Origin of the sequence: Shewanella sp. BF02_Schw, from assembly GCF_014596695.2 — a bacterium.
Classification (GTDB): domain Bacteria; phylum Pseudomonadota; class Gammaproteobacteria; order Enterobacterales; family Shewanellaceae; genus Shewanella.
In genome coordinates this window covers 807,400-865,070 of the sequence record NZ_JABKAW020000002.1, presented here as the reverse complement: position 1 = coordinate 865,070, position 57,671 = coordinate 807,400, and the positions used below count along the sequence as shown (strand labels likewise).

Below are 57,671 nucleotides of genomic sequence, written 5' to 3'. Positions count from 1 at the left end.
TTGCAAGCCTCGTCAGTGCCTGCAGAGCAAGCGTTTGCATGTGGCGAGTTGTGTCAGATAGATGAAAAGCAACAATTGCAGTGTGAAAATCAGGTCGTGGGTACAAAATAATGCAGTTTAAGCAAGATTTTTTTGAGCAACTAGAAGGCTTTTATTCGCAAGTTTATCCTTTACCCATCAGTAATCCTCATTGGCTGGGTTGGAGTGATGACGCGGCTCAATTAATTGGTTTAGACAAACCCAATACTGAACTGTTGATGCAATTATCGGCCAACTATGCAGCTCCTGGTGCCAGTTATTACGCTCAAGTTTATAGTGGCCATCAATTTGGTGGCTATACACCAAGATTGGGCGATGGTCGTTCAATTATATTAGGTGAAGCTATTGGTCCAAATGGGGCTTGGGATGTCGCGTTAAAAGGCGGCGGTCCAACACCGTATTCTCGCCAAGGTGATGGTCGGGCGGTAATGCGCTCAGCAGTACGAGAGTTTTTAGTATCCGAAGCGCTTGCTGCGCTAAATGTACCTACCAGCCGTGCGTTAGCAGTTATTGGTTCCGATTTACCCGTATGGCGCGAAAGCCAAGAAACGGCCGCAATAACGGTACGTTTGGCAAAAAGTCACATTCGGTTCGGCCATTTTGAATATTTCTTTCATAGCGAGCAAGGCGATGCAGCCAAACTGACTCAATTAGTTAATTTTACGATTCAGCAGCATTCTCCACATTTATCAACCGATGCAGCAGGTTACAAAAAATGGTTTTATGAGGTGGTGCAGTCTACCGCTAAAATGATTGCTCATTGGCAGTCTGTTGGTTTTGCTCACGGGGTGATGAATACCGACAATATGTCGATACTTGGTGATACCTTCGATTTTGGCCCATTTGCTTTCTTAGACACCTTTAAAGAAGACTTTATCTGTAATCACTCCGATCACGAAGGTCGTTATGCCTTTGGCCAGCAACCAGGAATTGGATTATGGAACCTCAAGCGTTTGGCGCAAACATTAACGCCTATTATCGAGTCGGATGATTTAATCGCAGCGCTAAATACGTATCAATTTGAATTAGTTCAGCAGTATTTATTACTCATGCGCGCTAAGTTAGGCCTTTCTCAATCCAATATTAACCCAAATGTTGTTAATGCAGAGGAACAGGCCGAATTCGATAACAAAGATTTGCAGCTTGTGGGGCAATTAACCGGATTACTCGAAACTAACCAACTTGATTATACCAATAGTTTACGCCGTTTTGGCCAGCTAGACCCGAGTAGTGTGCATTCTAGTTTACGAGACGATATGGTCGACCTTGCTGGCTTTGATACTTGGCATCAAGCTTATCAAAACCGAGTAGGTGAACTGGCGGATGTGAATGCATGGCAATGTGAGCGTAATAGTGCCAACCCTAAATATATTTTGCGCAATTACCTTGCCCAGGAAGCTATTATCGAGATTGAAGAAAATGGCGACAACAGCAAGTTATTGCAACTTCAACAACTTTTACAACGTCCTTTTGACGAACAACCTGAGATGGAAGATTTTGCCAAACGCCCACCTAAATGGGGACAAGGCTTAATAATGTCTTGTAGCAGTTAATTGATGTATTTTATCTGAGTCGATTATGAAATTATTATCAGCCAAATTAGATCCCGCAGCATTGAGTATTGTTATTCAAGCTGAAGTGGATTTTGAGCAATTTGAACGATTTGCAGAACCGCTAGCGGCTGCACTTGATTGTGATATTCGAGAGCGCCAATGGGGCGCAGATCGTCATCAATGGTTACTGAACTTTGAAGGCAGCCCTTTATGGTTACATTATGAGTTTTATGGTGATATTTGTTGGATTTCCACCGATAGCGCAAATGAGTTAGACGTATTAGCGTTTTTATTAACGCTACTTGCCCCACATATTCAAACTGCTTAAGAAGGTATACATGGACAACGGTACAGGCGCAGAGTTTCATTTTCAGGCATTGAGACCCGATCTCATTTTAGATGCCATCGAAAGCATCGGCGTCTTCCCTGAGACGGGGCTATTAGCATTAAACAGTTACGAAAATAGGGTGTACCAATTCCGCTGCGATCAAGGCATTCGTTATGTGGTGAAGTTTTATCGGCCGCATCGTTGGAGCAATGAACAAATTCAAGAAGAGCACGATTATGCCTTGGCATTGGCGGCAGAAGATATTCCTATTGCCGTTCCTGTCGTTATTGAAGGTAAAACCTTATTTGAGTATCAAGGTTATCGTTTTGGTCTTTTTCCGTCTATTGGCGGGCGGGCATTTGAAGTAGACAATCTTGAACAACTTGAATCGGTTGGCCGCTTTATTGGCCGAATTCATCAATATGGCGCAATGCAGCCTTTTAAATACCGTGAATCGCTGACCCCTGCCATTTTGGGCGATGAGTCTTATCGCTATTTACGCGAAAGTGGTATTGTTGCCAGTTCGATGCAGACAGCTTTTTTCACCGTAGTAGAGCAAGTTTTAGAGAAAGCCAAGCAGATATGGCAGCAGCACAATTTTACCTCTATACGCTTGCACGGAGATTTACACCCTAGTAATATTTTATGGACACCAGATGGACCTGGATTTGTTGATTTAGACGATGCCAGGCAAGGGCCAGCAGTACAAGATTTATGGATGATGTTGACCGGAGATCGTCAGCAGCAATTATTACAAATTGATATTTTATTAGAGGGATATCAAGAGTTTTGTGATTTTGATGCGAGACAGTTGGCACTCATTGAGCCGTTAAGGGCTTTCCGGATGGTGCATTATAATGCGTGGTTAGCCAAGCGCTGGGATGACCCTGCATTCCCGATGAATTTTCCATGGTTTGGCGATATTAAGTATTGGGAACAACAAACTCTGGCGTTTAAGGAGCAGTTATCTGCGCTTAATGAGCCACCATTGAGTTTACCTAGTTTTAATTAACAATATTTCATAATCACTACCTAATAGTATTTAGTTACAAATACAATTGACTAGCGATTGAGTTACAGGCTAACGCTAGACTATGATAGAGCCAGCGTATTTATATTTTTGCCTATTTAGAAGGAAGTAAAATGAAAAAAGCATTACTGATGGCTGCTGCACTCCTGCTAGCGCCTATGGCTGCGATGGCTGCCGATTATAAAGAAGGTGTACATTACACGGTTATTAATGATGGCCCTGAAACTGCCAAGCCAGAAATTACTGAGTTTTTCTCATTCTATTGTCCACATTGTTTTAATTTTTCTAAAACAGTAGTGCCTAAAATTGAAGCGAACTTACCTGAAGGTGTCACATTTAATCAGTCTCACGTTGAGTTTATCGGTCGTGAAATGGGCGTAGAAATGTCACGTGCTTTTGCGGTTGCTCAGCAGTTAAATGTCGAGAAAAAAATGGACGCAGCTTTATTTAGCGCTATCCACGACAAGCGTCAGCAATTTACTCGCGCAGACGATATCAGAGCAGTATTTATCGCTAACGGCGTAGATGGTAAAGCTTACGATGCAGCGGCAAGTTCATTTATGGTGAACGCTCAGATGTCGAAAATGAAGCGTGATACTGAAAATGCTAAAATTTCTGGTGTACCAACATTAGTAGTTAACGGCAAATATCGCGTCGAAACCAGCTCGATTAAATCTTATGATGAATTAATTGATATCGCATTTTACTTAACATCAATGAACAAAAAGTAATCTACACAACTTATGTTTGTTAAATAAGGAGCTTCGGCTCCTTTTTTGTTGTCTAAATTTCAGCAAAGGTTATCAAACAATACTCATATTTTTAAACAAGAGGCTGATGCTGTGGTTTAGGCGGGATGTTGATTGCGCGGAGTCGAAGTTTATCGCAGGCAAAAAAAAACCGTATGTCTATAAAAGACGATACGGAGATGAGTCAAATGACTCTTTTTTACCCTGAGTAACATCAAAGATCTTAACATGGCGTCAAAATATTGGCAAGCGGCATTAAAGTGTCACTTGAGATTTATGGGATTTATCAGAACAATAAAAAATAGCATGTTAATGAAACTCTTTCGGCATCATGTGGTCAAACTTGATGACATTGAAGTTGTGCTTAACAAGAAAGTGAATAGTGGTTTATATCTGCTTTGAACATTTACATTTCCGACTTATACATGGCTTATCGTCGTTATTTCATTGCACCTTGTGCATGTATTTTCTTGGAGGAAGTCGTATGAGAATGTTCCCTGTTTATGCACCTAAATTGATAGTTAAGCATGCTAGGATCTTTTTGAGTGGCGTGATTTGGGTAAAAGACTTAGGGTTACTCGAGTTTGATAAAGGGCGCTTTTTACAGACGAAAAAAAGCCTGCCGAAAGTTAAGCAGGCTATCAGTGAATTAAATGCCTTGATTGAAATACAATCAAAGCAGTATCAATCCATTTAGATTTCGTTATTCAATAAACCAACAAGGCCGTTGACCTTATCACTCCAAGAGTTTAGGTCTTGCTGCAATTGTTGGTTTTTTTGTGTCAATTCTTGTTGCTGTGAAAGCAACGCTTCGTTCTTTTGCTTCTCTTCATCAAGCTCCATTTTTAGTAGCTCAATATTTTCGAGAGTTGCCTGGATTTTGGTTTCCAGTTGGGACAATAATTCAAGGCTCATGGGGAGTCCTATACGTTTCTGGATGGAAACCCGATTCTAGCAGTGACAAGGCCTATAGGAATAGCCTTTAAAACTAAGTGGCTAAAATATATTCAATAAATCGTACTATATTGTGCTTTATCTCAGATCGCGCTATTTTCATCTGCTAACCAAGACAGTAAAAGACCTTTTTATGACAATTACCCGACTCGATGTTAACACTCGCATGAGCAGTATTGTGATCCACAACAATACCGTTTATCTGTGCGGCCAGGTGGCTAAAGATAAGTTCACCGATATTAATACCCAAACTATTACCATGCTTGAAGAGGTCGAAAGCTTGCTCGTACAATCTGGTAGTCGACGCGATCATATTTTATCAGCCACTATTTACCTTAAAGATATGGTTGATTACGATGCAATGAATCAAGTGTGGGACAACTGGTTACCCAAAGGGCATGCCCCAGCAAGAGCTTGTGTACAAGCAGCGATTGCCGAACCTGAATACTTGGTTGAAATTTCGGTGATTGCAGCAGTGGCAAGTTAGCCATAAATGGATAATCATTCTTGGTGACATAACTTTGATTAATCTTGATTGATGCGTTGTGATTAGGCTAGTGACAGAATGAGATATGCACTGACAGTTTGTCTGTTGCAGTATGAATAAATATATTGATGCTTGTTACGTTCAATTGACGTATTTTGATTTAGGATCTAGGGCTGCGACTTGACATTATTCTCTAGCCTCCATAGTCTGCAAGCTCAGTTTTTAAGGTGGTATGCAATGGACATAAAATATAATTTAAAATCAGCGTCAGAGCGCCGCACAGAGCCATTTAAGCCTGAAGGCGATGTGGGTTTCGGTAAGCTTCGTACTGATCACATGTTTTTGATGGATTATCGTGATGGTCAATGGTGCGATCCGCGCATAGTTCCTTACGGCCCGTTTGAAATGGCACCCGGTGCAATGTCATTGCATTATGGCCAATCAATTTTTGAAGGCGCTAAAGCCTTTATGCACGAAGATGGCGAGATTTACACCTTCCGCTTAAATAAAAACGCTGAGCGCATGAACCGTTCTGCCGATATCGTGTGTATTCCGAATATCGATGAAAGTATGCAAGTAAAGGCAATTAATGCCCTTATTGATGTTGACCGTTTGTGGTTCCCACAGCAACAAGGTGCGTGTTTATACATTCGACCTTTTATTTTTGCAACAGAAGATCGTTTGTCTGTTAGCCCTAGTCAGCAATATACATTCTGCGTAATGCTAAGCCCATCTGGAGCGTATTATGCCTCTGGGGTTAATAATGGTATTCGCTTGTTAATCAGTACTAAGTACCACCGTGCAGTATCTGGTGGTACTGGTGCTTCAAAAGCTGCTGGTAACTATGCTGCTTCACTGCGTGCAGGTAAAGCGGCTGTAGAATATGGCGCATCGCAGGTATTGTATTTAGATTCAACCAATACTCAAATTGAAGAAGCTGGCGCGATGAATCACTTTCACATTTTAAAAGATGGCACTGTGATTATTCCGACATTCACAGACACCATTTTAAAATCCATTACCTCTCAGTCCATTATGGAACTTGGGGATATGCTGGGTTGTGAAGTGAGACAAGAAACGGTGATGTTAGATAAATTCATTGCTGATATTGAAGCGGGTGAAATTATTGAAGCGGGTGGATTTGGTACTGCTGCGGTGGTATCGCCTGTCAGTTCATATATCTTCGAAGATGGTCGGGTTTTGACCGTTGGCGACGGTAAGGTAGGTCCTAATATTCAGCGTATTTATAAGCTGTTTACTGAGCTACAAAAAGGCAACGTTACTGCACCGCAAGGCTGGGTAAAACGCGTTGAACGTGTTGCACCGTAGTTTATAGCTTATAGCTTATAGTTTATTCAATCAGTAAAATACACATAAAAGCTCCTAAATGGAGCTTTTATTTTGCCTTATGAATGACTAATCTTAACTTTGTCTTGCGTTAATAATGCAAGGCAATTAACCGCACTCAGTGGTTTACTGAGCAAGAAGCCCTGTACTTGATCACAACCCCCCTCACGTAAGAAATTCAATTGCGCTTGGGTTTCAACACCTTCAGCAACAACGTTAAGCTCTAAACTGTGGGCCAAGGTTATAATGGCGCTAGTGATGGCAGCATCGTCAGGATCTTCAGTTATATCACGTACAAATTCACGATCAATCTTCAAGGTATCAATTGGGAAGCGTTTCAAATAGCTTAAGCTTGAGTATCCGGTACCAAAGTCATCAATCGCAATGGTTAAGCCTAATGCTTTGAGTTGCGATAGCACGGCAACGGAATCCTGTGGGTTACCCATAATCATCGACTCGGTTAATTCGAGTTCTAAGGCGCTTGCCGGTAATCCAGATACCGCTAATGCGACTTCTATGGTCGAAATGATATCGGCTTTCAATTGTCTGGCTGAAAGGTTAACGGCGACAGATATATGCTCAAACCCTTGTTGATGCCATTGCGCCAGTTGGTTACAGGCTTGTTGAATAGCCCAATGACCAATCTGATTGATGATGCCTGTTTCTTCCGCCAGCGGAATAAACTCAACCGGTGAAATAAAGCCAAGTTCTGGGCTTTCCCAGCGCATTAACGCTTCCAGTCCGATAATTTTTTCAGTTTTTACATCGTATTTAGGTTGATAAACCAAATATAGCTCATTGTCTTGAATCGCTTTTTTAAGTCCGGCCTCTAACTGAACATGACGTGTAGCATATTGGTTTAATTGCTCGGTATAGAATTGGAAGTTATTGCGCCCCAGTGATTTTGCGTGATACATGGCGGTATCAGCATACTTAATCAATGAGGTGGTATCATCTGCATCTTCTGGGTACAAACTGATACCAATCGACGGTGATATAGTCAGTATTTTATCGTCAAGTAAAAAAGGTGTTTGAAAAGCGTGTAACACTTTTTCGGCAATAATGGTGGCGGCTTTCGTTTTGGCAACACCTTCTAAAATAATGGTAAATTCATCTCCGCCTAAGCGTGCAACGGTATCGCCATCTCGTACAGCATTTTGCAGGCGATGCGCGACGGCTTTAAGCAGTAAATCACCGATGTGGTGGCCCATTGAGTCATTGATATGTTTAAATCGGTCAAGATCTAAAAATAACAATGCTACGATGCTATTGGCACGGTGTGCTTTCGTCACGGCTTGGTTGAGCCTGTCCTGGAATAAAGTGCGGTTAGGCAGTCCGGTCAGTGGATCAAAGTTAGCCAATACTCGTAAATCTTCTTCGGCTTTTTTACGGGCAGTAATATCGGTGAACACCGCCACAAAGTGACTCGTTTCACCTTTATTATCGATAACTTGGTTAATTTCTAGCCATGCAAGAATGCCGCGACGGTTGCGGGTTCTAATGTGAATTTCACCGGCCCAATGTTTGTGCCTTAATAGCTGGGTTTCAACTGAGTTATAAAACTCGCGCGACTGCTTTCCCATGGTTAAAAACAAGAAATGCTTACCGACAACATCACGATGTTTAAAGCCAGTAATGCGACTAAAAGCTGGATTGATTGAGCGTATTTGATAGTCTAGTTCACCAACGACAACGGCTTCGTTCATACTAAACAAGACTTGCGATGATAGCTTGAGTTCGTTTTCTGTGATTTTTCGGCTAGTAATGTCTTTATGAGTTCCAGCCATTCGCACTGGAATATTATTGCCATCACGTTCAACAATTTGACCACGATCTAACACCCAAGCCCATTCTCCAGGTTTAGTTTCAACGCGATACTCTGCTTCAAAGAACTCACTTTCACCGTTAAGGTGATCGTTAAGCAGTTTTTGCACTCGTGGTCGGTCTTCTGGATCAATGTTTTTATTCAATAACTGATCTTTTAACGAAAAACTCATCGGCTCGATCATGTTAGTTCGATAGACTTTATCGTCTTTAATGTTCCAATCCCACATACCATCGCCAGAAGCCCAAAGTGCCAGTTTTAAGCGCTCTTCAGAGGCGCGAATACTGTTGTCAAATTCACGTTGCTTGGCCTGTTTTTTCTTTCGCGCATAAAAAAACCAAACAATAATTAATAATCCGACCGTAATATACAGAATATAAGCTGTGTTGCTCATATACATTGGTGGCACTACTGACACGTTCACATTAAGTGTGTATTGGCTGTATCTATTCGTCCCTAGCGCATGACGAACCACTAACTTGTATTCACCAGGTGGTAAGTTGGTATAGGTGATTTCGTTGCCATGGGGTAATTCGCGCCAATCGTTGTCATAACCGTCTAAAAAGTAGCTAAAACGGCTTAATCCAGGGTAACTGAAATTGAGTGAGCCGACTTCAAAGCTGATGAGTTGTTGTTCATAAGGCATGATAATGCGCGGAGCATGGCTTAAGTCGCGAATAGGGTGTTGGGTTTCACCAATCGTGTATTTTGTCAGCGCCAGTTTGTTCTCAGACCTTTGGCTTGGAATAGTGCTTGGGTTAAATTGGTTAAGGCCTCGAATACCACCAAACCATAAGGTACTGTTAAGCTCTTTAAACTTAGCTGAACCATTAAATTCATTGGCTTGCAAACCTTCGAATTTATTATAAGAAATAAAGCTTTTATTACTCGGGGTAAAACGTGAAATACCCGAGTTAGTACTCAGCCATAAATCGTGTTTTTCGTCTTCTAAAATCGCATAAACTGTATTACTGCTTTTGTCTGCGTTGACGTCCATTCTTTCAAATTTAAACGTGCCGTATTCTATTGTTAGCTTGTCTATACCACCATGTGTAGCCACCCAAAAGTCGCCATTTTCTGCTAACAAAAAGTCTCTGACACGATTGTCACTCAGACTGTAAGGGTTTTCTGAATCATGGCTCAAAAAGTCTAGTTTTTGTGCTTCAGCTGAAAGCCTTACCACTCCGCCCATAGTGCCTAGCCATAAATAACCTTGGCTAAAATAAAGCTTTATAATTTGGTATTTGAATGGCGAAAAATCAGTTTGAAAACCGAAGTTATAAGCCATCATGCGATTTGTATACTCAGAGATAAAATACAAACCTTGTGAGCTGGCTATCCATAAACGGTCTTTGTCATCAAAGGCTAAACTGCGGATTTGGGTATCGGCATAAAATTGTGCGTTTGCCGGTTTAATTTGCTGCAGGATATTGCTCTTATCTAAGGTAAACAGCCCTACGTTGGTGGCAAACCATAGTAAACCTTGTTTATCTTGTTTAATGTCATGCACTATCAAGGATAACTGTTCTGTAGGTATCGCTAATGTTTTTGCAAATAAATCATTGATGTAATGATATTGGTTATCATCGGGGGCCAAATACTTAAGTCCAGCACCATCGGTGCCTATCCACAGGCGTTGCTGTGTGTCCCTGAAAATGACGCGGATCATGTTTGCCATGCCCGGAGCATTGGTTTGGTAGTCGTAAAAGTGGCTAAAATATTGATGGCTGAGATTTAGTTTATCGATGCCCGAATAACCTGTACCAATCCATAGGGTTCCGTTTTGATCTAGCATTAGGCTTTGTAGTGTATTAGCACTGATGGAATTGAGTTTTTGCGGATCATGTTTATAAAGTGTGCTGTGCCACTTGCCACCCATAAAATCGAGTTTGAATAAACCGGTATTGTTGCCGATAGCAAAAATTTGATTGGCATTAACCACGATAAAATCAATTATCTTACGGTTATCGCCAAAACTATCATCATGCGACCATATCAGTTCTTTTTTATGGGTATCGAGATTGTAGCGCCAAATTTGGTTGTCGATGGCCAGCCAGACGGAATAAACAGAGCTGGATTTGATTTGGTTTACCGTCATATTGAGCGGGATATCAAGCCGAATAATAGTATTACTATCAATGGCAAATGTGCCATGTGATTGAGTGCCAACGACAATGTATTTATCGTCAATATTGGCAATGCTGGTAATATTGGGCGTGATATTATTGCCTAAACTGACGAGAATAATTTTTTCGGTTTTTAAGGATAGTATGTACAGACCCGAACGAGTACCTACCCACAAGGTATCGCCAATCACGGCAAGATGGGTTACCTGAAGCTCAGTTAAGCCTTGGGGTTGTTTAAACGCAGTAAACTCCCCCGTAGTGAGGTTGAATCGATTGAGTCCATTGTTGAAGGTGCCTATCCATAAATCGCCGTCAGGTGACTGCAAAATATCAGTAATTAAATTGCCTGAGATAGAGTTGGTATTTTTTGGCTGTTTTAAGTATAAATCAAACTCAACACCATTATAGCTGTGTAGACCGTCTTGAGTCCCTATCCAAAGCATTCCTGAGCTGTCCATAAACAGACGAGTAATCGAGTTTTGATTAAGGTCCCCTTCGGTACTGAAATGGTCAAATTTTACTTCGGTTAAGCTGTCATAAGGATCATTTTTTTGCGCTGAAACAGACACTGAAAAACTCAATGTTATGACTAAAATTAGCCAGTGTGTTAAAAGCGTGAATGCACGAAAATTCAAATTTCACCTATAAAAAATTTATTGGAAAGGCTGTGACAACTTTCAATTATATTAACAATAAAATCCGACATTAAGTCTTACACATTCAATTGTTAATTAATTTTATCAATTGAGTTATCGATAAACTCTTTTTCCTTATAAAACTGACAGTTTTACACCTTTAACGCAACAGAAAATCGTCATTTGTCGGTTTTATGACAGTTTAACCTCTTCAATGCAGTTACTGCTGTCGGTAAGCTTTTATTATGTCATCTATTTGCTGATCTTTTTCAAGCCAAAGCTGATTTAACCACCGCTGAAATTCGACACGAGTTTCTGGGCTTGAAAAGTAGACCTCTGAGTCCACTTTGGGTACGGGCAGAGTTTCAATACGGATCACCACTTTTTTAGTGCGTCCGTGCATCACATTCGCCAATACTTTTTCCGAGGTTTCAGGATAAACCAAGGTGATATTTAGCAGGCCGGTAAACTGTTCGCCCATTGCTGAGAGTGTAAAAGCTATCCCACTGGCTTTAGGACGTAATAAATGGCGATAAGGTGAATTCTGACGTAGTCGTTTTTCTTCGGTAAACCGACTGCCTTCAACATAATTAATAATCGATGTAGGCATGTCCTTAAAACGCTCGCAAGCTTTGCGGGTTGTTTGCAGATCTTTGCCTTTCAATTTAGGATTTTTTTTCAGTTTTGCTGCACTCGTACGATCCATAAACGGCATGTCGAGCGCCCAGCAACCTAAGCCCATTATTGGTACATATAATAGTTCTTTTTTTAAAAAGAACTTCAACATTGGAATATGGTTACGCAATAAATACGTTTGGGCTGCAATATCAAAGCCACTGACATGGTTACTGATCAGTAAATACCAACCGTTTGGGTCGAGTTTCTCTAACCCTTTTACATCCCATTCAATGTTGGATATCAAATATAAAATACCGCCATTGCATGTGGCCCATGACCACATAAAACGGTTCATTATTCGCGTTAATAATCGGCGAGCAGGCAAGAACGGCAGTAATAATTTAGCCACACCGCCAATGGTTAATAATGAGCTCCATACAATGGTATTGATGATCAATAGCGTCAGACTGATAATAAACAGTATTGGACCAGGTAAAAAAGCCAGCATATTGTGTTAACCCTCTTGTTTTGCTTGTGACGCAAAATTTTGTAACTGCAGGTCTTTATCTAGCCAAAGTTGATTGAGCTGCTCTTGAAATTCAATTTTAAATTCGCGATCTTTTAGGTAATCACCACGCATACGCTGAGGAATATCAGTGATTTTAATGTCCACTCTTACCTCTGATAATCCACCACAAATATAGTGCCAATAAGTCGGTACGGTATCTGGATAATATATGGTGACATTAACCAGTTTATTAATGTGCTCTCCCATAGCGGATAATGCGAATGCCATTCCTCCAGCCTTAGGTTTTAGAAGGTGCTGAAAAGGTGAGCCTTGTTTATCATGTTTAGCTGCCGTAAAACGAGTGCCTTCAACAAAGTTCATAATACTCACAGGTTTCGTTTTAAATTTCTCACAGGCTTTACGAGTAATCTCGATATCTTTACCTTTCAATTTAGGATTTTTTCGCAACTGTGATGTGCTGTAACGGCGCATAAATGGAAAGTCTAATGCCCACCAAGCGAGGCCAAGTACTGGGACAAAAATCAGTTCTTGTTTGAGGAAAAACTTTAAAAAGGGAATTTTGCGGTTAAATACTCGCTGTAAAATGAGGATGTCGACCCACGATTGATGGTTAGCAATAACCATGTACCATTCTTGTTCAGAAAAAGATTGGTCGCCAGTGACATTGATACGCATTGGATGAAAAATTGATTCTACTATCGTATTGACACTGATCCATGCAGTAGCGCAATTGTCGAGAATATAACTACAGATTTTTTGACAAATGCCAATCGGGATCAATTTTACAATACTGAACGCCAAGATAGGGATGGTCCAAAAAATGGTATTAAATAAATAGCATAAGAATGCAATTGAACCTTTGATTTTCGAAAGCAGCGACATTTTTCTCTCCTATTAAACGGAGGGCTATGTTACTCGTAGTCGCAGTTTTGCTCAATCTATACGATAGGTTAAATTACGTTTATTGCTGATTCAATTTTGCCAGTAATCGATCCATGGCCCTATAACCAAGGGCTTGAGCTATGTGACTGCGCTCAGTTGTAGGGGATTGCTGTAAGTCGGCAATGGTACGAGATACCCGTTGAATCCGATGAAAACTACGTACAGACAATCCTAAGCTCACGACACTTTGTTCCAAAAAAGCGAGATCTGGTTGAGTTATAGCGCCATCTTGTTTGAGTTGTTTTGGGGTTAATTCACTGTTTAATACCCCAGCACGGCTGAGCTGTAGATCGCGTGCTTGTTTGACCCGTTTAGCTATTTCAACGCTGGACTCACTGGGTTGGTGTTGTTGGGTTAAGGTGCCAGCAGGAAGTTTAGGAACATCTACGGTTAAATCGAAGCGGTCTAAAAACGGCCCAGATAAACGTGATAAGTAACGCTGAATTTGATCCGGGGTCGAACGTGCGCGCTCCGTATCACCACAAGGGCTTGTGTTCATTGCGGCAATGAGTTGAAATCGACTTAAGAAGGTCAATTTTGCTGCCGCACGTGAAATCTCAACTTGACCCGTTTCCAAAGGTTCTCGAAGACAATCTAGTACCTTTCGAGGAAACTCCGCTATTTCATCAAGAAATAATATTCCACGGTGCGCCAATGATATCTCACCTGGTTTGGGATGGCTGCCGCCGCCAATAAGTGCAATAGATGATGATGTATGATGCGGCGAGCGAAAAGGGCGGTTAAGGAAGTTTTGCGGTTGTACATGTAATCCGGCGACAGAATGAATCGCTGCGACTTCAATGGCTTCATCGTAAGTGAGTTTTGGCAATAACGGGATAATTCGATTGGCTAACATACTTTTCCCCGTCCCTGGGGGGCCAATAAACAACATGTTATGTCCTCCGGCTGCGGCGATTTCAAGCCCGTGTTTTGCCTGATATTGGCCAATAACATCGCTCATGCATAGCGATGATTGCACCAGAGGTTCTTCTTCAATCCACTCGGGTAAGGTATCGAGTAACGGTAATTGTGCTTGGCCGTGCAAAAATGCCGCTAAGTTTTGCAAGTGAGCGACAAAATAACTGTGCTTATAGCCAACCAGCTCTGCTTCATGTCTATTTTCGATGGGCATAAAAAAATGGTGCTGATCATTACGTGCCGTAATAATGGCTGGCAATAATCCACTGCAAGGTCTAATTTGCCCAGAAAGAGCCAGCTCACCAACAAACTCGCATTGGTGTAACGCTTTAGCTGGAACTTGATTTGATGCGGCGAGAATACCGACTGCAATAGGCAAATCATAGCGGCCACCTTGTTTTGGTAAATCTGCTGGGGCTAGGTTGACGGTAATTCTTTTTTGAGGGAATTCAAATCCCGCATTAATCAACGCACTTCTGACACGCTCTTTGGCTTCTTTGACAGAGGTTTCTGGCAGTCCGACTAGATTAAATGCGGGTAAACCGTTGCTTAAATGAACTTCAACAGTGACTCTTGGCGCTTCTACACCACAACTTGCTCGAGTAAATACACAGGCTATCGCCATCAACAATTCCTTTTGTTTGAATAATATACAAATGAAGAGGTGGTTACAGTTTAGCAGTGATGTTTTTTTTTGCGTGATAAAGGCTAAATAAGTGAGATAAAGTTGTGCTTGTAAGCTAGTTTAAATGACTGATGTTGAGTAGAATACCGTCGCTTTATAGTTCACAAGGACCGATTATAAATAGGTCTGTTGTCGTGAAACACTATAATGATATTCCATCACTCGTTATTTCTATCTGTATTGAATCATTAGCCTTATTAATTTGAATGTTAATAAATGGCTGAGGTCTTGCATTTGCCCATTTTGCAACAAAGATATGTACATACATTCCTGATATTTTGGCTAGTATTCAGGTAAAGGTAAACTATGAGCCTCTCTGATAATTTATTGATCATCTTGTGCCTGATCGGCATTAGTTGTTTTTTTTCTATGTCTGAAATTGCCCTCGCGGCATCACGAAAAATGCGTTTGCAATTAATGGCTGATGAGGGCGATTTACGTGCCGCAAAAGTGCTTAAACTTCAGGCGCATCCAGGCAGTTTTTTTACCGTGGTACAAATCGGACTCAATGCGGTCGCGATTATGGGCGGTATTGTGGGTGAATCAGCCTTTAGACCTCATTTTGAACAATTACTGTTGCCTTTATTGGGCAATGAGTGGGGTTTACAGCTGAGTTTTGTTTGTTCATTTGTGACGGTCACTTCGTTGTTTATTTTATTTGCTGATTTGATGCCTAAACGAATTGCTATGGTGATCCCAGAGCAAGTCGCGGTCACTTTTGTAATGCCAATTATTTTGTGCATTAAAGTATTAAAGCCGTTTGTGTGGATTTTTAATGGTTTGGCCAATGCAATTTTTAAATTATTGCAAGTGCCTACAGCACGTAACGACCAAGTCACCCATGATGATATTTACGCCATGATGACAGCCGGTACTGAAGCTGGGGTGATGGATAAAGGCGAACAACAAATGATGGAAAACGTGTTTGAAATGCAGTCGGTGTCGGTGACCTCTGCAATGACAGCACGTGAAAGTTTAGTGTATTTTTTACTGCAAGACAGCGAAGAAGACATCAAACAGAAAATTGCTAAAAACCCGCATAACAAATTTTTAGTTTGTGATGGTCAACTGGATATGATCAAAGGTTTTGTTGATGCAAAAGAGTTACTGATTAGGGTAATTAACGGCGAGAACATCACCTTAAAAGGCAGTACGTTAGTGCATAACTGCCTCATCATTCCAGATACGTTGACTCTGTCAGAATCGATGGAATATTTTAAGAATAATCGTTCCGACTTTGCGGTGGTGATGAACGAATATGCTTTGGTTGTTGGCATAGTTACCACCAATGATTTACAAAGTGCCGTTATGGGCGCGTGGTCATTACATGAAAGTGAAGAACAAATTGTTGCCCGTGATGGTAACTCTTGGTTAGTCGATGGGGTGACACCGATTACTGATGTAATGCGAGCATTTAATATTGAAGTGTTTCCGCATAATCAAAATTACGAAACCATTGCTGGTTTTATGATGTATATGTTGCGCAAAATCCCCAAACGTACTGACTTTGTCAATTATGCAGGTTACAAATTTGAGGTAGTCGATATTGACTCATACAAAGTCGACCAACTACTGGTTACTCGGTTAGATATTGAGATGCCGCCACTGCCTTAAGTCAATTAGCTTAAACAATCTACACAGCACCATTAAATGATGTCTAAGAACGCACTAATGATTGGATCATTGGTGCGTTTTTCTTTGCAGCAACAGCCTAATTCAAATGGCGGGATCGGGATTGGCGAAGCTAAGGTTTGGATGCGATCGCGTACCGGACTATTGTGGATCACTGCTTCTGGGCTAATACCAACACCACAGCCGAGCGCGACCATAGAGACAATCGCCTCCTGACCAGAGACTTGGGCATAAATATTGGGTTTTATGCCCATTTGCTTAAACCATAAATCAATCCTTTTTCTGCCGGGACCATGGTCCGGTACGATATAGGGCAGTTTAGCCCAGTCAATTTTTGGCTGGTTTACCCATTGCTGAACTTGGCATTGTATTGTGGGCGCAATGACGGAAATCGGTACTTTATCAATCGGAGTAAAATGCAAGCTACTAGGAAACGTCTCCGGTAATGCAATAATAGCAATATCGGCGCGATTTTTTTGAATTTGGTTTACCGCATTGGCTGGATCTCCCGTGTTGAGATTGATATCGACATGGGGATGCTCACGTCTAAACCGATCTAACAGTGCCGGTAAATGGCTATAAGCTGCGGTAACTGAACAGTACAAATTAAGATTGCCATGTAAAAACTGTTGGCTTGGGTCAATTCGACTGCGCAGCTGGGTCCATTCCGATAATGTTTGCTCTGCAAAACGTTTAAATTCAACGCCTGCGTGGGTAATGGTGACGCTTCGATTGTCTCGGTCAAATAATTTACTGCCCACTTCCTCTTCTAACCGCTGCAACGCACGGCTTAAGGTTGACGGACTAACATGCGATTGCTCCGCCGTTTTGGCAAAATGCAGGCTATCGCATAAGTGTAAATACATTTTAAGTGAACGGATATCCATCACAGCACCTTCAAGTACGCATTAAGTTGAGAGTTAAGTTAAATATTAGGTTAAGCATTCCATGTTGCAGTAATTGCAACGTCATGTCCCGAATATATCATTTTAAGCAATCATATGCATGCGCTATAGTGACTTCAATCACAACGCTTAAGGTCGCTGACTTATAAGATGTTGAGTCCCAAATTACTAAATTTTATAGGTGGTATCAGATGGCTAACTATTTTAACTCTCTGAATTTACGTCAACAATTAGCTCAACTAGCACAATGCCGCTTTATGGACCGTACTGAATTCAGTGACGGTTGCCAATATATTAAAGATTGGAATATCGTGATTTTAGGTTGTGGCGCCCAAGGCCTTAACCAAGGTTTAAACATGCGTGACTCAGGCCTAAATATTTCTTTTGCCTTACGTCCGCAAGCTATTGCAGAAAAGCGTGCATCGTGGCAAAAAGCCACCGATAACGGCTTTAAAGTCGGCACCTTTGAAGAACTTATTCCTGCAGCTGATTTAGTGTTAAACCTTACTCCAGACAAGCAACACACTAACGTCGTTAATGCGGTTATGCCATTAATGAAGCAAGGTGCTACGTTATCTTACTCACACGGTTTCAATATTGTTGAAGAAGGCATGCAAGTTCGTCCAGATATTACTGTGGTTATGGTTGCACCAAAATGCCCTGCGACGGAAGTTCGTGAAGAATACAAGCGTGGTTTTGGCGTACCAACATTGATTGCAGTACACCCAGAAAATGATCCAAATGGTGATGGCTTAGCGATTGCTAAAGCTTATGCAAGTGCTACAGGTGGCGACCGTGCCGGTGTATTAATGTCATCGTTTGTGGCTGAAGTTAAGTCAGATTTGATGGGCGAGCAGACCATTTTGTGTGGCATGTTACAAACGGGTGCCATTTTAGGTTATGAGAAAATGGTCGCTGATGGTGTTGAACCTGGTTATGCCGGCAAGTTAATTCAGCAAGGTTGGGAGACTGTTACCGAAGCGCTTAAGCACGGCGGCATTACCAACATGATGGACCGCTTATCAAACCCAGCTAAAATCAAAGCATTTGATATGGCTGAAGAGTTGAAAGTTATCCTTAAGCCATTATTTGAAAAGCACATGGACGACATTATCAGCGGTGAGTTCTCTCGCACTATGATGGAAGATTGGGCTAATGATGACACTAACTTGTTGCGTTGGAGAGCTGAAACCAACGAAACCGCATTTGAAAATGCGCCTGTGTCATCTGAACATATCGATGAACAAACCTATTTCGACAAAGGTATTTTCTTAGTGGCAATGATCAAAGCGGGTGTTGAACTTGCATTTGATACCATGGTTGCAGCAGGCATTGTTGAAGAGTCGGCTTATTATGAATCGCTACATGAAACGCCGTTGATTGCCAATACAATTGCACGTAAGCGTTTATATGAAATGAACGTGGTTATTTCGGATACGGCTGAATACGGTTGTTACTTATTCAACCATGCAGCGGTACCTATGTTACGTGATTATGTTAACGCTATGCCATCTGAGTATTTAGGTGCTGGACTTAAAGATCAAGCAACAGGTGTTGATAACCTTCGCTTAATCGACGTCAATGAACAAATTCGTAATACAGAGGTTGAGTATATCGGCGCTGAGTTACGTGGTTACATGACCGATATGAAAAGTATTGTTGAAGCGAGCTAACGTATAAGGTCACTGGTGAAGTACCTGTTCAGTGTTTTTTGCAACATGTTTATGTTGTCGTTGTCGGACAGGCATCAATCGAAACGTCCTAATGTTATTGATTAGGACGCTGAAAAAACAAATTGTTAGATTGAGTTCTAATTATTTATTCGTTGAACTCATGCGTTAAGTTTTTGTTGTTGTTTGCATTGTCTCGGCAGGGAAGCTGAATTTTTTTTATAATGGCAATTTTTTAGTTGTGCTGGATAAATCTTTTATGGTATTTGTTAGTTATACCGTAACGTTATTTGAACATAACCAAACGAATTAATACTAGAAACTTAGGATACAGTCTAAAACATGTTAAACCACACAGCCATTCTCATTCTCGACATTATTACCGTAGTGATTATTAAGTCACAGCGGGGGTGGCGTTTTGGCAACTAGACTGACCTAAGAGTCAAACAGATTGCAAAAACCCCCGCTCCGAAAGGACCGGGGGTTTTTTAGTTTTAGGCTTAAGTAAAACCAAAGACCCAATATTACACAGTAGAGCAGCAGATACATTGACGAAGTAGAGAGCAACATATGGAAGCAGGACAGAAAATGCGCGGCGCGGATGCAGTAATCAAAGTGCTAGCAGCACATGGTGTGACAACCGTATTTGGTTATCCTGGTGGGGCGATTATGCCAATCTATGATGCCCTTTATGGTGGTCCTGTAGAGCACTTGCTTAGCCGTCATGAACAAGGTGCCGCGTTTGCTGCCGTGGGATATGCCCGTGCTAGTGGTAAAACCGGGGTGTGCTTTGCAACATCAGGCCCAGGGGCCACTAACTTAATCACCTCACTTGCCGACGCTTTACTTGACTCGGTTCCACTAGTTGCCATAACGGGCCAAGTGTCTACTAGTGTTATCGGTACCGATGCATTCCAAGAGATAGATGTATTAGGTATGTCGTTGTCATGCACCAAACACAGTTTTATGGTCACCGACATCAATGAGCTTATTCCCACCTTATATCGCGCTTTTGAAATTGCAGCAGAAGGACGTCCTGGTCCGGTTTTAGTTGATATTCCCAAAGACATTCAACTTGCAGCATTAGAATACAAAACCCCTCTTCAAAGTGTTAATGATGAATTACAGCCTCTGGTGACTGACTTAGATGCGGCAGCGGAATTAATTAAGCACGCTAAGAAGCCTATGTTGTATGTTGGTGGTGGTGTGGGTATGGCTGGCGCAGTTGCGCAGTTGCGTCAGTTTATCGACACCACAGGCATTCCATCAGTGGCAACATTAAAGGGTTTGGGCAGTATTGCACATGGCACTAAAGGTTATTTAGGCATGTTGGGTATGCATGGTGGCAAAGGGGCAAACCTTGCTGTGCAAGAATGTGATTTATTGATGGTCGTAGGCGCGCGTTTTGATGACCGCGTTACCGGTCGGCTTGCGAGTTTTGCCAGTAATGCCAAAGTATTGCATTTAGACATCGATGCCGCCGAAATCGGTAAGTTACGTCAAGCTGACGTGGCGATAGCTGCTGAACTTAGCATAGTGTTACCTGCATTAACGGCCGCCGTTACTGGCAAACTGGATATTGCTCAATGGCAAGCCGATGTTGAGGAGTTATCCCGTAAGCACCAATGGAATTACCAACATCCAGGTGATTTAATTTATGCGCCAGCGATGTTACGCCGTTTAGCTAATAAACTACCAGAAGACAGTGTTGTTGCTTGTGATGTAGGCCAGCATCAAATGTGGGTTGCACAGCACATGTGGTTCCGCCGTCCTGAGGATCATTTATCCAGCGCTGGCTTAGGCACTATGGGCTTTGGCTTACCTGCTGCGATTGGCGCCCAAGTTGCCCGACCTGATGCGACAGTGGTCACGGTCTCTGGTGACGGTTCGTTTATGATGAATGTTCAAGAATTGACCACCATTAAGCGTCGTAAATTGCCGGTAAAAATCTTACTGATTGATAATCAAAAACTGGGTATGGTTAAGCAATGGCAACAGTTATTTTTTGAAGAGCGTTACAGTGAAACAGATTTATCTGACAATCCTAACTTTGTCCTGATGGCATCGGCGTTTGATATTCCAGGTCGAACGATAACGCGAGCGGATCAAGTCGAACAAGGGTTAGATGATATGTTGAATAGTAGCGGTCCTTTTATGTTACATGTGTCGATTGATGATGCTTTTAATGTATGGCCTCTAGTGCCACCGGGTGCGAGTAATAGTGAAATGATGGATCAAATGGAGAAGCAAACATGATGCATGCATTAGAAATAACCGTTCAACAACGTCCCGAAGTACTGGAACGCGTGCTACGTGTTACTCGCCATCGTGGTTTTAAAGTCACCCAAATGCAGGTTCGCATTAATGAAGACGCCAGTATGGCGGTCGACTTATGGGTTGAGGCCGAACGTGCCATTGAATTGCTCAGCAACCAGTTAGATAAATTAATCGATGTCACGCACTGTAAAGTGCTATCGGCGGCACCATTAAACCAAGTCGCCAACGGCTAGAGTTTACGATTAAATCCAGCACGATTTAGTTAGAGACTATTTAGTTAGAGATTGTGTAGTTAGAGATTATTTTAGTCGTTATAAGGTGAATAAACCGATAACGCGATCCACATTAAACAAGGATATTAGCAATGCCAAAATTACGTTCAGCAACCAGCACCGAAGGCCGCAACATGGCAGGCGCCCGCGCACTATGGCGTGCCACTGGCGTGAAAGAAAATGATTTTGGTAAACCTATCATCGCGATAGCCAATTCGTTCACTCAGTTTGTCCCTGGGCATGTGCATTTAAAGAATATGGGATCATTGGTTGCAGGTGCCATTGAAGAAGCAGGCGGCATTGCCAAAGAATTTAATACCATTGCCGTAGATGACGGTATTGCTATGGGCCATGGCGGCATGCTGTATAGCTTACCGTCGCGCGAGTTAATTGCAGACAGTGTTGAATACATGGTCAATGCGCATTGTGCAGATGCATTAGTGTGTATTTCTAACTGCGACAAAATTACTCCTGGCATGTTAATGGCAGCGCTACGGTTAAATATTCCGGTGGTATTTGTATCCGGTGGACCAATGGAAGCGGGTAAAACCAAGCTATCTGATCAAATTATTAAGCTTGATTTAGTTGATGCCATGATCGCCGGTGCAGACTCTAATGTCAGTGACGAAGACAGTAAGCAAATCGAACGCAGTGCTTGCCCTACTTGTGGCTCATGCTCGGGCATGTTTACTGCTAATTCGATGAACTGTTTAACCGAAGCCTTAGGCTTATCGTTACCGGGTAACGGTTCCATGCTCGCAACTCATGAAGACCGTCGTGAATTATTTTTAGAAGCGGGTCGTCGCGTGATGATGTTGGCTGAACGTTATTACAAGCATGACGATGCAACGGCATTGCCACGTAATATTGCGTCATTTAAATCATTTGAAAATGCCATGGTACTTGATGTTGCCATGGGCGGTTCATCTAATACAGTGTTGCATTTAGTGGCTGCCGCGCAAGAGGCGGAAATTGACTTTACTATGGCCGATATTGATCGCATATCGCGCTTAGTGCCTCATCTATGTAAGGTTGCACCATCAACGCCTAAATATCATATGGAAGATGTTCACCGGGCTGGTGGGGTGATGGGTATTTTAGGCGAGTTAGATAGAGCAGGTTTAATCCATAACGATGTACCGCATGTGGCCGCAGACAATGGCGGCGATTTAAAATCAGTTTTAGCTAAATACGACATTAAACAAACTAACGACCCAGATGTAATCCGCTTTTTTAGTGCAGGTCCTGCTGGTATTCCAACCACTAAAGCATTTAGCCAAAATTGCCGTTGGGACAGTGTTGATGACGACCGTGAAAATGGTTGTATCCGTTCGCGTGAGTTTGCCTTTAGTCAAGAAGGTGGCTTAGCCGTATTGTCAGGTAATGTGGCCGTTGATGGCTGTATTGTCAAAACGGCAGGGGTTGATGAGTCTAATTTAACTTTTGTTGGTAGTGCTCGCGTGTACGAAAGCCAAGATGATGCGGTAGCCGGTATTTTAGGCGGCGAAGTGGTTGAAGGTGATGTGGTTGTTATTCGCTACGAAGGCCCAAAAGGTGGCCCTGGTATGCAAGAAATGCTGTATCCAACAACCTATTTGAAATCGCGTGGGTTAGGCGCTAAATGTGCGTTAATTACCGATGGTCGTTTTTCGGGTGGTACTTCTGGTTTGTCTATTGGCCATGTGTCACCAGAAGCTGCATCAGGTGGCACTATTGCACTGATCGAAAACGGCGATCAAATTGCGATCGATATTCCCAAGCGCAGCATTCAATTAAATGTTAGTGAAGCAGAGCTGACTCAGCGTCGCACTGCGATGGATGCTAAAGGCCCGTTAGGTTGGAAGCCGGTGTCTCGTGAGCGTTATGTGTCATTAGCCCTTAAAGCTTATGCATTACTTGCAACCAGTGCAGATAAAGGTGCGGTACGCGATCGCACTAAGCTGGAGGGGTAATATGTTGGCTTTGGCGTCTCAAACTCAATTAGATTTAGCGCATTATTATTTACAGAAAATTTTGCTATCGTCTGTTTATGATGTGGCTAAAGTGACGCCATTGTCGAGCATGAATAAATTGTCTGCTCGCTTTGGTTGTCAGGTGTATTTAAAGCGTGAAGATATGCAACCTGTGCATTCATTTAAAATACGTGGTGCCTACAACCGTATAGCAGCGTTAACTCAAGATGAGTGTGATAGAGGTGTGGTGTGTGCATCGGCGGGCAATCACGCTCAAGGGGTAGCGATGTCTGCTGCCAGTCGCGGTATTGATGCCGTAATTGTAATGCCTAGTACCACGCCAGATATTAAGATTGATGCTGTGAAACGCTTAGGTGGCAATGTGGTGCTTCATGGGCAGGCGTTTGATCAAGCCAATGACTATGCTAAAAACCTTTCGGTAACAGAAGGGCGTGTTTATATCGCTCCTTTTGATGATGAAGCGGTTATTGCGGGGCAAGGCACTATTGCGCAAGAAATGGTCCAGCAGCAACGCGATATCGAAATCGTGTTTGTGCCCGTTGGCGGTGGTGGCTTAATTGCCGGTATTGCGGCTTATTATAAAGCGGTAATGCCACAAGTGAGGATCATTGGAGTCGAACCCGAAGATGCAGCATGTTTAAAGGCGGCATTAGAAGCCGATGAACCAGTGACACTGGCTCAAGTCGGTTTGTTTGCTGACGGCGTAGCGGTTAAACGCATTGGTACTGAGCCATTTCGCTTAGCGCGTGAATACGTTGATGAAGTGGTTACTGTTACTTCTGATGAAATTTGTGCGGCAGTAAAAGATATTTTTGAAGATACCCGCGCGATAGCTGAACCTGCAGGGGCCTTGTCGATTGCTGGGCTTAAAAAATACATGGCCCAACAAGGTGACTCCATTAATGCACCGAAAAAAGTCGCGGCAATATTGAGTGGCGCCAATGTGAATTTTCATAGTTTACGTTATGTGTCTGAACGCTGTGAATTAGCTGAGCAAAAAGAAGCGGTACTAGCGGTAAAAATCCCTGAAAAGCCTGGCAGCTTTTTACGTTTTTGCGAGTTACTCGATAAACGGGTGATGACCGAATTTAACTATCGCTTTAGTAGCCGTGACATTGCGGTGGTATTTGCCGGCATTCGTCTTACCGGTGGCCAAGCAGAGCTAAGCGAAATTATCGCTAAACTTGAGTCTGAAGGCTTTGAAGTTCAAGATTTATCCCAAGATGAAACCGCTAAATTACATGTGCGTTATATGGTCGGTGGTCACCCACTTGAGCCACTAGAAGAGCGCTTGTTTAGTTTTGAATTTCCTGAGCATCCAGGGGCATTGTTGAAGTTTTTAACCACTTTACAGAGTAAATGGAATATCAGTTTATTTCATTACCGTAACCATGGGGCAGCCTTTGGCAGGGTGTTAACTGGGTTTGAAGTTCCGGCTAAAGACGACGTGGCATTTGCACAGTTTTTAACGGAGTTAGGTTTCGTTTATCAAGAAGAAACCCACAGTCCGGCATATCAGTTATTTTTAAATAGCGCTAAAGCAAAATCGTAAGCCATTTTTAACTAACCTGATCTCGGGATAAGAGACGAAGATATGATAATAAAGATCATAAACTTAGACGTTTATCACTATCAAACTTGTCATTTGTTTTACTAACAAGGCGAATAGACGCGTCAATAGCGGGTCTATTGCAAATTAATTCAACACCGTTAGCAAGGCAAAGGGCTGTTTGAGAGGAGTTTGTTATCCCTAGTTCAGGTTAACGACCATTCTGAGGTGATTTAGTGCTTCAATGTGGTATTGTCAGTTTGCCTAAAACGAAAAAATATTCGTAGGTTTGTAGAAACTATTACCAACGACCACTAATAAATTGATGTTAATGTATTTTGCAGCAACTGATTGGTATAGTTTGCTTTATATGTAGGGTAAATTTTTCCAGATTCATACTGAATTATGAATTTCGACCTCATTTTAAGGAGACATTGATGTTACCCGTACCAACAATTCCAGCTTTTATGCCACCGCGCCGAATCTTAATGGGTCCAGGCCCATCTGATGTGTATCCCGAAGTGCTTGCGGCACAATCAAGGCCGACTATTGGCCACCTTGACCCATTATTTGTTGGCATGATGGATGAGCTAAAAAGCTTAATTCAATATGCTTTTCAAACTAAAAACGAAATGACCTTAGCGGTATCTGCCCCAGGCAGTGCTGGTATGGAAACCTGTTTTGTCAATTTAGTTGAACCAGGTGAAAAGGTCATCGTGTGTCGTAATGGGGTGTTTGGTGAGCGCATGCGCCAAAACGTTGAGCGTGTTGGCGGTGTTGCAGTTGTGGTCGACAATGAATGGGGCGAACCCGTATGCCCAGATAAAGTTGAAGCTGCACTTGTCGCGCATCCTGATGCCAAATTTTTAGCCTTTGTACATGCAGAAACCTCGACGGGTGCGCTGTCGGATGCCAAAACATTGTGCACCTTGGCGCAATTACATGACTGTATCAGTATTGTTGATGCGGTGACCTCATTGGGTGGCGTTGAATTGCTGGTGGATGAGTGGGGCATTGATGCCATTTATTCAGGCAGCCAAAAGTGCTTATCTTGTGTGCCCGGTTTATCTCCGGTGTCATTTTCGCCTAAAGCCGTTGCTAAACTAAAAGCTCGTACCACCCAGGTGCAGAGTTGGTTTTTAGATCAAACCTTAGTGATGGGTTATTGGGGCAACGGCGCTGGTGCTAAGCGCAGCTATCATCATACTGCACCCGTTAATGCATTATATTCCCTCCATGAGTCTTTACGTTTGTTAGCCAATGAAGGGCTCGAAAATGCCTGGGCAAGACACCGTAAAATGCATCAGTTATTACGCGATGGATTAACCAAGCTTGGATTGAAATTTGTGGTTGAAGAAGCGTCTCGTTTACCGCAACTTAATACCGTTTATATTCCAGATGGTGTTGATGATGCTGCAGTGCGTAAGTATTTATTGGAAGAATATAATTTAGAAATTGGTGCAGGCTTAGGTGCTTTAGCGGGTAAAGCATGGCGCATCGGCTTAATGGGCTATGGTGCCCGTCGCGAAAACGTCGCTCTTTGCTTATATGCATTAGCAGAGTCTCTTAACCAGAACTGAGGTTAACAAGCTTAGTGGGTGTAAAAAAATGACGCTAAATAGCGTCATTTTTTATGTCTGTAAATGAGTTAAAACGATTACAGAGTCAGTAATATCAATCGTTATTCCGAATTTAGGTTAGTTACTCGGACCCTGTAACAGATTCTGTGTAACTACCTAATTTATATATAATCTGAAATTCGTTCTTCAAATTCAATAATAAAGCGATTCAGTGCCGGTTTCCAGTTTCTAATCGGCATTGTCCATTTCTTCGATGCTTGCATAATAGCCAAGTAAACAACCTTCTTCGCAGAGTCATCATTAGGAAACAGTTTGCGGTTCTTGATGGCCTTTCTGATAACACTGTTCAACGATTCAATTGCGTTGGTGGTGTAGATTGCTTTTCGGATATCTTCAGGGTAGTTAAATAGTGTATTGAGATTAGCCCAATTTCGCTGCCAAGAGGCTGAGATACTCGGATATTTTTCATCCCATTGCTCGCCAAAACGCGCTAAATTCAGCAAGGCTTCTTCTTCCGTCACTGAGTGGTAAATCTTCTTTAAGTCAGCAGCAACGACTTTGTAATCCTTATACGGCACAAATTTCATCGAGTTTCGTACCATATGCACTATACAGAGCTGAATTTGTGTTTTCGGATATACGGTATTAATGGCATCAGGAAAGCCTTTTAGGCCATCTATGCAGGCGATGAGGATATCATTGAGTCCTCTGTTTTGAAGTTCAGTCAACACATTGAGCCAAAACTTGGCTCCTTCATTCTCCGCTATCCACATCCCAAGCAGCTCTTTGTGACCTTCAAGGTTAACGCCAAGGGCTAAGAAAATCGCTTTGTTGATGACCTTATTGTTTTCCCTTATTTTAACCACGATACAGTCTAGAAAAACGATGGGGTAAACAGGCTCAAGTGGACGCGACTGCCACTCTATAACCTGGTCTATAACTGAGTTCGTCACTCTAGAAATGAGCGTAGGAGAGATTTCAGCACCATACATCTCATCAAAAGTATCGACAATATCGCGTGTTGTCATACCTTTGGCATACAGATGTAAAATCTTGTCATCCATTGATGTGAAGCGGCTTTGATGCTTCTTAACAATTTCAGGTTCAAAACTGCCATTACGGTCGCGAGGCGTATCTAACTCAAAGCTACCTTCTTCCGTTTTGACTTTTTTGCTGGAGTAACCATTACGGCTATTGTTAGTGAGGGCTTTCTCATTTTTTTGATAACCTAAATGATGTTCAAGTTCAGCATTTAATGCTGCTTCAACGGTAACTTTAGTTAACATTGCCCTGAAATCATTTAGGTCTGCTTCAGACTTTATGCCTTTGGCTGCTTGTTTAGCGAAAGCTTCTAATTCTTGTTTATTCATGTGCTACCTTCCATTGACCCTAATAGGGTACTGGTTGAAAAGCAGTTACACAAAATTATTTACAGGCTCGTTACTCGGCAAACTTTTTTTCTAACTCATTCACTTGCGCTTGTAATGCTTCAAGCTTCTCGCGGGTTTTAAGCAACACATGTTGCTGAACCTCAAACTCTTCGCGCGATACCACGTCCAGTTTCATCAATTGGTTTTGTAATATCTGCTTGCTGCGTTCTTCAAACTCACCGGCAAATTGCTTAACACCGCTGGGTAAGTTATCGCTAAGTTGTTTCGCGAGCTCTTCTATTTTCTTTGGATTAATCATGATGATTCCCTACTGAGACATTGATTTAATTGTAACCGAGGTAAGCGCTTTTCCAAACACTAAGTGTGATTTTTCGTTAACCGTCATCAGTTGATTCTGCTATGATCCGCCTTCGTTTAAGGCTAAGCAAGGTGTAATGATTAATGAAACTCAATCCAGGGCAAAATGAAGCCGTACATTATGTATCGGGTCCATGCTTAGTGCTCGCTGGCGCGGGGAGTGGTAAAACACGTGTAATCATTAATAAAATTGCTTACTTAGTTGAAAAGTGTGGCTATAAAGCCCGTAATATTGCCGCAGTAACCTTTACCAACAAAGCCGCCCGTGAAATGAAAGAACGTGTTGCTCAGTCGATGGGGCGCAAAGAAGCGCGCGGATTATGGATTTCTACTTTTCACACCTTAGGGCTCGAAATCATTAAGCGCGAGCATAAAGTGCTTGGGCTTAAAGCGGGTTTTTCATTGTTTGATGACCAAGATACTTTCGCGTTATTAAAAGAACTGACCGAAGATGAGTTAGATGATGATAAAGACCTGATCAAATCTTTGGCATCAGCGATATCGAATTGGAAAGGGGGATTAGTGATCCCTCAGCAAGCAAAAAGTATGGCAAAAGACGAGCAAAGCCAATTATTTGCCATGTTATATGCCAGGTATGCTCAGCATATGAAATCTTATAATGCGCTCGATTTTGATGACCTAATCTTAATTCCAACCTTATTATTGCGGATGAATGAAGAAGTCCGCACTCGTTGGCAGACTAAAATTCAATATTTGCTGGTGGATGAGTATCAAGATACCAATACCAGCCAATATGAGTTAGTTAAATTACTGGTGGGCGAGCGAGCACGTTTTACGGTGGTAGGTGATGATGATCAGTCTATTTATTCTTGGCGTGGTGCAAAGCCACAGAACCTGGTGTTATTAGGGACTGACTTCCCAAGACTTAAACTCATAAAGTTAGAGCAAAACTATCGTTCAAGCCAACGTATTCTTCGGGCAGCCAATATTTTGATTGCTAACAACCCTCATGTGTACGACAAAGCGTTATTCAGTGAGTTAGCTTACGGTGAGCCCTTAAGAGTATTAATTGCCGCTAACGAAGAGCAGGAAGCTGAACGAGTGGTTGCCGAGATCATTCGGCATAAGTTTGTTGGGCGGACTAAGTTCGGTGATTACGCCATTTTATACCGAGGTAATCATCAGTCTCGTTTACTCGAACGATCGCTTATGACCAACCGTATTCCTTATAAGCTTAGTGGTGGTACTTCATTTTTTTCTCGTGCAGAAATTAAAGATATCATGGGATATTTACGTTTAGTGGTGAACCCTGACGATGACAATGCTTTTTTACGGGTGGTTAACTTACCTAAGCGTGGTATCGGCCCTGCATCGCTGGAGCGTTTAGGTAATTTTGCCAATCAAAAGCATATATCATTATTTGAAGCTATTTTTGATGTTGAACTCAACCATCACTTAGCACCAGCTGCGGTTAACTCCTTGTATCAATTTGGTAAATTTATTGTTGATACTGGTGAAGTTGCCACGCGTGGTGAGCCTGTCGAAGCGATTAAACAGCTTATTCGTAAAATAAATTACGAAGATTACTTATACGAAACGAGTACCAGCGCTAAAGCGGCTGAAATGAGGATGAAGAATATTTCGGAATTATACCGCTGGGTTACCGAAATGCTCGAAGGTGATGAGTTAGATGAACCGATGACGTTACCAGAAGTGGTTACTCGATTAACCCTGCGCGACATGATGGAACGCAACAGCGAGGATGAAGGTGGCGATCAAGTTCAGTTAATGACGTTACATGCCTCTAAAGGACTGGAATATCCTTTTGTATTTATGGTGGGCGTTGAAGAGCGCATTTTGCCGCATCAGTCGAGTATTGACGAAGATAATGTCGATGAAGAACGCCGTCTGGCGTATGTGGGTATTACCCGTGCACAACGTGAATTGTGGTTTGTAATATGCCGTGAACGTCGCCAATTTGGTGAAACAATGCGATGTGAGCCGAGCCGTTTTTTACTTGAGTTACCGCAAGATGACTTAATTTGGGAAAACCGTAAGCCTGTTCAAACAGAAGAGCAGCGTGTCGAAACCAGCAAAAGTCACATCGCCAACATACGCGATATGTTTAAAAAATAGTGCTAATTGGGTTGGACTTATTGATTAGGCACAGGCCTTATGTGGCTTTTTTTTTTCGTTAAAAAGTTTACTGATCGCTCGTCCTTGACCACGCACATAACCCAGTTCTAAAAACTGCCTTACTTGTTGTTGTGTGTCTACTGTGGTGGCGTACATATCGAAATTAAGTGTTTGTGCCGTCAGTTGGTAAGCTTTGACTAATTGTAACTGTTTGTCATTGAGTAAATGCTTACTGATGTCATCATCTAACTTTAATGCCTTAATCGGTAAAAAGCTCAGGCAACTGAGTGAACTGTAACCTGTGCCATAGCCATCGATCCCGATTTGCACGCCTAGTTGCGAGATGAGCTCGAAACCATTGATGTGGTTTTCGGTGTCTTGCACTAGTGCTTTTTCGTTAAAGAATAATATTAATTTCTCAAGATTGATGTTGCTACTTTTAATCGTTTGCTTGAGATTGCGTAATACGAATTTATTTTTGATGTGCTGGCTGCTAATGGATAGATGTAAGTATACTGACGGTCCATATTTTTGTTTAAGAAATTGATACTGTTCACTTAAGTGAGAAAAAATATAACCGTCGATATTAAGTGTGAGCTGGTATTGTGCGGCAAGACTTTTCATTTTGCCATGTTCAATTATGCCTTGTTTGGGATGGTGCCACTCAACGTGAGGTTCAATGGCAATGATTTCACCATTAGTAAAATCGACCACTTCAACGTAGTTAATTTCAAATTCTTGTTGGTCTAGGGCGTTTTTAAAATCAATTTCCAATTCATGTTGTAGCTTAGATTGTGCGCTGAGCTTGTCGTCAAAAATAACATAACAACCCTTACCATTAGCTTTAGCCTGATACATAGCAGCGTCAGCATCACGAAGTAGTGACTCGCTGGTGACTAATTTATTACGTCCACTAAATGCAATTCCGATACTGGCACCTGAGATGAACTCTTGTTTGGCTAGCTGATAGGGCATCGACAACGCTTGTAAAATACGATCACTGACCTCGATTGCATCTTCCGTGGCATTAATAGAATCCAGCAAAATAACAAATTCATCACCGCCCATTCTTGCTAGAGTGTCATTTTCACGTACACATGACTTGATACGTTGTGCGGTTTCAATTAAAAAGCGATCGCCTTCGAGATGACCAAAAGAGTCATTGATCACTTTAAAGCGGTCGAGATCGATAAATAATAATGCAAATTGATCTAATCCATGCCGGCGCAAGTGTTTTAATGCTTGTGATAATCGTTCCATTAAATAGCTGCGATTGGGTAACCCTGTCAGTCCATCATGCTGAGCATCGTGTAAGAGTTGATCTTCAATCTTTCGGCGCTGATTAATTTCTTGTTGAAGATTGCTGTTCAGTTCAGCGAGTGCTCGAGTGCGTTTAACGACTTTATCTTCTAACTGCTCATGGCTATTTTTCAGTGACTCAGCCGCCAATTTACGTTCAATAGCATTGGCCATATGTTGAGACACAAACGTCAGCAACTCTAAATCTTTCAATTGATAAATATGAGCGTCACCCAAGCTATAAATCGTTAATGCGCCAGCGACATCGCCATTAATGATCAGCGGAATGCCTATCCATTGATGCATTCTATCGGTTTTGTTTAATTCTGGTGATTTTGCGTAAATCTCACCATTAGCAACCATGTCAGCGATATCTTTAGATGATAATAACCGCGGTAATTTATGTTCTAGGATGTATTCTGTTAGCCCATCCTGCATAGGACGAGAGGCTGGATATTCGGTTGTCATTTGCGAAACATAGAAAGGAAACGACAACATATTGTTATCGTTTATCAATGAGATAAAACAGTTATCAGCCGGTATTAATTGACTCATAATAGTGTGAAGTCGTAAATAAAAGTCTTGTTGGAGTACATTTGATGCAGATAAATCGGCAATTTCGAATAAGGCTTTTTGCAATTTTTCGGCTTTAACTCGTTCCGTTATCTCTTTTTTGACTTTTTCATAAGCTTGGCTGAGTTCTTTAGTGCGTTCAACAATGGCTTGTTCTAGTTGTTCATGATGCTCAAGCCGTTCCATTACCCCAGAAATATGATGGCAAATGAAACCCATTAATTCTAATTCAAGTTCACCGTAGGTATTGGCTTCGTTATAGCTTTGTACAACAAGTACACCACTGACGACATCTTGGTTCTTGATGGGTACGCCAAGCCATTGGTGACTTGGAGAGCCAAGGCTTTTAATATCGCCACTGGCGATCAATTCATTAAACTTATTATCGTCGCATAACAAAGGTGTGCCATTACGGAGCACATAACCTGTTAAACCACTATTAAGTAATGCTGATATTTCCTGGTCTGGGTAGAGTTCCGTTGGGTGAGAATCTTGTTGGTCGGCAAAAAAAGGTAAACTTGTCAGTCCGGTTTTTTGGTCTTGAGATGCAATAAAAAAGTTTTCTGCAGGGATAAGTTGCTGCAGATGTAAGTGTACTCGTTGATAAAAATCATCAAGTGAAGTGACCTGGGTCGCAATATTAGAAATACCCAGTAAAGCGTTCTGAATAGTCTCAGAACGTTTATATTTTTTAGCCAAACGCTTTAAGCGAGCGATCCTTTTTTGCAGATGCTCGACTCGTGGAGAGGCTATTGAGTGACTTATTGCAGTATCCATACCCTTGTTGACCGTTATCCTATTAATTATGTGAACAAATTATTGTTGAGCAATCATTATAATTACCATAAATACAAATGTGATCCAAGCTAAATTAATGTCAGTATAAAGTTAATAACTCTCGTAAATGAGTGCGAATAAGTAAGAAGCGAGCAAATAGTTAGCGTAAATGAGTCAAAAGTTAATCAGTCAGTTAAAAAAAGCAAATCAGGGCTAGACGTGACGGTGTTTTATCCCTAATATATGCGTCGCTAACCAAGGCGAGCGCCCATAGCTCAGCTGGATAGAGCGTACCCCTCCGGAGGGTAAGGCCGAAGGTTCGAATCCTTCTGGGCGCACCATTCGGCATGTACTGTTTCTGTCGTATTGGTTAGTAGAATTGAAAGTCAGTGGTGATTGTAGCTCAGTTGGTAGAGTCCCGGATTGTGATTCCGGTTGTCGTGGGTTCGAGCCCCATCAGTCACCCCATTCAATTTGTCGTTTTATATAGTTTTATTTTCGGTGATTAGCGCAGCCCGGTAGCGCATCTCGTTTGGGACGAGAGGGTCAGAGGTTCGAATCCTCTATCACCGACCACATTCCCGCTTTCTTATAGCGAATTTAGCCTCAAAGTTAAATAAATATCAGACTTGTTTTCAAGTAAAAATCTCGGTGATTAGCGCAGCCCGGTAGCGCATCTCGTTTGGGACGAGAGGGTCAGAGGTTCGAATCCTCTATCACCGACCACATTGCCGCTTTCTCATAGCGAATTTAGCCTCAAAGTTAAATAAATATCAGACTTGTTTTCAAGTAAAAATCTCGGTGATTAGCGCAGCCCGGTAGCGCATCTCGTTTGGGACGAGAGGGTCAGAGGTTCGAATCCTCTATCACCGACCAATTTAACTAAAAGGCTACTCAAATGAGTGGCCTTTTTGTTTTTCTTGATTGGTCATTACATTCGTACTATTGCCTTATTAAGTGAACAATGCCAATCGCATTATCTATCTGCATTATCTATCTGCATTATCTATCCACATTATTGATTCACACTATCTATTTGCATTAACGGCGTTAATAGGAACTACATGCTATGTTTAATGACGTTTGTATGTTTTTTGCTAACCATACGTTATAGCCCTTCTGTTATAGCTGGAGGATTGATACCGTTTATTACTGCTGCGACTATAGGTATAAATAACCTGATGTGTACGGCATCGATGTGCCATGATTGAAGTGGGAGGAGACCATCACATCAGGTTAAATAGGCTTTACGCTGATATTCAGGTTATCAGAGTCGTGCCATGGTATGGCTAAATCTTATCGAGCAAGCTTGGTCGTAAATTAATTGCAGTAGACTGGTATCGTTCTTAAATATGAACGAGTTCACCAGAACAGCTGTATAGCGCTAGCATTGTGTTATAGCTGTTGGGTTAACCCACTAATACCCTAGTGAGTTTATCGCCTGTAAGTAGCTCTACAGAGATAAAAAAACCACTCAGAGGAGTGGTTATTATTAGTAAATCAACTCTTTGATATCACTTAGAGCTTCACATTGACCGGCGGTACAATAAAGCCTTGATAAGCATCGACTCTGAGTTCAGTAAATCGTGTTAATTGGTTTGCTTCTTGGATGCCTGTGACAATCACTTGAATATCTAACCCTTTAGCGACATTCACTAAGGCACGACATAATTCGCTGTTGTGTTGATTCTCTTCAATATAGGCAAATGATTGGTCTAGTTTGACATAATTTGGACGTAGACTTTGTAAGTAAGCCATTGAACCGAATTGGCGACCAAAATGATCGATACCAAACTGAGCTCCTGAATCTCGAATGACTTTACAGAGATTTTCACAAGATTCTAAATCGCTATATACACTAGCTTCTGGGATTTCAAAGCAAATCCGTTCGGTGTATTTATTGGATCGTAGGAATTGTTTTAGCCAAAGATGAAAATCAGCATCGCTTATACTTTGATAAGTAAGATTGATGGCGACGCGTTCATAATTGCGTTCGAGTAAACGATGTTCATTGACTGTTTCTATTAAACAACGATCGAACATTGTGCCTAATGAGAGTAATTCTATATAGGGAACAAACTGACCAGCATGGAGGATTGTGTCGCCTATTTGCAGTTGGCAATATAGTTCGCGCTGACAAATTTCATCTTTGGCACATAGCTGAATCGACTGCCAACGGAATTGGAATTTTTTGTTCTTTATGGCATGACTTAAATTATTGCGCCACTCTTCACGGGTAAACAGCTGCTTTTGAGTGTTCTCAAACCAATGGAACACTTTGTCGTCTTTAATGGACTGTTGGAGTGCGTTATCTGCTTGAGCCAACATGTCTGATACTGTCATTTGTCCTAGACGTTCAGCAACACCAATATAAAACTGTTCATTTGGTTTACAGCCAGCTTTAGATATTTCTTTATTAACAGTACGTATTAGGCTTTGCAAATACTTAGCCAGCTGGTCATGTTCACAGTCCTCAACAAGGAAGGCAAATTCATATGCTGCAATGCGGGCTATAACAGAAGAAGAAATTTGATCTTGGTGGTGTTGTAGTTTCTCAGCCAGAATGCGAATGGTCTCATCGCGAACTTGGAAACCGTATTTGCTATGTACTTCTTCTAGCCAATCCATTTTGACTAAGTAAAGTGCTCCGGTACTGGGTTCGCTTAACCAACCATTAACTCTACTGACCATATATTGTCTATTTGGCAGCCCTGAGACTTGATCGATAAGATTTTTCTTTCTTAATGCTGAGACTTCTTCGTCAAGAGAATTAAATACTTGTTTTAATTGGGCTGACATACTGTTAAATGCATTGACGAGCTCTTTTAACTCCCTTGTTTTTGGCGTTGGCATATCTGGGCCAAATTGCTGTGCTGCTATTTGTTTAGCGTGTAAAGAAAGGGTGTTTAAGGGTTTTAAAATCCAGCTTAATCCCACTCGCGCAAATATAATGGCGATGAGAAATAAGATTGAAAATAGAATAATAATGTCGGAAATAATCCGCCATAACTCCTGATAGCCAAATCCTGGGTGAGCTGTAATTTCTAGTGTGGCAAGTTGTAACCAACCAGAGGTAATCGTGGTTTGTTTTTTAATGGTTTTAAACAGGTTTAGATCGATAAACCATTGAGGGATATTATCGACTTTAACAGAGTTGTTCCACACTTGTTGCTTACCATCAACCAACCACGTTAGTTTGATTTGTTGATAATAGCCGCCCTCAAAAATGACATTGACTAATGTTTCAGCTCCGGCATCATCACCGGCTTCTAAAACAGGGGTCAGCATTAATCCTAATGAATTACTGGCATTGTTGAGATCAGATTCCATTTGTTTGGATAAGAATCCTTGGGTTTCTGAAAATTGTACATAGGCTACGCTTGCAATTGTTAACAAGAAAAGCCCGAAAAGTAACGCATAGATCTGCCTGAACAGGGTCATGTTGTCACTACTCCATGTTGAGTTTGGGTTGGCGTAAGCGTTCTACACCTAATCTAAGTTTAAGGTCAGTCCATTTTTCAAGGCGTGATGATGAGCCAGCTAACACACCTCGACCTTTTTCTTTGTTTAGCCATAATTGTTTACCGTTAAAACTGTAAACCGGCAGGAGATCTTTTCGTTTCGTTGCCAATTTTATGGTTTTATCCAAATTGTCGAGCACTAACGGAATCGAATTAGGCTTTTCATAGTATGCTAACACCATATGATATTGATTCAGCGATGTCGCTTTTACCATGGTGATTCGGAGTTTATCTTCAGGAATACCCAGTTGAAGAAGCGTGAAATACTTTGCGATTGAGAAGTCTTCGCAATCCCCTCCGTTAGCCCCGATAAACTCCATTGGCGATGCCCAATAATTGGATTCACCCCATAGCGTTTGATCATCAATGAATCGAAATAAATTAAAAAATTGATTCACTTTTTCTAATTTATCAATATCAGCAAGTTGTTGTGAATCACTGACGATTTTGAACCAAGCATTTGCTCGTAATCCTGCGCGATCGCCATAACGTTTCGACAATGCTGAAACGGTTTGCTGCTGATTCAATTCTTGAGTTGGTGCAGCATATAAACATGAAACTAAAAGGGCCGATGCCATAATAAAAAAATGACAGACCCTTTTATGCAACGCTGTAGTTACTTTGCTGTCTTCACGACTCAAAGAATCAATGCCTTGTATGTCCGTTAGTCATTTTGCTCATCGACAGTGTAAATATTCCATCTCATTTCTGGAATGGTGTCATCGGCTGTGACTTCAGCTATCACACGACGATTACGCTCTTCTGCTTCTGGCGTGCCACTGTTATCAATTGGGTTATCAAAACTATACCCTGTAGCGTTAAGACGGCTTGGATCGATACCAAAGGTGTTTTCTAACACTTCGATAACCGCTTTTGCACGTTTTTGAGATAACGCTAAATTAAGTTCATAGCTTCCACGTTTACTGGTATGGCCTTCTATTTTTACCTTAGTGGTAGGGTAGGTTTTCATGATATTAGCGACGCGTTCAATTTGGTTATAATACTGCTGTTCGATAACCACTGAATTATTACTAAATAGTATTTTTAAGTCTTGGCGTTCATTGATATCTTTGATGCTACCACAACCATAGTTGTCGACAGCAGCACCAATGATGGTGCCAGCACAACGTTCTCGGGCCATTATCACACCATCACGATCACTGTCGGCAAGATCAAAATTTTGTGGTGTAGAAGCATTAGACTCGACAATATCGTTGATCGAACAACCTGTTGTTGTAATCAATGCGAGTAAAATCATCAAATATTTCATTATTTAACACCTCCCTCATATTCACGCTCACCACGCCATTCTCCCGGGCGTGTTACTCGAAGTGAGTCAAGTAGATCGCCTGTCGCATTCAATACTCGGTAACGAGCAGCAATTTCGTCATACTCGGTTTGCAAGTAATCCTTACGAGCTTCAAATAGTTCATTTTCTGTATCGAGTAAATCGAGCAGAGTTCGTTGGCCCAAGTTAAATTGTTGCACATAAGCCACTTGAGTCTGTTTTGACGCCACAACATGTTCACGGATGAACTGTTTTTGTGGGGCTAACATTTCATAAGCATTCCAAGCTAACGAAACACCCTCAACAACTTGGCGATAAGCGCGTTGTTGGATTTCTTTTGCTTCGTTGACTTTATAGGCTGTTTCTCTGTCTTTTGAGACGTCTTTACCACCTGAAAAAAGGTTATATTTAACCCGAACCATAGCAACTAAATCATTGTTATAGCCGTTAACATTTTGGCTGCTAATTGCGCTGTAGCCATCTTCGCCATCAGTATCATTATTCCAGTTACCATTAAGTTCTAGGCTTAATTGTGGGAAATAGCTGGCTTTGGCTGAGCTACGTTCTTTTTTAGCGGCGTTAATATCGCTTTCCGCTGATTTTAATACTGGGTGTTTTGATTTTGCTGCCATGAGCCCTTTATCTAAGCTTTTTGGTAGCATATCAGCATCAGGCACTGGCAGAATTAGGTCATCGGGTTTTGCTTCAACAATTCTGATATAGGCTGCACGAGCATCTTCTAAATTATTTTTAGCCGAAATTACATTGGCGTTTGCACGGGCAAGACGACCGGTGATTTGCGATAAATCTGCTATCGATCCTAAACCTGAATCTGTGCGTTGTTTTATTTGATCGTAAATCTCTTTATGACTCGCGAGATTTTTCTCCGAGAGTAATAGTACTTGCTCGCTACGGATGTAGTTCAAATAGACCTTTGCAACATCCAATGCCATATCTTCAGCAGCAGCAAATAATGCCCACTGATCCGCGCTAGCTTCATACGAATAACGATCGACTTCGCTACTGGTATAGAAACCATCAAACAGCATTTGTTTGATACTAAAACCGGCTTCGCCACGTTCTAAATCAATCATACCGTCATTATCAACATCACCTTGGCCTACTTTACGACGAGTTGAAGGGCTATCTGTTTGCTCCCAGCCATAGCCCGCAGAAAGATCTACGGTTGGCATATAGCCTGCTACGGCTTGATTAACTTGCTCTTCACGCGCTTTAAAACGATTAAAAGCAATGCGTAAATCTGGGTTTGTGTCTAGCGTATGTGCAACAGCTTGCTCAAGAGTCTGGCTTGAGGCTGTTGGCGCTATCAACATTGATAAAGCAAGAGCAACAGCACTTAGCTTTATTTGTTGATTTATAATAGTTGTCATAAAAAACCCTCCCGGTTCTTCTTAGCGCTCTCTAAGGGCGGTATCTTTCGCTCTTAAAATTGGATTTAAAATGTACTCAAGTATGGATTTTTTTCCCGTGATGACATCTACTGAAGTGAGCATCCCTGGAATTATTGGCATCTCTGTGCCATCGTCTTTCATTAAACTGGACTCTTGTGTTCGCACTTTTACAATATAGAAACTATTGCCTTCTTCATCCTGTGACGTATCGGCGCTAATGTGTTCAACGGTTCCTTTTAGCCCGCCATAACGAGTAAAGTCATATGCGGTGACTTTTACGATAGCGGGTAATCCCGGATGTAAAAAAGCAATATCTTTAGGAGTGATTTTGGTTTCTATCAGCAGTTTATCTTCTGATGGAACAATTTCCATAATCTCTTCACCTGGCTGTACAACGCCACCTAAGGTATTAAAGTTAATTTTTTTAATGGTGCCTATAACAGGCGAAGCTATGACGGCTTTACTGACCTTATCAAATGCGCCTTTTTGTGCCTGATTCATACGTGATAATTTGGTTTGCATTTCATTGAGCTGTGCACGTAAATCAGTGGCATAAACAAATACAGCTTCTCGGCGCTTTAAGATTGCTTCATCCATAGACGCTTTCACTTTTGGACGTAAAAGCCTAACCGATTGTAATTCACCTTGAATATCATTCACTGTGCGCTCAAGTTTGAGCAGCTCAACTTCCGGAACAATGCCTTTCCGAGCAAGTGGTCGAGTCAATTCAAGCTCGCGAGATACTAATTGATAACTCGTCGTAAGGGTACTAATTCTAGAGGCCAACTCTTCTATTTCTTGCTGACGTTGTTGGATCTGACGTACAAGAATTTCTAATTGGTTGCTTAAATTATCCAACCGAATTGAATATTCTTCTTGTTGACGCCTAACCAGTTCTGGCTCTTCGTCAATAATGGTCTGCGGAAATACCAAATTTTGCTTGGTTATTTTGACCTGTTGGCGCCAGTCTGAAGACATATCTGAAATAATAATACTGTCTAATTCGGTGCGCATGCGAATAATATTAGTTTGTAATCCGAACACTTCTTGTTCTTGCTGGTCAAAATCGGAGCGGAATCGGGTGTCATCAATCCGGGCTAAAGGTTGTTCTTTAGTGACCAGACTCCCTTCTTGGACATAGATTTCCTGCAAAATTCCGCCATCTAGACTTTGGATAATTTGAATCTGTGACGACGGAATAACTTTACCCGTTCCTGATGTCACCTGATCTAATTCTGAGAAGTAAGCCCAAATAAAAAAACACACCATCATTGCGGACAGTGACCATATGATAAGACGATGTCCTGACGGGGCGTCAGTCATCATGGCACCATAAACGTCATCAACCATTTCTAAGTCGGCTACGGTAAGATGCTTACTCATGAGTTTTGGGCTCCAGCAATTGTCCCTGCATTAAGTTTCGCAAGGACTTCATCTTTAGGACCATCAGCCACTACATGTCCACGTTCTAACACAATAATGCGATCGACTAGATTTAATAAATGCATTTTATGGGTAATGAGTAATAATGTTCTGTCGCGACTAACCAATTGCATTGAGCGAATAAACTGTTTTTCTGCTCTAGCATCCAGGCTTGCTGTTGGTTCATCCATTAATAATATCGAGGGATCATTCAATGTTGCTCTGGCTAAAGCGACGGTTTGTCGTTGGCCACGACTGAGTGACAAGCCTCCTTCACCAACTTGTTGATCTAATCCTTCAGACTCTAAGTTAGTAAACATACTGACACCAGAAAGCTGGATAGCTCTTATTAATTGATGTTCAGTCACTTGCCTAGAACCGAATAAAATATTGTCGCGAATAGTCCCATGAAACAAGGTGACGTCTTGAGGTAAATAGCCAAAGTTACGTCTTAGGTCGCTAGGGTGAATCTGTCCTGCATCTAATCCATCATAGCGCAGGCTGCCTTGAGTTGGTTTGTACAATCCGAGTAGTAATTTGGCTAGGGTGCTTTTACCTGAGCCGTTACGACCGATAATGGCGATGCGCTCACCAGGATTAATCTGTATTGATAAAGGGTGTAGGCTTGGTTTTTCGGAGCCAGGGAAGCTAAAACTGATATTATCCGCTTCAATTTTTCCCATAAATCGTTCTTTACTGGCTAGGTTTCCTTTGTCTTCAAACTCATCTTCTTGTTCCATTATTGCGTCTAATTGGCGCAGTGAACTGATGGTATGATTACCTCGGGTAATTAACCCTGCTAATTGAGCCATCGGAGATATAGCTCTGCTAGATAGCATGACCGCGGCAATGATCCCACCCATGGAAATTTCGTTTTCTGCTAGTCGATACACACCTAATATCACGACTAATACCACGGTTAATTGCACCATAAAATTAGCTATATGGCTGACATAATTAGACAGTTTTTTGGTTTTGAGCTGCCAATTGGCTGTATGGCCAATCATTTGTTGCCAGCTTTTTTGTACTAACCCTTCTGCACCATTGGCTTTAATTGACTCTAACGCGGTTAAACTTTCAATTAAATGGCCATGCTTTAAACTGGCAAAGCGGTTACTTTCTTCAATTGCTTGCTTCAGTTTAGGTTGTAGATAAAAGGTGACTGCGATAATGATCAAGCTGCCAATAACCGGAATAATAGCTAAATCGCCAGCAACAATATAAATGATGATCACGAACAGTAATGCAAACGGTAGATCAACCAACGCAGTAATCGTTGCAGAGGTCAAAAACTCCCGAATACTGTCAAACTCACCTAATTGTCTTGCCATTCCTCCTACGCTTGGTGAACGCTTAGATAGTGGAATACCAATGGCTTTTGCAAATAGTTTTGAAGAAACAATAATGTCGACTTTTTTACCCGCTATATCAATTAAATAGCTGCGTAATTGGCGCATTATAAAGTCGAATATATAAGCAATACTTGCCCCAATGGCTAAAACCCATAGTGATTCAAATGCGAGATTGGGTACCACTTTGTCATAGACATTCATAATAAATAGTGGTGAAACCAAGGCAAAAAGGTTGACCAATACTGAGGCTATTAGAGCATCTCGGTAAATAGGAGCAGAGTCTTTAATACTTTGCAGTAGCCAATGTGTTTTGCTGTCATGCAGGTGAACATCAAAACTTTTGTCACCACGGTAATCTTGTTTAACTAAAAATAAGTAACCTACATATAAGGTTTCTAAACCTTCAATCGTCAGAGTATCTTCGCCGCCCGTTTCAGGTAATTGTATAACGGCTTTGTCTTGCTCTAGATCGATCTCTCTTAGAATACAGGCCTTTTTATCTTTCAATAATAAGATACAAGGTAATAATATTTCAGAGATTTGATTCAAATCTTTACGTGATAATTTAGCTGATAGCCCAGCCCTTGCCGCGGCTTGAGGAATTAAATCGGGCGTAATGACTGCACCAGACAAAGGAAGACCTGCCGCAAGGGAATCTATTGAGCAAGGGCTTCCAAAATGTTCAGTTAATAAAACCAAACAATCGAGTAACGGATCGACCGTTACCCGCTGGGAAGCAGAGATCGTCCACTGCTCACTTTTGTTAGACGCAGTTATAGGCACCTAATCATTGTCCTTAATGTGTATTGTTAGAATAATCAAATATGCGCCACATAATACTATGTGACGCTGTCAATTTGTTGTTATTAAGGAATAATATTTCCATTATGTTGATCAAATAGATCAGCATGACTGGTTCCTGGCGATGGAGCAGGGTTGACGGTTGCAGTATCTACAATGAGTGCACCATCATTAAGTAAACCATTAATGATCACTCCGTCTGTGGTGCTACCGTATTCTTGCGACAGATCTACACCATCCAGAACAATAACTTGGTCAATACTACCATTATGGTCGGCATCGATAGAAATTGTCGTGCTGCCATTACTGAACGAGAAATCTAAGTAGTTATCTAAATCGCCGTTCTGTTCATTCTGCAATAAATCACTGATATGAAGGGAGTCATTATTGACTTCGAAGTCTTTAATCGTATCGGTACCAGTATCGCCCTTAGACCATACAAAGGTATCGTTACCCAAGCCACCAATCAGAGTGTCATTACCTAGGCCGCCAATAAGAACGTCATTACCTTCACCACCATAGATAACATCGTTGCCACCTTGGCCAAACAGAATATCGTCACCAATACCGCCATCAAGAATGTCGTTACCATCATTTTGGTTGTTGATATTAAACTCATTTACATGGTCACGAATGTAATCATGCACTGCTCTTACATCAACATCACCAACATTTTGGCCCGTTTTATCTGCAACATAGGTTTGTAAAGCGACATACCCTTGCTCTGATGAACCGCTAAATCGAACTAAGTCACCAAAGATAATGTCATCACCTTGGTTCCCGACAGTATTGTCGTCACCTTGTGATTGTAATGTCTCAGAACCTGTGATGATGCTTGATAAATCAGATACATCAATCGACGCACGAACATTGCCGTCTGTATCGTATAGCTTCAAGTTAGCTTCATTAACAGTGGTGCCACCGTTTGCACTGGCTAAGCTGATTGCTTCAACTTCCGAAACTGCAGCGAGTAAGTTAAATGCATGTAGCGCCTGTGCGGTTGTATTTGTTCCATTGTCTGTAAAGCTTTTAACACTATTATCAGTGTTAAAGCTTAATTGGCCAATTTTAGCGCCTGTGTATGGTGAATACACTGCACCGCTAGCATTGACAATGACTTGACCATCTATGCTGATGACTTGGCCTTTAGAATAGTTATTAGAGGTCAACAAACTACTTAAGGTTTGATAGCTACTGGTCGTAACATCATAACTCATTAATACTGTTGAAGTATTAGTATCAATTGTTTGCGCATTTGGTGAACCATCAGTAATGAAGTAAGAAATATTATTTCCAACATTATTTAACACTGTGCTGCTAGTAAACCAATTTATTGCAGACTCAAAACCAGCTTCATAGTTAGTAGAACCACTCGCGCTCATTTTTGCTAATTCAGTAAGCAGTGTTTGGACCGCATTTGAGTCGTCCATATTTACTGAAACAGAGTAATTTGAGCCTGATGCAAAGTTAGTCAGTAACACATTTACAATACCGCTATGAGAGCTTGTTGCGCTATTTGCTAGAGACTCAAATACCGCTTCCAATTGCGTTTTAGCTTCAGCAATAACACCGGACATACTGCCTGAAGTATCAAAAATAAAGGCTATATTGTAATTTTCTCCAGCAACAATCTGTAAACCTTGTTGATCACTGACAATAATATCGTTATTTGGCGTTCCTTTAATCACGTCATTACCCGGATTGCCGTTATAACTGACATAAGTGGAGCTAGCGTCAGCTTCTCCAACAATGTTAATCGTCACTGTCGCTGTGTCGGTAGCACCATATTGATCTGTTACTGTATAAGTAAAGGTATCCGTTGCAAGTTGCCCAGCAGTCAGTGCTTCAAATGAATCGTTTGTGTCATAAGAATAAGTACCATCACTGTGAATAGTTAGCAGTGCGCCGCTTGGTAATATAACTACCTGACCATCTGTAACTATTGAACCATTTACTCCAGTTAGAGCAAATGTGTTTCCCTGGGCATCAGAGTCATTATTAAGTAGACCTTGACTCGTGTTCGAAATGGTTAATACGCCATCTTCTGACACTAAGTAGGTTCCCATAATAGCAGGACCAGATGCGGCAACATTTGTCAGGAAATAATCAGATGAGTCAGTTAATGCTGCGCCACCATTTGCTTCACTAATGGTTTTAGTTGCTTCAAATACCAGTTGGTCGAAGACAATATTACCGGTATCAATACTGAAAGTACCTGCGTCACCTGAAGTCGTCTTAAACGTTTCACTTGCAACTAATTGACCATTGTAATAAGCCTTCCAAACACCTTGTTCACCATTATTTTCATTAGAGAACATGTTTGAAACACTAAATGTCGCCTTATTAACTAAACCATTAAAGTCAATCACAATTGATTCAGATGTCGCGGTAGCTGAATCATATTCGATTTGTCCGGCAATTTGGTCTGAAGTTCGTGGTGAGCCTGCGACACCGAGTTTGTTAGTACCAGATTCAATGTTAACTACACCCATTGAGCCATCAGCTGTACGAGCTGATATTTTCATTAAGCTCTGGCCGTTTGATTGAGGAATTGTCCAAGCGTTAGTTGCACCTGAAGTCACACTAAATGATGTACCAGGAAGGTCATCATTAGCATCAACATTGTTAAGATCAAAAGTAACAATTGCGGTATCAGTTAAACTGCCATCACTTGTTTTAACCGTTAAATTAATTTGGCTGCCATTGTCGTAGTCAATTTTAGTTGTGTCATTAACTGAAATTACGCCAGTTTGAGCATTAATGATAAATGCACCATCTTCACTTATTAGACTATTTGATCCATTAGCAAGCACAAAAGAATAAGACAACGTGTCACCGTCTATATCAGTATCATTTCCGGTATTCGCTTCGTTAACGTTATATACATTAGTGCCATTTGCAATGGAGTCATTGATAGTGGAGGTGTAATCGTCAATGACTGGGGCATCGTTCACCGGCGTGACCGTTAAGCTCAATGTTGAGGTGTCATTGGCGCCAGAGCCATCGGTTAAGGTGTACGTGACAACCGGCACCGCGCCATTGTAATTGCTGGCAGGGGTAAAGGTGTAAACGCCATCACTGTCCAGGCTAAAGGTACCGACACCGGCAATCACCACATCGGTTCCATCAGCGGTATGCACGGTTGCATCGCCCGCAACAGTAAAGGTGGTGACGGTAATCGGGCCATCCACACTGGTGCCGTCAATCACATTACCGGTCACTTCAGGGCTGTCTTCTGCAATGCTGCGGGTTTCATTGTTATCAGTGAAATCATCGTTCACCGGCGTGACCGTTAAGCTCAATGTTGAGGTGTCATTGGCGCCAGAGCCATCGGTTAAGGTGTACGTGACAACCGGCACCGCGCCATTGTAATTGCTGGCAGGGGTAAAGGTGTAAACGCCATCACTGTCCAGGCTAAAGGTACCGACACCGGCGATCACCACATCGGTTCCATCAGCGGTATGCACGGTTGCATCGCCCGCGACAGTAAAGGTGGTGACGGTAATCGGGCCATCCACACTGGTGCCGTCAATCACATTACCGGTCACTTCAGGGCTGTCTTCTGCAATGCTGCGGGTTTCATTGTTATCAGTGAAATCATCGTTCACCGGCGTGACCGTTAAGCTCAATGTTGAGGTGTCATTGGCGCCAGAGCCATCGGTTAAGGTGTACGTGACAACCGGCACCGCGCCATTGTAATTGCTGGCAGGGGTAAAGGTGTAAACGCCATCACTGTCCAGGCTAAAGGTACCGACACCGGCGATCACCACATCGGTTCCATCAGCGGTATGCACGGTTGCATCGCCCGCAACAGTAAAGGTGGTGACGGTAATCGGGCCATCCACACTGGTGCCGTCAATCACATTACCGGTCACTTCAGGGCTGTCTTCTGCAATGCTGCGGGTTTCATTGTTATCAGTGAAATCATCGTTCACCGGCGTGACCGTTAAGCTCAATGTTGAGGTGTCATTGGCGCCAGAGCCATCGGTTAAGGTGTACGTGACAACCGGCACCGCGCCATTGTAATTGCTGGCAGGGGTAAAGGTGTAAACGCCATCACTGTCCAGGCTAAAGGTACCGACACCGGCGATCACCACATCGGTTCCATCAGCGGTATGCACGGTTGCATCGCCCGCAACAGTAAAGGTGGTGACGGTAATCGGGCCATCCACACTGGTGCCGTCAATCACATTACCGGTCACTTCAGGGCTGTCTTCTGCAATGCTGCGGGTTTCATTGTTATCAGTGAAATCATCGTTCACCGGCGTGACCGTTAAGCTCAATGTTGAGGTGTCATTGGCGCCAGAGCCATCGGTTAAGGTGTACGTGACAACCGGCACCGCGCCATTGTAATTGCTGGCAGGGGTAAAGGTGTAAACGCCATCACTGTCCAGGCTAAAGGTACCGACACCGGCGATCACCACATCGGTTCCATCAGCGGTATGCACGGTTGCATCGCCCGCAACAGTAAAGGTGGTGACGGTAATCGGGCCATCCACACTGGTGCCGTCAATCACATTACCGGTCACTTCAGGGCTGTCTTCTGCAATGCTGCGGGTTTCATTGTTATCAGTGAAATCATCGTTCACCGGCGTGACCGTTAAGCTCAATGTTGAGGTGTCATTGGCGCCAGAGCCATCGGTTAAGGTGTACGTGACAACCGGCACCGCGCCATTGTAATTGCTGGCAGGGGTAAAGGTGTAAACGCCATCACTGTCCAGGCTAAAGGTACCGACACCGGCGATCACCACATCGGTTCCATCAGCGGTATGCACGGTTGCATCGCCCGCGACAGTAAAGGTGGTGACGGTAATCGGGCCATCGTCACTGGTGCCGTCAATCACATTACCGGTCACTTCAGGGCTGTCTTCTGCAATGCTGCGGGTTTCATTGTTATCAGTGAAGTCATCATTCATTGCAGTGATCACCGGAGTGTCACTGTCTTGGCCGGTTAAGCTGCCATCAGAAACGGTTAAATCAACCGCCGGCAGCGTGCCGCCGTTGTTAACCAAGTCAGCACCCGCTTGGGTTAATACCACTTCGCCGTTAACCAACGCGTAGTAACCGTCGTCATTGCTGCCAGGAGTAAAGTCAACCGTCAGTAAATCGCCGTCTTCATCAAAGGTGGTGTAGGTTGCTGCCACATCGCCATCAACGACGCTGTTTTCAGTAAAGTCATTGGCGACCACATCAATGGTAGGCGCATCGTTGGTCGGAGTGATCACCGGAGTGTCACTGTCTTGGCCCGTTAAGCTGCCATCAGAGACGGTTAAATCAACCGCCGGCAGCGTGCCGCCGTTGTTAACCAAGTCAGCACCCGCTTGGGTTAATACCACTTCGCCGTTAACCAACGCGTAGTAACCGTCGTCATTGCTGCCAGGAGTAAAGTCAACCGTCAGTAAATCGCCGTCTTCATCAAAGGTGGTGTAGGTTGCTGCCACATCGCCATCAACGGCGCTGTTTTCAGTAAAGTCATTGGCGACCACATCAATGGTAGGCGCATCGTTGGTCGGAGTGATCACCGGAGTGTCACTGTCTTGGCCCGTTAAGCTGCCATCAGAAACGGTTAAATCAACCGGTGGCAGCGTGCCGCCGTTGTTAACCAAGTCAGCACCAGCTTGGGTTAACACCACTTCGCCGTTCACCAACGCGTAGTAACCGTCGTCATTGCTGCCTGGGGTGAAGTCCACCGTCAGTGTATCACCGTCTTCATCAAAGGTGGTGTAGGTTGCGGCCACATCGCCATCGACGGCGCTGTTTTCAGTAAAGTCATTGGCGACCACATCAATGGTAGGCGCATCGTTGGTCGGAGTGATCACCGGAGTGTCACTGTCTTGACCGGTTAAGCTGCCATCAGAAACGGTTAAATCAACCGCCGGCAGCGTGCCGCCGTTGTTAACCAAGTCAGCACCAGCTTGGGTTAATACCACTTCGCCGTTCACCAACGCGTAGTAACCGTCGTCATTGCTGCCAGGGGTAAAGTCAACCGTCAGTAAATCACCGTCTTCATCAAAGGTGGTGTAGGTTGCAGCCACATCGCCATCGACGGCGCTGTTTTCAGTAAAGTCATTGGCGACCACATCAATGGTCGGCGCATCGTTGGCTGGCGTTACTTCAATGGTTAATGTTGCTTTTTCACCAGTGTTAGTCGTGTAAGTAATAACAGGAACGGTACCGTTCCAGTTTTCATTCGGAGTGAAGGTATAAGAGCCATCTTCATTGATGATTAGCACACCACCCTCAAGCGTGACTTCAGTGCCTGCAGGATAGGTCTGGCCGTCAACTTCAAATGTCACCACGCTTAAATCTGAATCAACATCACCGTCGTTATCTAATACGTTACCCGTTGCTACACTGTCTTCAGCAACAGTATTGGTGTCGTTGACCAAAACGGACGCATCATCAACTGGGGTGATTTCAATAGTTAATGTAGCGGTAACACCAGTGTTAGTCGTGTAAGTAATGACAGGAACTTGACCGTTCCAGTTTTCATTTGGGGTGAAGGTATAAGAGCCATCTTCATTGATGATCAGTACACCGCCATCTAGTGTGACTTCAGTGCCGGCAGGATAGGTTTGGCCGTCAACTTCAAATGTCACCACGCTTAAATCTGAATCAACATCACCGTCGTTATCTAATACGTTACCTGTTGCTACACTGTCTTCAGCAACAGTATTGGTATCGTTGACCAAAACGGACGCATCATCAACTGGGGTGATTTCAATAGTTAATGTAGCGGTAACACCAGTATTGGTGGTGTAAGTAATAACAGGAACTGTACCGTTCCAGTTTTCATTTGGAGTGAAGGTATAAGAGCCATCTTCATTGATGATTAGCACACCACCCTCAAGCGTGACTTCAGTGCCTGCAGGATAGGTCTGGCCGTCAACTTCAAATGTAACGACGCTTAAATCTGTGTCGGCATCGGTGTCATTAGCTAACACATTGCCAGAAGCAACTTGATCTTCGCCGACTGTAATAGTGTCATTTAATAATACTGATGGGGAATCATTTTCAGTAAGAGCTTCTTCTTGAATGACTGCTGTTGGGGCAGCAGCTTGTCCGGTTGTGTCGTAGCCAGAATCCGCAAGTGTTTCGTCACCATCTCTTGTTACAGCAATATAACCAAAATCACCTTGGTTGGCCGTTGGGGTGCCAGCCGCGGTTTCTGGTAAATCTGCAGTTGGGTCTTCTCCAGACGCAATCAATGCCTGTAAAGCTTCGATTTCATCTAAAGCTTGTTGATCTGCTACTTGTTCAACTACTGTATCATCGATGTTATCGGCTAATGTATTAATCGATTCGTCATTAGGAATGTTAGCGCTATTAAAAATAGTGCCGTCATCAAACGTAATCACGAAACCAAGGTTATTACTGCTGGCAACTATTGCACCAGTCGGCACAACTTGACCGAGTTGTAGTTCCTTAGTTTCATTGTTAATCGTTATTGTTACTGAACCTTCCGAAGCAGAAAGTATTCCATTTTTTGACGTAGTCATTGATCCCATTTGAAGCTCCCAACAGCTTTAATACACTTATAATACCAATACATTAATATGCATAATATATGCTTAATTAAATACTAGTATTAACATTAAAATTAATTTAGACACAATATGTTAATAATATCATCCGCTGCTAAAGTAGTCAATTTTTTGACGTTGTACCAACGTTAAATATATTATTGAAGATAGAGTTATAAAATAGATAAATACCACAGAGCATAAACTGATACCACACGTTTCTCCGTCATAAAAAGTTCACAATTACGGATTAGCTCTGCCACCATTATATCGGCAGATATAACATAAAATGAACAAATTGATGACAAAAAAGCCTGCAAGATTGCAGGCTTTGGATGTGTACAAAAATAATACTTATTGTTTACAGAATATTAGCTGCATTGCGATAGCTATGAGCCGCTGTCGAATTTTCGCCTAACTGTTCTTGTGCTTGGGCTAAAGCCAGCCATGATTGATGGGTTGGTGCTATGCGACATACATTTTGCCAATGAATTTTGGCTTGTTTAGTATCCCGACTCTGAATCGCTAGTCTTGCAAGGCACATTTGATAGTCAGCATCATTTTCATGAGTGGTTTCTAATTTACTGAGTAATTTACGTATATCTTGATCTTGAGCGGTAATTAAATCAGGTATTGCTGTAAATAACGCTGCTGATGGCGAAGCATTGAGTTGTTTATTAATTAACTTTAGCGCTTGATCTTTATGACCATACTGAACAAGTCCATGAGCATAAGCTAATATAAGTTCATCCTCTTTACGTTCTGACTTATTTAACCAATGCCAACATTTAGTTAACTCAGCTTCAGATACTTTTGCTGCATTGATCATTAAAATACTGTTGGTCTTAGTATTTAATTGGTTGAACTCTGTTTCAGCTAATAATTGACGCTTTTTAAGAATTGGTAACAACAACTTCAATGCCTGCCAATCGTGTTGTTGTTGATATAATTCTTGTGCCAATTTAAGCACTGGGGAGCTACTTTTGCTTGTAGGGTTCAGCTTATCTAATATTGCACGGGCCTTAATCAGTTCACCTTGTTTCATTAAATAACGGGTACGCGAAGTATAAACCGCTGTTTTTGCAATTGGGTTTTTCTCAGCTTGAGTTAAATAATGATCGCGAGCTGTAATATCACCTTGATAGTGTGCCGCTCTAGCTGCTGCAAATAGATTTAATACCGGAATTTCACCTTTTTCAGCCCCTTTTGCCATGGCTTTTTCTGCTGCTGACCAATCTTCTTCTGCCAACGCTAAAGCGCCGATTAACGTATGTTTTTTAGCGGCTTTTCTTCGCCATTGCTCAGGAAGATATCGGCTACTTAATACGATATTTAATAACAAGATGATTAACCATTCGAGTAATTGCAGCGCAAAATAAAACACAATTAAGCCAACAACACCTGTCACTAAGCTGGTTTCTATCTGATAGTCACCCATCGCGATGTAAATGTAACCGCTTTGCCCAATAATGAGTGGACTAAGACACAGTCCAATTAAAATGAGAACAACATAAACTAGCGTCTTAATCATTGCGTAGGCTCCCCAGTAGGCATAATTTCACCATAGATAACCAGTTGCTGCAGTAGTGGCGATGCTTGAAATTTATTGAGGGTAATCTTCTCGATGTTAACTTTGGCAAGCTTATCTAAAGACGCAATCATTGTTTTGGTCTTTGGATCACTTAAGTCAAAATACTGTTGTAACCACTTGTCTGCTAATGAAATAGAGTGTTGATAATTCAGTTGATCAAATCGGTACAATGCTAATTGTGCTTGCAATAATTTGTTGCGAATATTTTCGACCAAATACCATTGCTGCTCAGGTGATAATAGTGGTTCTAGATCAGTAGTCCGTTTACGGATAGTGATGAATCCATCAGTTAAATCGTGCCAAGTTCGGGCCAAATTCTGTTGCCAGTCATCAATTGAATCAGTTACTTGTTGAGTGCTTTTATTGTCAGCAAAATTTTCATCAACACGATTTAATGGTAATTGTGTTAAGCCATCAATAAGGGTATCTAAGTCAAAGATAGTATTGGTGATGTCAGTCGTTTTTAATGCTTTAACTTTGGTGATGTCATCTGCTAACGCTTTGCGTAATACTGTTAATGCAGGATCTTTCATCGCACTAATGCGTTCATCTGCCGATTGTAATAAACCAATAGCGGTTTGTGGATCGTTTTCTAACCACAGTTTTCTACCCGCCATGCGTACAAGGTATTCAGCTTCTGATGCCATCCAATGGTTAGGGCTGCGCTGTGCAATCACCGCAACACGCTCTTGCAATTGTTTATTCGACTGCTGCAGTTGGGCTAATTTCGCATAAGCTTTGGTATCATTCAGTTGTTGTTGCTCTAACGTGCCAATGCGTTTATTCGTTGCCATTGCCGTTTGCTGTAATTCATATTTTAACGATTTATTTTGGGTTACTTGCTCAGAGATATTTTGCCCTAACTGAGTTTGGCCATTACTTTGTTGATCCAGTTGCAAATACAGCCAATAACAAGCTGCAATAGCCACTATTGCTACGAGTAAACTGAACAGTACTCCAAGACGGATCCACCAAGAACTAGGTTTCGCTTTGCGTCGACTATTATTTACAGGTGAATTAGCAGAGGAGTTTGCCTGGTTATTATTGGTTTTGCTGTCAGCAGATTTTTGGCTGGTTGCATTGCCTTTTTTGGTCTGTGCCGGTTTTTCTACAGGACTTGGTGCAGGAGAAATTACTTTCTCATCCTTGTGAGCTGGCGGGTTTGGATCTTTTTTATTGTTTTCCATGAACAGTCCTTGAAAGCAAAAATACAACCAATAAAAGCAATATTAATAAATGCGTGTCGATGCAAGATAACAATACAATAACAAATTATAACGCAAGACTCGCTAGTATAGCTTGAGTATTTGCTCCATTTGCATTGGTAATGTGGCTTAAGCCCATTGCTTTTGCTTGTAATTCGACGCGATTACTGGGGACTATAATATGACATGCACGTAGCCATGCAAATAATTCTTTTGGTACAAGCTCAACTAAGTTGGATAATATTTCACCGCTGGTGACAACGATGGTGTCAATTCCAAACGATTCCCACTGCTGAGTTATCGCTTTAGCGTCAAGTTTTGGTATGGCTCGTTGATAGACTTGCCAATAGTTAACATTGGCGCCTCGCAGTCGTAACTGCTCCGCAAGTGTTTCTCGTCCGCCTAAACCCCGAACAATGATAAATGACTGTTTATCGACATTCTGTAATTGAGCTAGCGATAATAAACCTTCACTATCTTGATTGTCTTCAGGTGAGGTAAAAGCATTGATATTGTATTGAGCTAGGCTATCTGCCGTAGCTTGACCTACTGCAAAATAACGACAATGAGTCGGAAATTGTTGTTGTAATTTTTGCGCAGCAAAGTCCACTGAATTAGTGCTAATAAATAGTAAGTTGTCAGTGTTATTTAAGTGGATAGGATCGAGTTGTTCTGTGGTTTCTACAACCGATAATAGCGGAGTAACAAGATAAGCAACGTCTCGCAGCGAGAGTTGCTCTTCCATTGCTTGATTGCGCCCTTGTGGGCGCGTTAACAAGACTTTCATGGTCTGTTATCTTGATGACACAAGATTAACTGGCATACACGGCATCTAAAATAGTTTTAGCACCGCGACTCAGTAAATCCTCTGCAAGTGACTCCCCAAGTGCAACCGCATCGGTTTTAGAGCCGGAGACAGTACCTACAATTATTTGGCTGCCATCAGGATTACCAACTAAACCTCGTAGAGTTAAGTTATCACCGTTTATTTCAGCAAAAGCACCGATAGGGACTTGGCATCCGCCTTCTAAACGAGTATTCATTGCTCGCTCAGCAAGTACTCTATAACGGGTTTCTAAATGTTCAAGTGGTGCTAATAACGTTTTAACGCGCACATCATCAGTACGGCACTCAATTCCTACGGCACCTTGGCCATTAGCAGGCAGTGATTCTTCGGCAGAAATAAAGTTAGCGATACGTTCCTTTAGCTTTAAACGAATTAATCCGGCGGCTGCTAGAATAATTGCATCATAATCACCGCTGTCTAGCTTGGCTAAACGGGTGCCGACATTTCCGCGTAAATCTTTGATAACTAAATCAGGACGAGCAGCTCTAATTTGGCACTGACGGCGTAAACTGGATGTACCTACCACCGCGCCTTGTGGCAATTCGCTGATAGATTTATAACTGTTAGACACAAATGCATCACGCGGGTCTTCACGTTCACATATAACTTGTAAACCTAAACCTTCTGGAAACTCTACCGGTAAGTCTTTCATTGAGTGCACTGCAATATCGGCACGATTTTCAAGCATGGCAACTTCCAGCTCTTTAACAAACAGGCCTTTGCCACCGATTTTAGCTAAAGGAGTATCTAAAATGACATCACCTTTAGTACTCATTGGTAATAACTCAACGGTTAGTCCAGGATGAATACGCTCAAGCTCAGCTTTAACAAATTCAGCTTGCCACATTGCAAGTGGACTTTTACGTGTTGCGATACGAATTATATTTTCAGACATGGTAGTAGATCCATCAGATAGCCTCATTAAGGTAATGCTATCATCGCTCAAGCTTTGATGTAACAAATCGATGGTAATTGTTTGAAGTGTGTAGGGCTTATTTTTGATTACTATTGTTTGTTAGTGACGAGTTAAACAAAAACAAATGTTGCGACGATCACTATTTAAGCAAAAGTGTGATCTTGATTGGCAATAATGGCCATTAACGGTTAGTCTTTTATAATGAGTAGTTACCAGATAATTGCATTAGAGAAAGAAAAAGGAAGTCAGCCTTGACCGATAAAACGGCACATTATCAAAAGGATTTAGCTGAAAAACTAAATTGCACCAGATTAGCTCGAGCACTTAATGTACTTACTAATTTGCAGCAACATTTATTTCATCTTATTCCCTTCCTAATACACCATAATCAAATTGATGTTCCCGGTATTATTGATCCTGACACACCGTGTGGTGTCCACTGTTTTATTTTATCAGATGCGATAATTTCAGCATGTGATTTCTTATCTTTATCTATTCCTGAGACGAACCAGACAAGTGATTGTGTTTTTGAAGGCGTATATGCCATGGGAAGCACCGCTAGTTTTGGGCAGAACCCACAAAGTGATGTCGATATATGGCTGGTTTACAATAGTCAATTGACTCAAGAGCAGCTTAAATTAATTGAATATAAGAATAAACTCATCAGTGACTGGTTTGCAGGTTTTGAGTTTGAAGTGAACTTTTATCTGGTGCATCCGATGCAATTTAGAGAATGCAGCGCATTTGATAATTGTCAGCCAGTAGGATTAGAGCATAGTGGCAGTAGCCAGCACTGGCTATTATTAGAAGAGTTTTACCGTTCTCACATTCGGCTCACAGGTAAAGTTGTTGCTTGGTGGCCCGATGCCGACAGTCAAAATACAGAGTCTGATGTCAATTTACTTTATCTTGGCGATATCAATTCTTTGCCAGCGGCAGAATATTTTGGCGCCTCATTATGGCAACTGTATAAGGGGCTTAATAAGCCTCATAAAGCATTATTAAAAGTGTTGTTGCTGGAAACTTATGCTTCGGAATACCCCCATACAACACTGATTACCCAACAACTTTGGCAATATTGTGAACAACAAGATTTTAGTGTTGATAACGATGCTTACTTACTGCTTTATCAGCGTATTGAAGCCTACTTGGTTGCTCAAGGTGATGACAATCGTTTAGAAATTGTCAGGCGTTGTTTTTACTTAAAATCGGGTGTCACGTTATCGTGTTTATCACCTCATAGTGCAGCGGACTGGCGGGTAGAAAAAATTAGCTCTCTGGTTAAGCAGTGGACATGGAGTCATGAGTTGGTGGCCACATTGGATAATAGCCCTCATTGGCATGCAGGTCAGTTAAAATGGTTCAATCAGCAACTTAGTGAACTGTTATTAGTCAGTTATAAGAATCTATTAAAATTTGCTTCAAAACAAACGCTAAGCGAACGTATGCGGGTTGAAGAATTAGGCTTGTTGGCGCGTAAATTACACACTTATTTTAGTGAAGATGAACATTTATTACAGCCTCTGAACCGCTTGTGGAGTTTATCGACTGCTGAAAAATCGTTGACTATCTTTCATTGCAAGCAAGCATCACGTTTTTATCTATATCGTCAAGCTTATATTGAACAGGATCCGTCTCAAGCTGTTGTGCGCAATCAAGGAAATGAGTTCGATAATCATCCCATTCACGATGCGGATAATATATGCAGTTTAGTTGCCTGGTCAGTGTTGAATGGACTCGCAACGATAGAGACTAAATGGTTTCAAGTTGGACGAGGCAAAAGGCGGACTGATAAATTAAGTTACCTAACGCGTAAACTTATCCCTGTTATGCACAATGTACCAACGGTCTATAAGCGTGATTTATGTGAACCATGGTGCTATCAAAAAATTGTGTTGATTACCAATATGGATAAAGATCCGACCACTCAATTGAATGAACAAGAACTGATGTTGGAACATGTTAATGCCAACATTCTATCCTTCGGCCAGACAAAAATTAGTATGTTGTCATCGGTGGCGGTTGTTTGTTTAAACAGTTGGGGAGAATGGCAGAGTCATCGTTTTAATGGGAAAACCGCATTGCTCGAAGCGATTTCATTTATTATTTTGGGACTAAAACGTTCAAATGAGCAAGTTGATTTATCAATTATTAGTTGCTCGGCAAAATTAAAACAACCGATTTTTAATCAACTTAAAACCTTACTATTACGTTGTTATGGTTTAATGAAAAAGGTCAATCAGACAAATACATTGATGCATCCGATAACGATAGGCGATCAACATTATAGTATGCATTTCAATTCACTAGGTATGATGTATCGTAAAATTGATTCCACAACAGGTACAGAAAATCTTAATTCGTCTGTGTTGCCGTATGCTGATTTAGCTGACCATTCCCATTTGAATGCGCCATCGGTGATCCAAAAGTTCATCGCCATGGGGGCGAAGCAGTATTTTTTACGCGAACGTCTTCAAACGCTCGATGTGTTCATTGCAGACGAGCATAATCAGCTTGAGCATTTACAATACCAACACACTAGTATCAATGATTTTGTTGCCAAAGAAAGTCATTTGTATGTATTCGACGAGCAAAAGCAACGATCCCCTGTGTTTAATATGCCGCAGTTTTTTCAGCTTGTGGATATTGAAGGCAAGTTAACGGTAATACCTTTTG

Annotated in this window: 37 protein-coding genes and 5 tRNA genes (2 of these 42 only partly in view); 22 read left to right on the top strand and 20 right to left on the bottom strand. The window is 42.0% G+C overall.

The window, feature by feature from the left end; genetic code table 11:
• The 6 genes from HNW13_RS12115 to HNW13_RS12090 all read left to right on the top strand — a co-directional run.
• Positions 1-111: the 3' end of a hypothetical protein gene (locus tag HNW13_RS12115; RefSeq protein ID WP_192116358.1), read on the top strand. It extends 210 nt beyond the left edge of the window; only the last 111 of its 321 coding nucleotides appear in the window; its start codon lies off the left edge, out of view; it ends in the stop codon at positions 109-111.
• Positions 111-1,592, top strand: a complete 1,482-nt coding sequence (locus HNW13_RS12110) for a protein adenylyltransferase SelO (protein WP_192116357.1) — start codon at positions 111-113, stop codon at positions 1,590-1,592. Before HNW13_RS12115 ends, HNW13_RS12110 begins: the two co-directional genes overlap by 1 nt.
• 25 nt (positions 1,593-1,617) lie before the next feature.
• On the top strand, positions 1,618-1,920 hold the full coding sequence (locus HNW13_RS12105; protein ID WP_101087278.1) for a DUF3630 family protein: 303 nt from the start codon (positions 1,618-1,620) through the stop codon (positions 1,918-1,920).
• 10 nt (positions 1,921-1,930) lie between these two features.
• Positions 1,931-2,932 (top strand): serine/threonine protein kinase, encoded by a 1,002-nt coding sequence (locus HNW13_RS12100; protein WP_162022162.1) that lies wholly within the window; start codon positions 1,931-1,933, stop codon positions 2,930-2,932.
• 131 nt (positions 2,933-3,063) lie between these two features.
• Positions 3,064-3,681 (top strand): thiol:disulfide interchange protein DsbA/DsbL, encoded by a 618-nt coding sequence (locus HNW13_RS12095; protein ID WP_101087276.1) that lies wholly within the window; start codon positions 3,064-3,066, stop codon positions 3,679-3,681.
• Positions 3,682-4,183: 502 nt separating this feature from the next.
• On the top strand, positions 4,184-4,396 hold the full coding sequence (locus HNW13_RS12090; RefSeq protein WP_101087275.1) for a DUF1107 domain-containing protein: 213 nt from the start codon (positions 4,184-4,186) through the stop codon (positions 4,394-4,396).
• On the opposite strand, the gene HNW13_RS12085 is transcribed toward HNW13_RS12090, so the two are convergent.
• Positions 4,393-4,614, bottom strand: a complete 222-nt coding sequence (locus HNW13_RS12085) for a cell division protein ZapB (RefSeq protein WP_011635901.1) — start codon at positions 4,612-4,614, stop codon at positions 4,393-4,395. The two genes, HNW13_RS12090 and HNW13_RS12085, sit on opposite strands and share 4 nt — an antisense overlap.
• A gap of 172 nt (positions 4,615-4,786) precedes the next feature.
• Between HNW13_RS12085 and HNW13_RS12080 the strand changes: the two genes are divergently transcribed.
• On the top strand, positions 4,787-5,140 hold the full coding sequence (locus tag HNW13_RS12080) for a RidA family protein (RefSeq protein ID WP_101087274.1): 354 nt from the start codon (positions 4,787-4,789) through the stop codon (positions 5,138-5,140).
• Positions 5,141-5,377: 237 nt separating this feature from the next.
• Complete coding sequence (locus tag HNW13_RS12075) at positions 5,378-6,469, top strand: branched-chain amino acid aminotransferase (RefSeq protein ID WP_101087273.1); 1,092 nt, start codon at positions 5,378-5,380, stop codon at positions 6,467-6,469.
• A 77-nt stretch (positions 6,470-6,546) separates the two neighbouring features.
• Here the strand turns inward: HNW13_RS12075 and HNW13_RS12070 are convergent, their stop codons facing one another.
• The 4 genes from HNW13_RS12070 to HNW13_RS12055 all read right to left on the bottom strand — a co-directional run bounded on the left by HNW13_RS12070 (position 6,547) and on the right by HNW13_RS12055 (position 14,705).
• Complete coding sequence (locus HNW13_RS12070; RefSeq protein WP_192116356.1) at positions 6,547-11,007, bottom strand: EAL domain-containing protein; 4,461 nt, start codon at positions 11,005-11,007, stop codon at positions 6,547-6,549.
• Between the two features lie 286 nt (positions 11,008-11,293).
• Positions 11,294-12,199 carry an acyltransferase gene (locus HNW13_RS12065; RefSeq protein ID WP_192116355.1) on the bottom strand — a complete coding sequence of 302 codons (906 nt, stop codon included), beginning with the start codon at positions 12,197-12,199 and terminating at the stop codon, positions 11,294-11,296.
• 6 nt (positions 12,200-12,205) lie between these two features.
• Positions 12,206-13,102: an acyltransferase gene (locus HNW13_RS12060; RefSeq protein WP_101087271.1), complete on the bottom strand. Its 897-nt coding sequence runs from the start codon at positions 13,100-13,102 to the stop codon at positions 12,206-12,208.
• A 79-nt stretch (positions 13,103-13,181) separates the two neighbouring features.
• Positions 13,182-14,705 (bottom strand): YifB family Mg chelatase-like AAA ATPase, encoded by a 1,524-nt coding sequence (locus HNW13_RS12055; RefSeq protein ID WP_192116354.1) that lies wholly within the window; start codon positions 14,703-14,705, stop codon positions 13,182-13,184.
• A gap of 366 nt (positions 14,706-15,071) precedes the next feature.
• On the opposite strand from HNW13_RS12055, the gene HNW13_RS12050 reads away from it, so the two are divergent.
• Entirely contained in the window at positions 15,072-16,379 is a 1,308-nt protein-coding gene (locus HNW13_RS12050; protein ID WP_101087269.1) for a hemolysin family protein, read from the top strand.
• A 32-nt stretch (positions 16,380-16,411) separates the two neighbouring features.
• On the opposite strand, the gene ilvY is transcribed toward HNW13_RS12050, so the two are convergent.
• Positions 16,412-17,284: an HTH-type transcriptional activator IlvY gene (ilvY, locus tag HNW13_RS12045; protein WP_192116353.1), complete on the bottom strand. Its 873-nt coding sequence runs from the start codon at positions 17,282-17,284 to the stop codon at positions 16,412-16,414.
• A 209-nt stretch (positions 17,285-17,493) separates the two neighbouring features.
• Here ilvY and ilvC point away from each other — a divergent pair, with 209 nt between their 5' ends.
• From ilvC to HNW13_RS12015, 6 genes are all read left to right on the top strand, one after another.
• A complete protein-coding gene (gene ilvC, locus HNW13_RS12040; protein ID WP_192116352.1) occupies positions 17,494-18,975 on the top strand; it encodes a ketol-acid reductoisomerase in 1,482 nt (493 codons plus the stop codon).
• A gap of 567 nt (positions 18,976-19,542) precedes the next feature.
• On the top strand, positions 19,543-21,228 hold the full coding sequence (gene ilvG, locus HNW13_RS12035) for an acetolactate synthase 2 catalytic subunit (RefSeq protein ID WP_162022166.1): 1,686 nt from the start codon (positions 19,543-19,545) through the stop codon (positions 21,226-21,228).
• Complete coding sequence (gene ilvM / locus HNW13_RS12030) at positions 21,225-21,482, top strand: acetolactate synthase 2 small subunit (protein ID WP_011635912.1); 258 nt, start codon at positions 21,225-21,227, stop codon at positions 21,480-21,482. Before ilvG ends, ilvM begins: the two co-directional genes overlap by 4 nt.
• A 131-nt stretch (positions 21,483-21,613) precedes the next feature.
• Positions 21,614-23,473 carry a dihydroxy-acid dehydratase gene (gene ilvD / locus HNW13_RS12025; RefSeq protein ID WP_192116351.1) on the top strand — a complete coding sequence of 620 codons (1,860 nt, stop codon included), beginning with the start codon at positions 21,614-21,616 and terminating at the stop codon, positions 23,471-23,473.
• Position 23,474: 1 nt separating this feature from the next.
• Entirely contained in the window at positions 23,475-25,046 is a 1,572-nt protein-coding gene (gene ilvA, locus HNW13_RS12020) for a threonine ammonia-lyase, biosynthetic (protein WP_192116350.1), read from the top strand.
• A gap of 434 nt (positions 25,047-25,480) precedes the next feature.
• The gene (locus HNW13_RS12015; protein ID WP_192116349.1) at positions 25,481-26,623 is read left to right on the top strand and encodes an alanine--glyoxylate aminotransferase family protein; all 1,143 of its coding nucleotides are present in this window, start codon (positions 25,481-25,483) and stop codon (positions 26,621-26,623) included.
• 161 nt (positions 26,624-26,784) lie between these two features.
• On the opposite strand, the gene HNW13_RS12010 is transcribed toward HNW13_RS12015, so the two are convergent.
• Together HNW13_RS12010 and HNW13_RS12005 are read right to left on the bottom strand one after the other, a co-directional pair.
• Positions 26,785-27,993, bottom strand: a complete 1,209-nt coding sequence (locus HNW13_RS12010) for an IS256 family transposase (protein WP_192115415.1) — start codon at positions 27,991-27,993, stop codon at positions 26,785-26,787.
• Positions 27,994-28,063: 70 nt separating this feature from the next.
• On the bottom strand, positions 28,064-28,312 hold the full coding sequence (locus HNW13_RS12005) for an accessory factor UbiK family protein (RefSeq protein ID WP_059746313.1): 249 nt from the start codon (positions 28,310-28,312) through the stop codon (positions 28,064-28,066).
• Positions 28,313-28,455: 143 nt separating this feature from the next.
• Here HNW13_RS12005 and rep point away from each other — a divergent pair, with 143 nt between their 5' ends.
• Entirely contained in the window at positions 28,456-30,468 is a 2,013-nt protein-coding gene (gene rep / locus HNW13_RS12000) for a DNA helicase Rep (protein ID WP_192116348.1), read from the top strand.
• 24 nt (positions 30,469-30,492) lie between these two features.
• Here rep and HNW13_RS11995 read toward each other — a convergent pair whose 3' ends face one another.
• On the bottom strand, positions 30,493-33,117 hold the full coding sequence (locus HNW13_RS11995; protein ID WP_162022171.1) for a diguanylate cyclase: 2,625 nt from the start codon (positions 33,115-33,117) through the stop codon (positions 30,493-30,495).
• Positions 33,118-33,381: 264 nt separating this feature from the next.
• On the opposite strand from HNW13_RS11995, the gene HNW13_RS11990 reads away from it, so the two are divergent.
• The 5 genes from HNW13_RS11990 to HNW13_RS11970 all read left to right on the top strand — a co-directional run bounded on the left by HNW13_RS11990 (position 33,382) and on the right by HNW13_RS11970 (position 33,993).
• Positions 33,382-33,458: transfer RNA gene (locus HNW13_RS11990), tRNA-Arg, on the top strand.
• A gap of 51 nt (positions 33,459-33,509) precedes the next feature.
• Positions 33,510-33,585 (top strand) — tRNA-His (locus HNW13_RS11985).
• Between the two features lie 31 nt (positions 33,586-33,616).
• Positions 33,617-33,693: transfer RNA gene (locus tag HNW13_RS11980), tRNA-Pro, on the top strand.
• Positions 33,694-33,766: 73 nt separating this feature from the next.
• Positions 33,767-33,843: transfer RNA gene (locus HNW13_RS11975), tRNA-Pro, on the top strand.
• A 73-nt stretch (positions 33,844-33,916) separates the two neighbouring features.
• Positions 33,917-33,993: transfer RNA gene (locus tag HNW13_RS11970), tRNA-Pro, on the top strand.
• Positions 33,994-34,635: 642 nt separating this feature from the next.
• On the opposite strand, the gene HNW13_RS11965 is transcribed toward HNW13_RS11970, so the two are convergent.
• The 11 genes from HNW13_RS11965 to hemC form a co-directional block, all read right to left on the bottom strand.
• The gene (locus tag HNW13_RS11965; RefSeq protein ID WP_101087239.1) at positions 34,636-36,558 is read right to left on the bottom strand and encodes an EAL domain-containing protein; all 1,923 of its coding nucleotides are present in this window, start codon (positions 36,556-36,558) and stop codon (positions 34,636-34,638) included.
• 7 nt (positions 36,559-36,565) lie between these two features.
• Positions 36,566-37,216: a transglutaminase-like cysteine peptidase gene (locus HNW13_RS11960; protein ID WP_101087238.1), complete on the bottom strand. Its 651-nt coding sequence runs from the start codon at positions 37,214-37,216 to the stop codon at positions 36,566-36,568.
• An 86-nt stretch (positions 37,217-37,302) separates the two neighbouring features.
• On the bottom strand, positions 37,303-37,908 hold the full coding sequence (locus tag HNW13_RS11955; protein WP_162022189.1) for an OmpA family protein: 606 nt from the start codon (positions 37,906-37,908) through the stop codon (positions 37,303-37,305).
• Positions 37,908-39,317, bottom strand: coding sequence for a TolC family outer membrane protein (locus HNW13_RS11950; RefSeq protein WP_101087236.1), 1,410 nt, complete (start codon positions 39,315-39,317; stop codon positions 37,908-37,910). The genes HNW13_RS11955 and HNW13_RS11950 overlap by 1 nt, the downstream gene beginning before the upstream one ends.
• Before the next feature lie 21 nt (positions 39,318-39,338).
• Positions 39,339-40,721: an HlyD family type I secretion periplasmic adaptor subunit gene (locus HNW13_RS11945; RefSeq protein ID WP_192116347.1), complete on the bottom strand. Its 1,383-nt coding sequence runs from the start codon at positions 40,719-40,721 to the stop codon at positions 39,339-39,341.
• Positions 40,718-42,895, bottom strand: coding sequence for a type I secretion system permease/ATPase (locus HNW13_RS11940; RefSeq protein WP_101087234.1), 2,178 nt, complete (start codon positions 42,893-42,895; stop codon positions 40,718-40,720). Before HNW13_RS11940 ends, HNW13_RS11945 begins: the two co-directional genes overlap by 4 nt.
• An 83-nt stretch (positions 42,896-42,978) precedes the next feature.
• Positions 42,979-50,421: a retention module-containing protein gene (locus tag HNW13_RS11935; RefSeq protein WP_208062859.1), complete on the bottom strand. Its 7,443-nt coding sequence runs from the start codon at positions 50,419-50,421 to the stop codon at positions 42,979-42,981.
• Positions 50,422-50,797: 376 nt separating this feature from the next.
• Positions 50,798-51,967, bottom strand: a complete 1,170-nt coding sequence (locus HNW13_RS11930; protein ID WP_192115370.1) for a heme biosynthesis HemY N-terminal domain-containing protein — start codon at positions 51,965-51,967, stop codon at positions 50,798-50,800.
• On the bottom strand, positions 51,964-53,214 hold the full coding sequence (locus tag HNW13_RS11925; RefSeq protein WP_192115371.1) for a uroporphyrinogen-III C-methyltransferase: 1,251 nt from the start codon (positions 53,212-53,214) through the stop codon (positions 51,964-51,966). Before HNW13_RS11925 ends, HNW13_RS11930 begins: the two co-directional genes overlap by 4 nt.
• Positions 53,215-53,299: 85 nt before the next feature.
• Positions 53,300-54,019: a uroporphyrinogen-III synthase gene (locus HNW13_RS11920; RefSeq protein WP_101086285.1), complete on the bottom strand. Its 720-nt coding sequence runs from the start codon at positions 54,017-54,019 to the stop codon at positions 53,300-53,302.
• Positions 54,020-54,044: 25 nt separating this feature from the next.
• Entirely contained in the window at positions 54,045-54,974 is a 930-nt protein-coding gene (gene hemC, locus HNW13_RS11915; protein WP_162022194.1) for a hydroxymethylbilane synthase, read from the bottom strand.
• 272 nt (positions 54,975-55,246) lie between these two features.
• On the opposite strand from hemC, the gene HNW13_RS11910 reads away from it, so the two are divergent.
• On the top strand, positions 55,247-57,671 hold the 5' portion of the coding sequence (locus HNW13_RS11910) for a class I adenylate cyclase (protein WP_192115372.1). Its footprint extends 35 nt past the window's final position; 2,425 of the gene's 2,460 nt are visible here — the first part of the coding sequence; the start codon lies at positions 55,247-55,249; its stop codon lies beyond the right edge, outside the window.

Bases quoted from the DNA above. Each gene is read 5' to 3' on its own strand.
- HNW13_RS12110 (WP_192116357.1), top strand. From the start codon at position 111: ATGCAGTTTAAGCAAGATTTTTTTGAGCAACTAGAAGGCTTTTATTCG.
- HNW13_RS12105 (WP_101087278.1), top strand. From the start codon at position 1,618: ATGAAATTATTATCAGCCAAATTAGATCCCGCAGCATTGAGTATTGTT.
- HNW13_RS12100 (WP_162022162.1), top strand. From the start codon at position 1,931: ATGGACAACGGTACAGGCGCAGAGTTTCATTTTCAGGCATTGAGACCC.
- HNW13_RS12095 (WP_101087276.1), top strand. From the start codon at position 3,064: ATGAAAAAAGCATTACTGATGGCTGCTGCACTCCTGCTAGCGCCTATG.
- HNW13_RS12090 (WP_101087275.1), top strand. From the start codon at position 4,184: ATGAGAATGTTCCCTGTTTATGCACCTAAATTGATAGTTAAGCATGCT.
- HNW13_RS12085 (WP_011635901.1), bottom strand. From the start codon at position 4,614: ATGAGCCTTGAATTATTGTCCCAACTGGAAACCAAAATCCAGGCAACT.
- HNW13_RS12080 (WP_101087274.1), top strand. From the start codon at position 4,787: ATGACAATTACCCGACTCGATGTTAACACTCGCATGAGCAGTATTGTG.
- HNW13_RS12075 (WP_101087273.1), top strand. From the start codon at position 5,378: ATGGACATAAAATATAATTTAAAATCAGCGTCAGAGCGCCGCACAGAG.
- HNW13_RS12065 (WP_192116355.1), bottom strand. From the start codon at position 12,199: ATGCTGGCTTTTTTACCTGGTCCAATACTGTTTATTATCAGTCTGACG.
- HNW13_RS12060 (WP_101087271.1), bottom strand. From the start codon at position 13,102: ATGTCGCTGCTTTCGAAAATCAAAGGTTCAATTGCATTCTTATGCTAT.
- HNW13_RS12055 (WP_192116354.1), bottom strand. From the start codon at position 14,705: ATGGCGATAGCCTGTGTATTTACTCGAGCAAGTTGTGGTGTAGAAGCG.
- HNW13_RS12050 (WP_101087269.1), top strand. From the start codon at position 15,072: ATGAGCCTCTCTGATAATTTATTGATCATCTTGTGCCTGATCGGCATT.
- ilvY (WP_192116353.1), bottom strand. From the start codon at position 17,284: ATGGATATCCGTTCACTTAAAATGTATTTACACTTATGCGATAGCCTG.
- ilvC (WP_192116352.1), top strand. From the start codon at position 17,494: ATGGCTAACTATTTTAACTCTCTGAATTTACGTCAACAATTAGCTCAA.
- ilvG (WP_162022166.1), top strand. From the start codon at position 19,543: ATGGAAGCAGGACAGAAAATGCGCGGCGCGGATGCAGTAATCAAAGTG.
- ilvM (WP_011635912.1), top strand. From the start codon at position 21,225: ATGATGCATGCATTAGAAATAACCGTTCAACAACGTCCCGAAGTACTG.
- ilvD (WP_192116351.1), top strand. From the start codon at position 21,614: ATGCCAAAATTACGTTCAGCAACCAGCACCGAAGGCCGCAACATGGCA.
- ilvA (WP_192116350.1), top strand. From the start codon at position 23,475: ATGTTGGCTTTGGCGTCTCAAACTCAATTAGATTTAGCGCATTATTAT.
- HNW13_RS12015 (WP_192116349.1), top strand. From the start codon at position 25,481: ATGTTACCCGTACCAACAATTCCAGCTTTTATGCCACCGCGCCGAATC.
- HNW13_RS12010 (WP_192115415.1), bottom strand. From the start codon at position 27,993: ATGAATAAACAAGAATTAGAAGCTTTCGCTAAACAAGCAGCCAAAGGC.
- HNW13_RS12005 (WP_059746313.1), bottom strand. From the start codon at position 28,312: ATGATTAATCCAAAGAAAATAGAAGAGCTCGCGAAACAACTTAGCGAT.
- rep (WP_192116348.1), top strand. From the start codon at position 28,456: ATGAAACTCAATCCAGGGCAAAATGAAGCCGTACATTATGTATCGGGT.
- HNW13_RS11995 (WP_162022171.1), bottom strand. From the start codon at position 33,117: ATGGATACTGCAATAAGTCACTCAATAGCCTCTCCACGAGTCGAGCAT.
- HNW13_RS11965 (WP_101087239.1), bottom strand. From the start codon at position 36,558: ATGACCCTGTTCAGGCAGATCTATGCGTTACTTTTCGGGCTTTTCTTG.
- HNW13_RS11960 (WP_101087238.1), bottom strand. From the start codon at position 37,216: ATGGCATCGGCCCTTTTAGTTTCATGTTTATATGCTGCACCAACTCAA.
- HNW13_RS11955 (WP_162022189.1), bottom strand. From the start codon at position 37,908: ATGAAATATTTGATGATTTTACTCGCATTGATTACAACAACAGGTTGT.
- HNW13_RS11950 (WP_101087236.1), bottom strand. From the start codon at position 39,317: ATGACAACTATTATAAATCAACAAATAAAGCTAAGTGCTGTTGCTCTT.
- HNW13_RS11945 (WP_192116347.1), bottom strand. From the start codon at position 40,721: ATGAGTAAGCATCTTACCGTAGCCGACTTAGAAATGGTTGATGACGTT.
- HNW13_RS11935 (WP_208062859.1), bottom strand. From the start codon at position 50,421: ATGGGATCAATGACTACGTCAAAAAATGGAATACTTTCTGCTTCGGAA.
- HNW13_RS11930 (WP_192115370.1), bottom strand. From the start codon at position 51,967: ATGATTAAGACGCTAGTTTATGTTGTTCTCATTTTAATTGGACTGTGT.
- HNW13_RS11925 (WP_192115371.1), bottom strand. From the start codon at position 53,214: ATGGAAAACAATAAAAAAGATCCAAACCCGCCAGCTCACAAGGATGAG.
- HNW13_RS11920 (WP_101086285.1), bottom strand. From the start codon at position 54,019: ATGAAAGTCTTGTTAACGCGCCCACAAGGGCGCAATCAAGCAATGGAA.
- hemC (WP_162022194.1), bottom strand. From the start codon at position 54,974: ATGTCTGAAAATATAATTCGTATCGCAACACGTAAAAGTCCACTTGCA.